Origin of the sequence: Streptomyces zaehneri (assembly GCF_032248645.1) — a bacterium.
In the GTDB taxonomy this organism is placed as follows: domain Bacteria; phylum Actinomycetota; class Actinomycetes; order Streptomycetales; family Streptomycetaceae; genus Streptomyces; species Streptomyces coriariae.
Map to the genome: position 1 here is coordinate 114,479 of NZ_JASTTJ010000021.1, position 55,510 is coordinate 169,988.

A 55,510-nucleotide genomic window follows, 5' to 3' on the forward strand; every position below is an offset into this window, starting at 1 on the left:
TCGCGGGTGCCGCCACGGCCGACGGCACGGCGGTCCAGCTCTACGACTGCAACGGCAGCGCCGCCCAGCAGTGGACGGTGATGAACGGCATCACCGACAACAGCGAGACGGTGACCGTCGCCGACTTCCGCACCATCTTGGCGTACGCCCAGCAGCGCCACCTGGCCCGGCTGACCTTCTGGTCGGTCAACCGCGACCGGCCCTGCACCGGCGGCGGCGCCGACACCTGCTCGGGCATCGCCCAGCAGCCCTGGGACTTCACCCGGGTCTTCGCGCAGTACGCAGGCTGACCCGCCCGCGCCCCCCGCCGACCCGTCCCTGCCTTCCCCGGTCCTTCACCGGTCCCCACTCACGCCGTCCCGGCGGCACAGGAGAAGACGTGCTCCGCATCCCCCGACCATCCCTCGCCGGCCCCTGGGTCGCGGCTTCCGTGGCCGCGGCCACGGCGGTCTCGCTCCTCACCGGCGTCGGGCCCGCCCGGGCCGCGACCGACGCGGCCACCGCCCTGCCCACCGGCTGGTCCACGGTGGTGAACTCCGGCAGCGGCAAATGCCTGGACGCCCGGGCGGCCGCGACCGTGAACGGCACCGCCGTACAGCAGTACGCGTGCAACAACAGCACCGCCCAGCAGTGGGGTTTCACCGCGACCGGCGACGGCTTCGTGCGGATCGGCAACCGCAACGACGCCCAGCAGGTCGTGGACGTGAGCGACGTGTCCACCGCCGACAACGCGGCCGTGCACCTGTGGACGTACGGCGGCGGCGCCAACCAGCAGTGGCAGGCCGTCGACGAGGGCGGCGGCGCCTACCACTTCGTCAACCGCAACAGCGGCAAGTGCCTCGACGTCCCGTCCGCCTCGACCGCCGACAGCGTCCAACTGGCGCAGTACACCTGCAACGGCACGGCCGCCCAGCGCTTCCAGGTCGCGCCGGTGAGCACCGCCCCGGGGGACGCCGATCTCGGCCCCAACGTCGTCGTCTTCGACCCGTCGATGCCGTCGTCCACGATCCAGAGCCGGCTGAACTCGATCTTCCAGCAGCAGGAGACGAACCAGTTCGGCTCCCAGCGCTACGCCGTCATGTTCAAGCCCGGCACGTACAGCAACGACGTCAACGTCGGCTTCTACACCCAGGTGCTGGGGCTCGGTCAGTCGCCCGACTCGGTCACGATCAACGGCGCCGTGCATGTGGAGGCCGACTGGTTCCCGCCGCAGAACGCCACCCAGAACTTCTGGCGCGGCGCGGAGAACCTGTCGGTCAACCCGACCGGAGGTACCGACCGGTGGGCGGTCTCCCAGGCGTCCGGCTACCGCCGTATGCATGTCCGCGGCAACCTGGAGCTGAGCGACGGCGGCTGGTCCAGCGGCGGGTTCATGGCCGACAGCAAGATCGACGGTCAGGTGCGCTCCGGCACCCAGCAGCAGTGGCTGACCCGTAACTCCCAACTCGGCGGCTGGACCGGCTCCAACTGGAACATGGTCTTCGTCGGCAGCCAGGGCGTGCCCGGCAACAGCTTCCCCGACCCGCCCTACACCACGGTCGGCCAGACTCCCACCGTGCGGGAGAAGCCCTTCCTGTACGTGGACGCCGCAGGCGCCTACAAGGTGTTCGTCCCCTCCCTGCGGACCAACTCCTCGGCCACCACCTGGGCGAACGGGACCGCCGCCGGCAGCTCGCTCGGCATCGACCAGTTCTTCGTCGTCAAGCCGGGCGCGACCGCCGCACAGATCAACACCGCTCTCGCCGAGGGCAAGAACCTGCTGGTCACTCCCGGCGTCTACCACCTGAACCAGACCCTGCGGGTGACCCGTCCCGACACCGTCGTGCTCGGTCTGGGCCTCGCCACGTTCGTCCCGGACAACGGCGTCACCGCCATGACCGTCGCCGACGTCGACGGGGTGAAGGTCGCCGGCGTCCTCTTCGACGCCGGTACCGTCAACTCGCAGACGCTCATGGAGATCGGCCCGGCCGGCGCCGCCGCCGACCACACCGCGAACCCCACCTCCCTGCACGACGTCTACTTCCGGGTCGGCGGGGCCGCCGTGGGCAGGGCGACCACCAGCCTCGTCGTCAACAGCGACGACGTCATCGGCGACCACATGTGGATCTGGCGCGCCGACCACGGCAGCGGGGTGGGCTGGACCACCAACACGGCGGACACCGGACTCGTCGTCAACGGCGACGACGTCACCATGTACGGCCTGTTCGTCGAGCACTACCAGAAGCACCAGACCCTCTGGAACGGCAACGGCGGCCGGACGTACTTCTACCAGAACGAGATGCCCTACGACCCGCCCGGCCAGGCCGCCTGGATGAACGGTTCCACCCAGGGCTACGCCGCCTACAAGGTCGCGAACTCGGTCACCAGCCACCAGGCCTACGGGCTCGGCAGCTACTGCTTCTTCAACGTCAACCCCAGCGTCACGGCCGAGCACGCCTTCGAGGTGCCGGCCGGTCCGAACGTGCGCTTCCAGAACATGGTGACGGTCTCGCTGGGCGGCACCGGAACCATCCGGCACGTCATCAACGACCGGGGCGGACCGTCCGACTCCAGCTCGAACGTGGCCAACCTGGTCAACTACCCGTGAGGTGACCACCCACGGGCCGTCAGGCGCGGCGGGCCCGGCGGCAGGAGGAACCCGAACCGAAGGGTGCGCCGCCGGGCCCGCCGACCGCGCCGGCGCACGCCGTCACTCCACGTCGAAGTCCGTCCCCCGGGAGACCTTCTCCCACTCGGTGAGCTCGGCCCGTACGGAGTCCAGGTGCCCGGTCAGGAAGTCGACCGCGTCACCGCCCAGGGCGAGGCGGAGCGGGGTGTTCTCGGCGTCCAGAGCCAGCCGGATCGCCGCCGCGGCCTTCGCCGGGTCGCCGGGCTGACCGCCGTTGCCGCCCTCCACCGACCGCCGGGTCGCGCCGACCTTCTCCGCGTACGCCGGGTTCTCCTCGGAGAAGTACGCCGCACCCTTGCCGAACAGGTTGGTACGGAACGCGCCGGGCTCCACGATCAGCACCTTGATGCCGAACGGCGCCACCTCGTCGGCCAGCCCCTCCGACAGTTGCTCGAGCGCCGCCTTGGTCGCGCTGTACGCGGAGAACCCGGCGAAGGACAGCTGACCGCCGAAGCTGCTGATGTGCACGACCGATCCACTGCCCCGCTCCCTCATCTGCGGCAGCAGCGCCCGGGTGCCCTTCGGGGCGGGCGAAGACGGTGGTCGGTGCTACTGGGTGAGCGCCGCCAGCTTGGGGTCGTTCGCGTAGGCCTCGGCCGCGTTCTCCTTCGTCACGATGACCGGCGGCAGGAGGAAGGACGGGACGACCTTCTTGCCGTTGTCGTACGACTTGGTGTCGTTGATGGTCGGCTTGTCGCCCTTCTGGAGGGCCTTGACCATGTTGACGGTCTCCGCGACGAGTTTGCGGGTGTCCTTGTTGATGGTCGAGTACTGCTCACCGGCCATGATCGACTTCACCGACTCGACCTCGGAGTCCTGACCGGTGACGACCGGGACCGGCTTGCCGGCGCCCTTGACCGAGGTGAGGATCGCGCGGGCGAGGGTGTCGTTGGGGGACAGCACGCCGTCGAGGGTCTTCTTGCCGCCGTAGGCCGAGGTCAGCAGCGAGTCCATGCGCTGCTGGGCGTTCTCGGCCTTCCAGCCCTGGGTCGCGGTCTGCTTGATGTCGGTCTGCCCCGAGCCGACAACGATGTCGCCCTTGTCCATCAAGGGCTTCAGCACCTCCATCGCACCGTCGAAGAAGACCTTGGAGTTGTTGTCGTCCGGCGAGCCGGAGAACAGCTCGACCGTCCAGGGACCCTTCGGCTTCTTCGCCTTCATGCCGTCGATCAGGGCCTGTCCCTGGAGCTGGCCGACCTTGAAGTTGTCGAAGGCGATGTAGTAGTCGACGTCGGGGGTGTTCGTGATGAGCCGGTCGTAGGCGATGACGGTGGCGCCCTCGTCCTTGGCCTGCTTCACCTGGGTCGCGAGCTGCGAGGCGTCGGTCGCGCCGATGACGATGACCTTCGCGCCCTTGGTGACCATGGAGGAGATCTGCGCCTGCTGGTCGGCGACGGTGGTCGAGGCGCCCGCGTACTGGACGTCGGCCTTGAAGCCGGAGTCCTTCAGGCCGTCGGTGAACAGGTCGCCGGCGAGCACCCAGTTCTCCGAGGTCTTGGCGGGCAGGGCGACGCCGATCAGGGAGTCCTTCGCGAAGCCCTTGCCGTCGGCGCTGTCGCTGCCGGTGGAGCCCTCGCGTTCGTTGGAACAGGCCGTGCCCAGGGTGAGCAGGGCGGCGGCGCCGACGGCGGCGATGCTTCTGATGACGAGTGTGCGCATGGTGGAGTTGGCCCCTTCGTACGGTGTGCTGGTTGCGGGAGTGCGGTGTGCCGTCGAGCGCGGCGGGGGAGGAGGCGCGGGCTCTGCGGTCAGCCCGCGATCCCGGCCTTGTCGGCGTCGGGGTTCGGGGCCGCTGGTGGAGCCGGTGCCGCCGGGTCGTCCCGCCGGAACGGGCGGGTCAGTGCGCCGATGATCGAGAAGCGTCCCTGGCTCTTGTTGTAGACGTCGAAGGCGACGGCGAGCAGGAGGACCAGGCCCTTGATGATCTGGACCATGTCGGATCCGACGCCCTCCAGTTGGAGGCCGTTGTTGAGCAGTGCCATGACCAGGCCGCCGACGATCGAGCCGCTGACGGTGCCCAGCCCGCCGGAGACCGCCGCGCCGCCGATGAACACGGCCGCGATGGCGTCCAGTTCCCAGCTCAGACCGTCCTGCGGTCCGGAGGCCGAGGAGCGGGCGACGAAGATCATGCCGGCCAGCGCGGCCAGCACCGACATGTTCGTCATGACGAGGAAGTTGACCCGCTTGAGCTTCACGCCGGACAGCTCCGCCGCTCGCGCGTTGCCGCCGACGGCGTAGATGTGCCGGCCGCCGATGGTGTTGCGGGTGTAGTGCGAGTACGCGAGGACCAGAACGATCAGGATGATGCCGGAGATCGGCAGGCTGGTGCCGATCCGGCCGCCGGCGAAGCGGAGCGTCGCGAAGACGATCACGCCGAACATGACGGCCAGACGGATGCCCGTGACCCATAGCGGTGCCAGGTCGGCCTTCATCTCGCGACGGGTCCGGCGCGCCTTCCACTCGCGCCACAGCACGCCCGCGCAGGCGGCCAGGCCGAGGAGCAGCGTCAGGTTGTTGTACCCGGTGTCCGGCCCCGCCTCGGGCAGGAAGCCCGCGCCGATCTTGCGGAAGCCCTCGGGCACCGGGACCGTGTCGGCGTTGCCGATGTACTGGTTGCCGCCGCGGAACAGCAGCATCCCGGCGAGGGTCACGATGAAGGCCGGTACGCCGATGTAGGCCACCCAGAAGCCCTGCCAGGCGCCGATCGCGGCGCCGACGAGCAGGCCGAGCGCGATGCCGAGGGGCCACGGCAGGTCGTACTCCTGCATCGCCTTGGCGACGACGATGCCGGTGAAGGCGGCGACCGAGCCGACCGACAGGTCGATGTGCCCGGCGACGATCACCATCAGCATCCCGATGGCCAGGATCAGGATGTAGGAGTACTGGCTGACGACCGCGATCAGGTTGCCCGACGTGAGCGTCAGGCCGTCGGTCCAGATCTGGAACAGCAGGACGATCGCCACCAGGGTGGAGATCATGCCGAACTGGCGGGCGTTGGAGGTCGTACCTCCGAAGAGGTTCTTCTGAAGGTCGGTTATACGGCTCATGGAGTGGGGCTCTTCTTGGTAGCGGTCATCTGCTTCATCAGGAGTTCCGGATCGGCGTCGCCACGCGCCACATCGCCGGTGATGGTGCCCTCGAACACCGTGTAGATGCGGTCGCACAGGCCGATCAGCTCGGGCAGCTCGGAGGAGATGACGACGACCCCCTTGCCCTGGGCGACGAGCCGCTGGATGATCCCGTAGATCTCGAACTTGGCGCCCACGTCGATGCCGCGGGTCGGTTCGTCGAGGATCAGCAGGTCAGGGTCGGTGAACATCCACTTCGCGAGCACGACCTTCTGCTGGTTGCCGCCGGAGAGCTTGACGACACCCTCGTCGACGCTGGGGGTCTTGATCCGCAGGCTCTGGCGGTACTCCTCGGCGATCCGGTGCTCGCGCACCGGGTCGATGACGCGCCGCCGGGCGATCTTCGACAGCTTCGCGGCCACCATCGAGGTCTTGATGTCGTCCAGCAGGTTGAGGCCGATCGACTTGCGGTCCTCGCTGACGTAGGCCAGCCCGTGCCGGATCGCGTCCGACACGGTCTTCAGCCGGACTTCCTCGCCGTCCTTGAAGACCCGCCCCGACAGCCAGGTGCCGTAGGACCGGCCGAAGAGGCTCATCGCGAGTTCGGTGCGGCCGGCGCCCATGAGTCCCGCGAAGCCGACGATCTCCCCGCGGCGGACGTGGAACGTCGAGCCCTTGCACACCATCCGCTCGTCCGAAGTGGGGTGGCGTACCGTCCAGTCGCGGACCTCGAAGAAGATCTCCCCGATGTCGGGTGTGCGGTCGGGGAAGCGGCTGTCGAGCTCACGGCCGACCATGCCCCGCACGATGCGGTCCTCGTTGACGCCGTCCGCCTGTACGTCGAGGCTCTCGATGGTGCGGCCGTCGCGCAGGATCGTGATGGTGTCGGCGACCGCCTCGATCTCGTTCAGCTTGTGCGAGATGATGATCGAGGTGATGCCCCGCTCGCGGAAGCCGCGCAGCAGGTCGAGCAGGTGCTGCGAGTCGTGCTCGTTGAGGGCCGCGGTCGGCTCGTCGAGGATCAGGAGCTTTACGTCCTTCGCGAACGCCTTGGCGATCTCGACGAGTTGCTGCTTGCCGACACCGATGTCCTTGATCAGGGTGTCGGGGTCCTCCCGGAGCCCCACCCGCGCCATCAGCTCCAGGGCGCGGCGTTGGGCCGTCTTCCAGTCGATCGCGCCGCGGCGGCGCGGTTCGTTCCCGAGGAAGAGGTTCTCGGTGATCGACATACCGGGCACCAGGGCCAGTTCCTGGTGGATGATCGCGATGCCGGCCTGTTCGCTGGCCCGGATGTCGTGGAACCGGACCTGCTGGCCGCGGTAGACGATGTCGCCGGTGTAGCTGCCGTGCGGGTGCACCCCGCTGAGCACCTTCATGAGGGTGGACTTGCCGGCGCCGTTCTCGCCGCAGATCGCGTGGATCTCGCCTTCCCGCACGACGAGGCTGACGTCGGCGAGCGCGGTGACGCCGGGGAAGGTCTTGGTGATCGACCGCATCTCCAGCAGGGTCGGGGCGGTGGGCGTCATGAGTGGTGCTCCCCACCGCCGGGCACGCGCCTCGGCGTACCCGAGCCTTCGGGCCTGCGGCATTGCATGGACATCAACTTGCCTCCGATGGCACTGCCCTGTGCCGTCGTGTCCGAGATTTCGTGTGCCGGACACTAAATCCATTTGTTTTACTAAGTCAATGGGTCGCGGGAGATAGGTTGTAGGGGGAAACGAGAGAGGACCGTGCGTGCGGCAGGCAGGAACGAACCTTCCCAAGGTCGGGCGATACAACCGGGCCGTCGTCCTGGACCAGATCCAGCTCGCGGACGGCATCAGCCGGGTCGAGATCGCCCAGCACACGGGCCTCACCCCGCAGACGGTCTCGGGCATCGTGCGGCGTCTGCTCGACGAGGGCATCGTGCGGGAGGACGGCGCGAGCAGGGTGTCCAGCGGCGGGAAGCCCCGCACCACCCTGCGTATCAACGCCGAGGCGGGCAGCGCGGTCGGTCTCCACTTCGATCCCGTGGAGCTCAGCTGCACCGTGGTCGACCTGCTCGGCCGGCCGCTGGTCGTCAAGAAGCGCCCCACGGACCCCGGCACCGACCCGGCCGAGGTCGTCAAGGACATGGCGGAACTGGTCGCCGACGTGCTGGCCGAGACGGGCGTCGACCGCGGCAAGGTCCTCGGGCTGGGCCTCGCCACTCCCGGGCCGATCGACCTCGAGGCGGGCGCGATCGTCGGCGCGCCCCAGCTGGCCCGCTGGACGCGGGTCCCGGTGCAGCGCATGCTCAGCGAGGCGACCGGCCTGCCGGTGACCCTCGACAACGACGCCACCGCCGCCGCGGTCGGCGAACGCTGGTCGGGCAAGGGCAAGGGCGTGGCGGACTTCGCCTACTTCTTCTTCGGCACCGGCGTCGGCGGCGGCCTCATCCTCAACCACCAGGTGTACCGGGGCGGTTCACTCAACGCGGGCGAGTTCGGGCACTCCTCGGTGCTGCCCGAAGGACCGGAGTGCTACTGCGGCAACCGGGGCTGCCTCGAGCGGCTCGTGAACCCCACGGCGATCGTCGCCGAGGTGCACCGCAGGCTCGCCGCGCAACCGCGTCCGGACAGCGCGCTGGCGCGGGTGTTCGCCGAGCGCCCCGAGGCGGTCGACCACGCCGCCATCGGGGTGGCCGCGGCGGCCGGCGACCCGGTCGCGGCGGCGGTCATCGACGAGACCGCGGAGCACGTCGCCTCGGTCGCGGTCGACATCGCGAACTTCATCGACGTGGACCTGATCGTCCTCGGCGGCCACGGCATCCAGCATGTCGAGTCGCGCTACGTCGAGGTCGTCGCCGCCGCGCTGGCCAGCCGGCCGTTGTCCCGGCACGTCCGGGTCGTCGACGTCGAGGCGTCCTGGCTCGGCACGGACGCGGCGGTGGTGGGCAGCGCGGCACTCGTCCTGCACGCCACCTACTCCCCGCAGCTGTCGGCCCTGCTGGGCACGGCGACGGCCCCCGGCGGGATGCCCTAGCCGGGGCCCCGCGCGCCTTGCCCGAGCCGGGTGACGGGCGCAGTCTGGTCCTATGGGTGCGCAGGACGGCCCCACGCTCATCACCTCCGTGCAGCGGGCCTTCCGCCTGCTGGAGGCGGCGAGCGCGCACGAGAACGGCGCGCCGGCGAAACAGCTGGCGCGCGAGACGGAGCTGCCCCTGGCCACCGCCTACCACCTGCTGCGGACCCTCGTGAACGACGGCTACCTGCGCAAACTCCCGGACGGCGGGTTCATCCTGGGGGACCGGCTCCAGACGCTGCACACGGCGGGCCGAGGGCAGGCGCTGCTCAGCCGGGTCCGGCCCGCCCTCGCCGCCCTGCGGGACGAGTTCGCCACCGCCGCCTACCTCACCTTCTACGAGGAGGGGGAGATCCGGGTGGCCGAGATCGTCGACGGCCCCCGGGCGCCCCGGGTGGACCTGTGGGTCGGTTTCGAGGACGCGGGACACGCCACCGCGCTCGGCAAGTCGGTGCTGCGGGAACTGGACGAGGAGGCCCGCAAGGAGTACCTCTCCCGCCACCACCTCGCCGATCTCACGCCCAGGACCATCACCAGCGCCCCGGAGCTGCTGCGGCAACTGGACTCATCGCCCGTGGCCCCGGCCGTCACGGACCTGGAGGAGTACGCCCTCGGCACGGTCTGCGTCGCGGTGCCCGTCTACAGCGGTGACACCCTCGGCTCGCTCGGTGTCTCGCTGCCGGTCGACCGGCGGTCCCGGCTCGAACAGGTGCGGGCCCGGCTGCTCCCGACCGCGGGCCGCGTGACCAGGGGTCTTTCGCTCGCCAGGTGATCGTTCACTATCTGAAAATCTGATCCTTGCAAGTGGCCGGGTCGAACCCGTTTCCTGGATGAAACGCACACTTCCGAAGTGCCCCGGCGCACGCACAGATGAGGATTGCGGACGAAGCATGGGTCATGCGCGCAACCATGGCGGCGATCACTGCCCGACACGGCTGTCGACATCGTTCAGACACCGGGTGGCAGGGCCTCTGCTGCCGGTGCTGATCCTCCTGGTCATCATGCTCGTCGGCCTCTTCGGCGACGCGGGGATGATCTGGCTGCCGCTGCTGTCGGCAGGGCCCGCGCTGGCCGCCACGACCAACGGCCCGCGCGGTGTCGCCTGTGTAGGCCTGCTCGCCGCGGTGGTCGGCGCGACGCTCGGCGCCCGGGTCGGTGCTCCCGGCCGCGAGGTGGCCGCCGTACTGGCCGCCCTGGTGGCCGTCACCCTGGCGAGTGGCCTGGCCAGCGCGCTGCGCGGGCGCCGTGAGCGGGTGCTCGCGGACGTCCGGTCGGTCGCGGAGGCCGCCCAGCACGCGCTGCTCAGGCCGGTACCGGCGACCGTCGGTCCGTTCGAGGTCGCCGTCCGATACAGCGCCGCGGCCGCGGAGGCCCGGATCGGCGGCGACCTCTACGCGCTGGTGCCCACCCCGTACGGCGTACGGCTGATCGTCGGTGACGTGCGGGGCAAGGGACTGCCCGCCGTGGGGACCGCCGCACTCGTCCTCGGCGTCTTCCGGGAGGCCGCCTACGACGAACCCGATCTCCTCGCCGTCGTCGACAGGATCGAGCGGAGCCTCGCGCGCAACCTCGGTACCGACGACTTCGTCACCGCCGTGGTCGCCGGATACCCGCGATCCGGCGAGCTGGAGATGGTGAACTGCGGACACGCGCCACCGCTGCTGGTCGGCGCCCGCCGAAGCGTCGTGGCGGTGGAGCCCACACAGCCCGCCCCGCCCCTCGGGCTGCGCGCCCTCACCGGCCAGACCCCGAGCCTTCAGGTGCTCCCCTTCGCCGACGGTGACCAACTGCTGCTCTACACCGACGGGGTCATCGAGGCCCGGGACCGCGACCGGGAGTTCTACCCGCTCGTCGAGGGCCTCGAGCAGCACCTCTGCGACGATCCGGCGCGCACGGTCGGCGCGATCCACGACGAACTGCTGGCGCACGTCGGCGGCCGACTGCACGACGACGCGGCGCTGCTCCTGATCCGCAAGCCGGCCGTCGCCGCCACCTCGATTCCCCAACCGGCGCTGCCGCATCAGCTGTTGGGGGACCAGGCGGTGTGAACGCCGTGGCGCCTGCCGTCGCCTGACCCGCGAGCCGGCCGAACCCCGCCGGCCACCTGACCCCGCGCGCCACCCGAACCCCGCGTGACGCAACGGCTTCACGGTTGCACGGCCGCACGGCTTCACCGAACGTGCACACAGCTGCACACGCCTCCACGTGAACTTAAAAGTTCAAGCGCTACGCTCGTCGGCAGTCCGAGTGGCCGAGGAGGTCCCCCACGGCGCGGCCGCTCGCTTCCCCCATGCACAGGAGACGCGCGTGCGCGACGGCGACATAGTGGTGATCGGCGGAGGCTACGCGGGCGTCCGGCTGGCGAAACGACTGGACACGACGGCCCGGGTCACCCTGGTGGACCGCAAGGAGGTGTTCTTCCACCGCATCGCCTCGCTCCGCGCCGGCGTGCGCCCGGAGTGGTCGGTCACCCCTTTCATTCCGTACGACCGGCTGCTGCGCGACGGCCGGGTGGTCGTGGGCAAGGCGGTCCGCGTCGACACCGACGAACGGCAGGTCGTCCTGGCGACGGGCGAACGGCTTCCCTACGACGTGGTCGTGGTCGCCACCGGCGCCGACTATCCCGAACCGGCCCGCTTCACCGGCACCACCACCGAGGAGACGCTCAAGTCCTTCGCCGGCCACCAGCGCAAGGTCGCCGCCGCCGAACACGTTCTCGTCGTCGGCGGCGGGCCCTCCGGCGTCGAGCTCAGCGCCGAGATACGCCTGGCCCGGCCGGACGCCCGGGTCACGCTCGCCCATGCCGGGACGGCGCTGCTGAACTCCGCCGGCAGCCGGCGGGCCGGGCGCCGGGCGCTGGCCTGGCTGGAGTCCCACGACGTGGAGGTGCGCCTCGACTCGTTCATGTCCCCCGGAAACGACTTCGGCACCTATCGCGACGCGCGCGGCGACATCATCGACGCGGACCTCTCCTTCTGGGCGACGGGCACCACGCCCAACACGCTCTGGCTGCGACTGGCCGGACACGGCGACTGGCTGAACGAGGCCGGGCACATCAAGGTCGACCGGAGGCTCAGGGTCGAGGGGCGCCAGGACGTGTTCGCGGTCGGTGACGTGAACGACGCCACCGAACTCAAGATCACCCCGGCCGCGCTGGCCCAGGCCGATCTCGCCGCGCACAACATCCGTGTCCACCTGAGGAGTTCCGGCCGGCACCGCAAGGAGCCCCGCCTCTACCGGCCGGTCCGGCGCACCCCGCTCATCGTGCCCTTCGGCCCCGCCGACGGAGTGACCGTGCTGCCCGTGCCGGGCGGCGAAAGCGCCGTGCTGGGCGGTCGCACCTCGGTGCTGGCGAAGGCGAAGACCCTCATGACGCCGTACATGAGGCGCCAGCTCGGCTACAGCGCCGGCTGAACCACCCGCCCCGCCGGTCTGCCGCGGCCGTCGGTCACCGTCGGGCCATCGTGGACCACTCCCGAGAAAACGCTTACCGGATCGACTCGCCGCGCGGAGCTGCGGAATGGCCGAAACGGCGCGGCAGGTGACAGCAAGCGCTCTCAACTTCCCTGTCCGGAAGGAAAGTTCGCCTACGTTGGTGCCCCTGATCAACTACCTAGCCGTGCAGGAGGCCTTGTCGTGCCGGACCCGACTTCCCAGACCACCACGACCACCGGGACACCCGGCCGGATCGACACGTCCAAGCCGCACTCGGCCCGTTTCTGGAACTACTTCGTCGGCGGCAAGGACAACTACGAGGTCGACCGGGAGATCGGCGACCAGATCAAGGAGATCTTCCCCGGCCTCGTCGACGTGGCGGTCGCCAGCCGGCACTTCCTGGGCCGCGCCGTGCGCCACCTCGCCGAAGATCGGGGCATCCGTCAGTTCCTGGACGTGGGTACCGGTCTGCCCACCGCCGACAACACCCACCAGGTGGCGCAGAGCGTGGCCCCGGACGCCAGGATCGTGTACGTCGACAACGACCCCGTCGTCCTGTCCCATGCGCACGCCCTGCTGACGAGCACACCGGAGGGCAGGACCGCCTATCTGGACGCGGACCTGTACGACCCGGAAGCCGTGCTGGAAGCCGCCGCGGGAACGCTGGACCTCTCCCGGCCGGTCGCCCTGATGATCCTCAACACGCTCGGACACGTCGGCGACTACGCGCAGGCACGCGACCTGGTCCGACGGTTTATGGCCGGTCTCCCCGCGGGCAGTTACCTGGTGATCAGCGACAGCACGGCCACCAGCGAGGGCATGATCGCCGCGTCGGAGGCGTACAACGCGAGCGGCGCCGTGCCCTACCACGTCCGCGCCGTCGAGGAGATCGGCGGCTTCTTCGACGGGCTGGAGCTGGTGGAACCGGGGATCGTCCAGGTGACGAAGTGGCGTGCGCACCCCGATGATTCGGCCAACTTCGCCGCCGTCGACGCCTATGGCGGCGTGGGGCGCAAGCCGTAACCGACCGGCCGGCCCTGGATGGCTCCGGACCACCGACCCGGACGCCGATCCCGGACACGGACCCCAGTCACCGGGGCCGGGAACCCGCCGGGGCCGCCTGTCCACCTCGCGTCCCGGCTCGGACAATGGGGGCATGGGATCCGCCGTGTTCATGACCCTGCCGGACGACAGTGGACCTGGACAGCGCAGTCGCGGTCGTCCGGATGCCCCAGGCCGGCCGCCGGCCGCACGGCCCGCCCGCCGGTCTCCGGCTCCCGCGGGCGATCCCGCGGCTCAGCCGCTGTGCCGGTCCACGGAAAGCAGCCACCGCCACCGTTGGCGTTCCGTCACGAGGGTGACGGCCACCAGGAGAGACACGAGGACTGCCGCACCGGTGGGCCATACCCGCCATGCGGCGCTCGCGGCAGCGGCGAGCTGGAGCAGTACGAGCAGGATCGTGACCGCACCCGACACGGGGATGATCACCTGCTTCTTGTCACCCGGAGTCGAGAAGACGGTCGGCAGGCCGATCAGTACCACCACGGCCAAGGCGGCGTACAGCCACGAGTACGTGGACAGGGCCCACGGGGTGGCCACCCAGGCGACGAGTTCCGAGGCGAAGCGCAGGACGGACGCGATGCGGTCGTCCGGTCTCCCCATGTACGCCCCCCCAGGCCGTGTCGACCACCGGCTGGAAATCCTACGCCGGGCCACAGCCCCCGACGTGACGGCGAAGTGAGCGCCCCGCTCGTGGTCCGGCAGCACGGCGAAGCCGACGGGCGGACGTGAGGGCGCGCAGGCCGTCTCCTGGAGTGACCACTACGGTAAGCGTGGTGCCCGGAGGCCTCCCGACGAGGCCTACGCGCCCGCACGGCGTAACGTCGTCCTTGTGGACCTGACGGCTGCCGGTCTCGCGTCCCGTGTCGTACGCGAGCTCGGTTCGCGAGTGGACGAGCTGATCGCCGAGGTGGAGCGAGGCCTGCGGCGGGAGCTTCCCGAGCTGTGGGACGACCCGGGCATCGCGCGGACGGTGGCGGAGAACGTCGCCGACCACATCACCACCGGGCTGTCCGGCCTCGAGCACGCCGTCGAGCCGACCCTGATAGAACCACCGCCGGCCGACCTGGACCGCGCGCGCCGGCTGGCCCGGCACGGCATCCCTCTCGGCACGATGCTGCGGGCCTTCCGCCTGGCGCAGACCATCGTCCTCGACCGGCTGCTCGCGGAGATGCCCCGGTTCTCCGAGGACGCCGAGCTGGTCAGCGCCGCCACCCGGCACGTGATCGCGGCGGCGGCCGCGTACGTGGACCGCACCTCGGAGCAGGCCGTGGGCGCGTTCCAGGAGGAGCGGGACCGCCGGCTGCAATGGCGGCTGTCGATGGTGAACGACGCGGGTGTGCGCATCGGCACCACCCTGGACATCGCCCGCACCACGCAAGAACTGGCCGATCACGCCGTCGAACACTTCGCCGACCTCGTCACCGTCGACCTGCTCGACGCCGCGCTGCACGGCCACGAATTCTCGAGGGAGGGCCCCCTCGTGCTGCGCCGGACCGCGTGGGCATCGGTGACCGACGACGGTCCGGGACCGGGCGCCGCGACGCAGCGGCTGCACACCTGCCCGGACGGCTCGCCCGAGGCACACGCCCTGATCACCGGGCAGCCCGCCAAGCACCACGGCGACGCGGTCGCCGCCGGCGCCCCGCGCGTCCACTCCACCCTGGTGGTGCCGCTGCGCGCCCGAGGCGCCACGCTGGGCGTCGCCCGGTTCTCCCGGCACCGCAACCCCGACCTCTACGACGACGAGGACCTGCTCCTCGCCCAGGAGATCGCCGCCCGGGCGGCCGTGGCCGTCGACAACGCCCGCCGCTACAGCTACGCCCGCGCCACCGCCCTGACCCTCCAGCGCAGCCTGCTCCCGCGCGGTGCGCCGCGGCAGTCCGCGGTCGAGGTCGCCTACCGCTACCTTCCCGCGGGCGACCGGGTCGGCGTCGGCGGCGACTGGTACGACGTCATCCCGCTGTCCGGCGCCCGGGTCGCCCTCGTGGTGGGCGACGTGGTCGGCCACGGCATCCACGCCGCCGCCACCATGGGCCGTCTGCGGACCGCCGTACGCACCCTCGCCGACATCGACCTGCCGCCCGACGAACTCCTCACGCACCTCGACGACATCGTTCTGCGGCTGTCCGGCGAAACCTCCGACGACGTGGACGGCGAAGCCGCCGGAGACCTGGGCGCCACCTGCCTGTACGCCGTCTACGACCCGGTTTCCCGACATTTCACCCTGGCCCGCGCGGGACATCTGCCGCCCGCGCTGGTGACCCCGGACGGAACGGCCGAGATCCTGGACCTGCCGCCCGGCCCGCCACTCGGCCTGGGCGGCGTGCCGTTCGAGGCGGCGGAGTTCGAACTCCCCGAAGGCAGCCTCCTCGCGCTCTACACCGACGGCCTGGTCGAGTCCCGCGACCACGACGTCGACGCCGGTCTCGCCGGGCTGCGCCAGGCCCTCGTCCGGCCGGCTCCCTCGCTGGAGGAGATCTGCGACCACGTCGTCGAGGCCCTGCTGCCGACCCGGCCGGACGACGACGTCGCCCTGCTCCTGGCCCGCACCCACGCCCTGGGCGCCCGCCAGGTCGCCACCTGGGACCTGGCCGCCGAACCCGCCGCCGTCGCCCGGGCCCGCTCGGACGTCTCCCGGCAGCTGAGCGACTGGGGTCTGGAGGAACTCGGCTTCACCGCCGAGCTGGTCGTCAGCGAACTGGTCACCAACGCCATCCGCTACGGTCGGCCCCCCATCCGGCTGCGTCTGATCCACGACCGCGCCCTGCTGTGCGAGGTCTCCGACGGCAGCAGCACCACCCCTCACCTGCGCCGGGCCCGCGTCTTCGACGAAGGCGGCCGAGGCCTGCTCCTGGTCGCCCAGCTCGCCGAACACTGGGGAACCCGCCACGCCCGCCGCGGCAAGACGGTCTGGGCCGAACTGAGCGACTCCGCCGAACTCCCGCTGCTCGCCCACACCCAGGCCTGAATCAGGGGCGGCGCGCCCAGAACAGCGCGTGACCGCTCTCGCCCTCGGGCACGAACTCCTCCTGTTCGACCACGAGACCGGCCCGGGTGATCCAGCTCCGATTCGTCGCGACGTCCGCGTGGCTCCACCACATGGGAGTCCCGCCACCCAGCCAGTCCTCGTCGACACCGGTCCAGGCCGTATGGCCGGTGGTACCCAGGAACCAACCGCCCGGTCGCAGCCATCCACGCCGGTGCACGTTAGCCGCGCACGCGAGAACCCGCGAACGTTTTTTCCGCGGAGCGACGGGCGGTGTGTCCGGCCCCACGCGCGCGTGTTCGCCTCTCCCGATAGAACCGCATCGACCTGGGCACACGCTCGATGATCTTCGTTGACGTACTCGGGAGGAAGCACCGCCATGGCCGTACCGCCGCACGTTCCGCAGCCCGCGCGCAGTCCGCGTCGGTTCGAACTCCGCTCCACGGCCGTGTACTTCGTGCTGCTCGCCCTCCTGCTGACCCTGCTGGGCACGGTCGCCCGCACCGCCACCGCCGCGGCGGAGCACCGTCCGGGGTGGGCGGTCGCGCTCGTACTCGTCGGTGCCGCCAGTGTCTTCGCCGGCCGTCGCGGACGGCGCAGGTTCTCGGCGGCGAGGCTCGCGCGCCGTACCGCGAGGTCCCTGGAGGAGGCCACGGAGACGGTGGTCGAGGCTCTCGAGACAGCGCCGCCCCTTGTCGCTTCGGGGCCGGCCGTGCCCCGGACGGAGTTCGTCGGTGGGGGATTCGACGTGGAACCGACGATCCCGCTCGGTCAGCCCCTCGGCGAGTTGTCCGACGACCCGCTCGACGACGTGTCAGCCGACACCGAGGAGATCGGTTACGAGGAGCTGGACCCCTACGAGTTCGAGGAGGCGATAGCCGAGCTGTGCCGCCGCGACGGCTGCACCGAGGTGGAGGTCGTCGGCGGGGCCGGTGATCTGGGCGCCGACGTCGTGGCGAGGACACCGGACGGACGGGTGCTGGTCATCCAGTGCAAGCGCTACAGCGATACCAACCGCGTCGGTTCCCAGGACATGCAGCGCTTCGGCGGGACGTGCTTCGCCGTGCACGGGGCCGAGGTCGCGGCGGTCGTCACCACCGGCGACTTCACCGCGCCCGCCGTCGAGTACGCGGGGCAATGCGGCATCGTGTGCGTGGACGGCGAGGACCTCGGGCGTTGGCAGGAAGCTGCGGGCCCGAGGCCGTGGGAGCCGGAGTTCGTGGCGGGCTGAACCGGTGACCGTCGAGAAGATCCGGATGTGCGGCGAGAGAGGCGGCGGGCAGTGCGCGAGGAAGCGGGCGAAGGTGCGGGCGAGGGAGTGGTCGGCGAAGAACGCGGGGGAGCCGCGGGGAAAGCGGGCGGGGACCGAGGAGGCGCCGTGGGGAGCACATCGGCGTTGGTGGTGCGGCAGCGGCCGGCCGGTGCGCCCGGCGCCGCGGTCGTGGTCCTGCACGGCGGCCGGGAACACAGCCGGGAGGCATCGCGGGGCTGGCACCTGGCCGCCCTGCGCATGCGTCCCGTCCTGCGGGCGGCCGTGGCCGCGACGGACCGTCAGGACGTGCTGGTCGGCGAGGTGCGCTACCGCTACCGGGGCTGGAACGCGACCGCCGATCCCGTGCACGACACCGTACGGGCCCTCGACGAACTGCGCCGGACGGTCGGCGAGGTGCCCGTGACCCTGGTGGGTCACTCGATGGGCGGCCGGGCGGCGCTGCGGGCGGCGGCCGACCCCGCGGTGCGCGGTGTTCTCGCACTGGCGCCGTGGTGCCCGCCCGGCGAACCCGTCGACCATCTCGGCGGGAAGCGGATCGTCGTCCTGCACGGAGACCGTGACCGGGTGACCGATCCGGGGGAGTCCGCGCAGTACGTCCGGCGGGCCCGGCGGGCGGGGGCGCAGGCAGGCATCGTCCTCGTTCACCGAGGCGACCATGCCATGCTCCGGCGGTGCGCCGACTGGCACCGTGCCACCGCCGCGATCGTCGCCCAACTCCTGCGACCGGAGCCGGTCGTCGAGGGTCTCGCGGGCGAGGCCTGCGCGGCGGACGGACCCCTGCCGTGGTGACAGCGGGGTGGAGCGAACGCCGCCGACGAAGGGCCCGCGCAGCGGGTGGCCGGGGCCCGGTCGGAGCCCGCCCAGGGCACCTCTTCGCAGCCCACCGCGACCGTTTCCGGGCCCCCATGGTCACCCGCACCCGGGCCATCGGGGACAATACGATGACGTCACCACGGTCGGTTCGGCTGTCGAACCGTCAGGAGACGTCACAAAAGCGCCGGTTCGCTCCGTCGGATCGTCGGCCGTGTCCGAAGCAAGTCCTGCCGTGTCGGCTTGCCCGACCGTCCACGAAAGCAGAGCCCCCTCGGTGATCCCCGCCTTCGACGACACCCCGATCTACCACCGCCTCATCATCGAACGCGGCGACGTGCCCGCTCAGGTGAAAGGCGAGGCCGAACGCATCAAGCGAGACCTGGACCGGGTCATGAGCACCCCGTCCTCCTTCACCCCCGGCCTGCCCGCGCAGCGGTCGTTCTTCGGCTGAAGGCTGAAGACCTGAAGACCTGAAGGCCGGAAGATCTGAGGGTCTGAGGTACTGGGGTGCTTCTGAGGTCCCGAGTACGCCCGCCCGGAGTCCCCGTCCGCCCTGGGTATCGTGGCCCGGCCCGGCGCCGGCAGGGCACCCGACCAGGGACGATCCGAGGAGAACCGTGAACGAGGGCGAAATCGTCACCGGCCCCCGACCGCTGACGCTGCCCGACGGGCGGCCCGCGCTGGCGGCCTGGACGCTCGACCCCGACCTGCGGCATCTCAACCACGGCTCGTTCGGCGCCGTCCCGCGGGTGGCGCAGGAGCGGCAGAACGCCCTGCGGGCGGAGATGGAACGCGCCCCGGTCGCGTGGTTCCCGTCGCTGCCCGGCCGGATCTCCGCGGCCCGCGCGGCCGTGGCCGGCCGGCTGCGGACCGACGCGAAGGACCTGGCGCTCGTGCCGAACGCCAGCGCGGGGGCCAGCGTCGTCTACACCGCACTGGCCGCCCGGCCCGGCGGGGACATCGTGGTCACCGACCACGGCTACGGCGCCGTCACCATGGGCGCGCAGCGGCTGGCCCGTCGCTGGGGGACCGGCGTACGCACGGCCCGGGTGCCTCTGGCGGCCGATGCCGAGCAGGCGTACGAAGCGGTGATGGCGCAGGCGGACGACGGCGTCGCCCTGATCGTCCTGGACCAGATCACCTCGGCGACGGCCCGGCTGATGCCGGTCGAACGCGTCGGGGCCGAAGCCGCGCGGCGCGGGATCACCCTGCTCGTCGACGGCGCGCACGCGCCCGGTCTGCTGGCCGCGCCGCTGGACGGCCTGGTGTGCGACGCCTGGGTCGGCAACCTCCACAAATGGGGCTGCGCCCCGCGCGGGACGGCGGCGCTCGTCGCCCGCGGCCCGCTGCGGGCGGACCTGCACCCGCTGATCGACTCATGGGGCGCGGCCGAACCCTTCCCGGACCGCTTCGACCACCAGGGCACGCTCGACGCCACCGGCTTCCTGGCCGCGCCCGCCGCACTGGACTTCGTCGACGACACCTGGGGCTGGGACACGGCCCGCCGGTACATGGACGAACTGGCGGACCACGGCGCCCGTGTCGTCGCGGAGGCCTTCGCCCGGACCGGGGCCCCGGCCGGCCCCGTCGACGTCGGCATGCCCGTCCCCGGAATGCGCTTGGTCCGCCTGCCCGAGGGCCTGGGCACGAGCCGGGTCGCGGCGGACGCCCTGCGCGACCGTGCGACCGCCGAACTGGGCGTGGAGGCCGCGTTCACCAGCTTCGACGGACTCGGCTACCTCAGACTGTCCGCCCATGTCTACAACACCCCCGACGACTATGGGCACTTCGCCGAGACATGTGTGCCCGTCATCGACAAATGGGCCCGCGAGGCAAGGGAGTCGTAGGCCCCGGCGATCACCGCCCGTTCGGCGCGTGTCGCCGCCGTGCCGCCGCCGCTTCGTCGGCTCGGCCGCCGGCGCCGAGCGGCCCCGTGGGACGCAACGGTTCCGAGGCTTCCAGGCGGGGCAGCGCGCGGCGGGCCCGGCGTAGGACCAGGGCCGGCAGCGCGGCCCGTGTCACCTGGACGAGGCGCAGCGAGGCCGGGACGTAGACGGCGGTGCGCCGGCGTTCCACGGCCGTGGCGAGGCGCCTCGCCACGAACTCCGGCGGGAAGACGCGCCGGGCGGGCGCCGGCATGTCGGCGCGCAGCTCACGCAGCACCGCATGCCGGTCGGCGTCCCGGATCATGTCGGTGTCGGTCCAGTTCAGGTAGGCGATGCCGACCGCCACGCCATGGTGGGCGGTCTCGGCCCGCAGCGCGTGCGCGAAGGCCTCCACGCCGGCCTTCGAGGCGCAGTAGGCGCTCATCAGGGGAGCGGCCCCGATCGAGGCCAGCGAAGCGATCTGGAGGTAGTAGCCCGCCGTCTGCACCAGGTCCGGAAGGAAGACGCGTGCCGTCAGGGCGCTGCCCGTGACGTTGACGTCGATCACCCGCCGCCAGGAGTCCATGTCCGCCGAGGCGAACGGGCCGCCCTCCGCGATCCCCGCGTTCGCGACGACCACCGAGGGCGGCCCGAGCCGTGAGCGGACGGCCTCGGCCGCCCGCTCCAGCGCCTCGCCGTCGGTGACGTCGGCCTCGACGGCCAGCGCGGGGGTGGGCAGCGACGCGGCCACGGACCGCAGCGCCGTCCCCTCGTGGCCGATCAACGCCAGGCGCGCTCCGCGTCGTGCGAGCTCCCGAGCCAGCGCCGCTCCCACCCCGCGGGCGGCTCCCGTGACCACGGCGGTGCGGCCTTCGAGGGGACTGTCGTGCACGGCGTGCTCCGTTCCTCGGGTTCTCCGTCCTGCGGCTTCTCGGCGCGTCGGCGGGCAGGACGCGGGTCAGCCCGCAGCCGGCTTCCTCGCGCCGGTGCGGTCCCGGCGGGCGAGCGCCCGCTGGACGAACGTGCCGCCGGACGGGCGGTGCCGGCGCAGCGCGGCACGGGCGGCGTTGGCGCCCGGCGCGCCGTGGACACCTCCGCCGGGATGGGCGCCGGCGGAGGCCAGGAACAGCCCGCGCACCGGGGTCTCCGGGCGCCCGCTGCCGGGCAGGGGCCGGAAGAGGAGCTGCTGGTGCAGCGCGGTCGTACCGCCGTTGATCGCGCCGCCGTGCAGATTGGCGTCGAGGGACTGGAGCGTGGGCGGGGCGAGGATGCGGCGGGCGCGGATCAGGGACCGGAAACCGGGAGCGAACCGCTCGACCTGTTGTTCGACCCGGTCGGCCATCAGCTCCTGCTCGCTCGCGTCCCAGGCGCCCGTGAGCCCCTCGTCGCCGGCGTCGCCCTCCACCAGCTGGGGCACATGGGTATAGGCCCAGGCCGACTCGGTCCCGGCCGGGGAGCGCCCCGGGTCGGCGGTCGTCATCTGGCCGAACAGTGCGAAGGGGCGGTCCGGAACCTGGCGCATGGCGATCTGGGCCGCGAACCGGGTGAGCTCGTGCAGGCCGTCGGCCAGGTGCACGGTCCCGGCACGACGGGCCGCCTCCGCCTGCCAGGGCACCGGCCCGTTCAGCGCCCAGTCGACCTTGAAGGTCGCGAAGTCCCACTGGAAACGTTCCAGGTCGGCCAGCAGCTGGGAGGGCAGGTGCGCCGGCTCCAGCAGCACGCCGTACAGCGCGGGGACGGAGACGTCGGCCAGCACCGCGCGGTCCCCGGCGACCGGCTCCCCGTCGGTGGTGCGCACCCCCACGGCCCGCCCTTCCCTGACCTCGATCCGGCTGACCCGCTGTCCGCAGCGCAGCACGCCGCCACGGGCGCGCAGCCGCCGGACCAGGGCCTCGGTGAGGGCGCCGGAGCCGCCGGCCGGCACCGGAAAGCCGTAGGACTGGCCGAGCATGGCCATCAGCCAGCCGAACCCGCCGCTGCCCGCGGCCTCCGGAGCGAGATCGGCGTGCAGGGCGTTGCCGGCCAGGAGCAGCCGGCCGCCCTCGCCCCCGAACTCCTCCTCGCCCAGCCGACGCACCGGCAGGGCCAGCGTCCTGGCCAGTCGCAGGCCGCCTGCGGCGCGCAGCCGGGCCGCCAGCCGGACCGTGGCCCGCACCGGCGGGAACGGGGTGAACAGCGCGTCGAGGATGTCCGGGCGGAGCTGTTCCCACACCTCGTGCAGGCGACGCCAGGCGGCTCCGTCCCCGGCGTGGAAGGCGTCGAGCGAGCGGGCGGTGACCTCGATCCTGCGGTCGAGGACCGCGCAGCCGCCGTCGGTGAGGGGATGGGCCACGACACCGGGCGCGTGGTTCCAGCGCAGACCGTGTTCGTGCAGCCGCAGCCCGGACAGGACCGGGGAGGCGACGGCCAGCGGGTAGAAGGAGCTGAAGAGGTCGCTGACGAACTCGGGATCCACCGACCGGTCGTGCCGCACCGCGCCGCCGGGCTCCGGCTGCTCCTCGAGGACCTCCACGCTCCAGCCCGCGTCCAGCAGCAGGTTCGCCGCCACCAGCCCGTTGGGGCCGGCCCCGATCACCACCGCGTCAGGCATCGGCGCCTCCTTCGGCCTGCGATCGCGCCGCAGCGGGCGTTGCGCGGGCGCCGTCGGAGGCTGCGCCGCGGGCGTCGGACTCGCACACCTTGGCCAGCCGGGCGAGCAGGGCCCGGTGGCGGAGCTGGGTCACCGCCTCCACGGCGGCGTTGTGCAGCAGCCCGCCGACGCCCCGCAGCGGATGCTCGTCCAGGATCACCAGGCAGTGGCGGCCCCACGGCCGCAGCTCGAAGGCGATCCGCGCGGTGCCCAGCACGCCCGCCCGCGCCTCCAGCTCCAGCACGTCCGGCTCCCGGCAGCGCCGTACGACCGTCTCGTTGGCCAGGGTGACGGGCCCCACCCTGATCTCGTAGGCGATCTTCGCGTCCACGCGTGGCCACTCGCCCGTCATCTCCTGGGTCGACGACGTGCCCACCACCCACTCCGCGTAGCGGTCACCGTCGGCGAGGACGTCCCACACCGTCTGCGGACTCGCCTTGACGAGCCGATGCCGTACCGCCACCGTGCACCTCCCGCAGTCGCTGACACGTGGCTCGCCGAGTGCCCGTATCGCTGAAGGCCAACCGCCGGGAGGGCAGGTCGCGGCGCCGATGAACCCGCCCGTTGTCAGTGGCGTCATGAAGGATGCCCTTCATGAGATCAACTTCGGCTCAGCCGGGTAGTCGGTCTCATGTCCCCGCCGAGGAAAGGTCACCGATCATGCCGCCCACCGCCCTCCAGCCGCAGCTCCTCGACGTACGTTCCGACGCTCACCCCTGGCAGCGTCGGAGCGCGGAGGTGTCCGGCACGGCGGGCACGGTCGGCACGGCGGCCGGCGTGCCGCGTCAGCGCGGCCCGCTCCCGATCGGCCGCGAGGAGAAGGCACGTCCGGTGACCCGTCCGGTACCGGGTCCGGCGCCGCGACCGGCCCGCACGGACGACGGCGGTGCGGTAAGGGACGGGCGCTCCGTCCACCCGCCCCGCCCCGGCGTGTCGCCGGGCCGCGCCGGGGCCGACGTGCTGCGCATCGTCTCCGATCCCCGGACGCCCGTGTTCGTCACCGAGCACGCCAGTGGACGCCGGGTGTACGGCTACTGGCGGCCGCTGGACGCCGACAGCGGCCGGGGAGGCTGCTATGTCGCGCTGTCCGCCACCGAGTGCGACGAGCTGTACGCGGCCGGCAGGATCACGGTGGGCGAGCCCGTCACGGACCCGACGAAGACCACCTACCGGGTCCGCGCCGCCCGCACCCAGGCCGCGGGGGCTCGCGCCCAGGCCGCGGGCGCCCGCCCCGCGGCCGCGCCGGTGCGGACGGCGGCGGCCAGGGGGCGCGCGGCGTGAGCGGACGTCCGGCGGCGGGGGAGCGGCGCGTCCGTCCGACCGACCCGAACGCCCCGTCCGACGGGCCTGATCGGCGTGTTCGGGGGTAGCCGGTGTTCGGGGGTAGCCGACGACCGGAAGAGGCGGCACGCCGACAGGCATGCCGGCAGACAAGGGGAGGACGGAAATGAGCGTCATTCAGCGCATCAAGGAGTTCGCCAGGAGCCCGCAGGGGCGGCGCACGATGGAGCAGGCACGGCGTGCGGCGGCCGATCCGCGCCGTCGGGCCCAGGCGCGCGGTCTGCTGGCCCGCCTGCGGACGCGGCGCTGACGCCGACGGTTCCTCCAGGGGAGCATCAGCTTCGATCGCTCTCGATACCTCGGCACCGCAGGTCCTTTGAAAGGGCCTCAGGGCTCACCGCAGAGCTACGGCCGATTCCTGCGTACCGCTCGCCGAACCGGCCTGCGCCGTCACCGGCCTGCCGGAGTGGGACCCGGCCGCCGAGTCCGTACGTCAGGAGGTCAGCGCGGTCCTCCGCAGCGGCGGCGCGTTCGACGCCGTCACCGACTTCGACCGCATCCTGCGCGGCCCCACGACCCCCAGCGGATCCTGCCCTTCTTCGACGGCCGCGACCATCTGCACCCCAGCGGCAAGGGGATGCGGGCGATGGCCGACGCGGTGGACCTCACGGCGCTCGACGGCACCTGACGACGGGCCGTGGCGAGGGGGCTCACCCCTCGCGGGGCGCGGTCCGGTCGGACGACGGCCAGACGTACGGCAGGTCGTCGGGAACACCGGTGAACAGCGCCGCGTAGAACTCGGGATCCTTGCGCACGAGCGCCGACCGGTGACTGCGGTGGAACGCGGGATCGCCGAGCCACGGCGGCAGTTCCCCTGCCTCGGCGAGCCGCTCCTGGGTGCGGATGCCGGCCGGCTGTCTCCCGAGGCCGTCCACCAGCCAGGCGGCGCAGGTGTCCGCACGTCCGGTCGCCGTCCACAGACCGCAGACCTCCAGGCCGTACCGCACCAGCGCCTCCTCGTACCCGGTCCACATGCGCACCGCCGGGTGGTGGCGCCAGCCGTAGCCGGGGACCGTCAGACCCCGCAGCACCTGGAGCGCCTCGACCCGCTGCTTGCCCAGCCGGCGAGGGTCCAGGGCGGCGGCCGACGCGGTGAAGTCCGGGTACGGCAGAAAGGTCTGCACGGTTCGACCCCCGTTTCCAGGAAGCGGTTTCGGTCCGGGTGCGGTTTCGCGGCGTGGATCATGTCGGGAACTTGATCGCGTCCTGGGCGCAGGAGACTGGCATGTTCTTCCCCACCGTTCGCCGGGGATCCCCTCCTCATGCGTTTCGGAGGCTGTCGGTGTTCTTCTGGGCCGCCCGTTCTAGGGGTCGGTGTCACTCATCGGATGACGGTCCTGCTATATGTACCTGAAAATTTATAAAAAGCTCATTTTGCATGTCGTGTCCTCACGGCCCGGAGGGCCGCGCACCAGGCACGCACCAGGCACGCACCAGGCACGCACCAGGCACGCGCCGATGGAGTGAACGCCGGGTCGTCGGGGGTCCGGTCGAGCCGTGCGGGTGTCCGCGCCGTGTCGGACCGAGTGGCCTTATAGCAGGTCAACGCGTTTGGGGCGGTCGTCGGCAAGGAACCCAGCCGCAGACGTGAGCGACGCATCGCAAGGAGGCGCGGAACCGATGGACCGTGAAGAGGTGGAGGCCCGGTTGCTCGACGGGCTGACGGTGGACGACCGCCGACCGGAGCAGCCGGTGCTGCTCGACGCCGCGCGTCGGCCGATCACGACGTGGCGGGAGAACTACCCCTACGACCACAAGGTGAGCCGCAGGCAGTACGAGCGCACCAAGCGCGTCCTCCAGATCGAGATGCTCAAACTCCAGCGCTGGGTCAATGACACCGGGGCCCGTCTGGTCGTGATCTGCGAGGGGCGGGACGCGGCGGGCAAGGGCGGCACCATCCAGCGGTTCACCGAACGCCTCAATCCCCGCGGCGCGAAGATCGTGGCGCTGGGCAAGCCCACGGAACGGGAGAAGGGCCAGTGGTACTTCCAGCGGTACGTCGACCATCTGCCCGGGCCGGGTGAGATCGTCTTCTTCGACCGTTCCTGGTACAACCGGGCGGGCGTCGAACGGGTCATGGGCTTCTGCACGCAACAGGCGTACGAACTGTTCCTCAAGCAGTGCCCGCTCTTCGAGGAGATGCTCGTCGAGGACGGCGTCATCCTGGTGAAGTTCTGGTTCTCCGTCTCCCGGACCGAGCAGCGGACGCGGTTCGCGATCCGCCAGGTCGACCCGGTACGGCAGTGGAAGCTCTCACCCACCGACCTGGCCTCCCTCGACCGCTGGGACGAGTACACCACCGCCAAGGTGGAGATGTTCCGCGTCACCGACACCGCGCACGCCCCCTGGACGGTCGTCAAGAGCAACGACAAACGCCGGGGCCGCCTCGAAGCGATGCGCAGTCTGCTGCACCGCGTGGAATACGCGGCCAAGGACGCCGAAGCGGTCGGCAGTCCGGACCCCTTGGTCGTCGGTGCCGCGGCCACCCTCCTGGAGCCGGGCGAAGAGGACACCGTCCTGTCGCCGACTCCGCTGACCAACCGGACCCAGGGCCCCGGACGGCATCCCGGCGACACGGCCTCCTGAAGCGCGGTGCGGGTCCGTCCGCACGACGTGCCCGCACGGCGCTTTTGGCGAGGCTCCGGCCCGCGGGCCGGTCAGACGCGGCGTCGGCGCCGCCTCACGCAAGCGGCGCCGGCCAGCAGGCCCGCCGCCGTCAGGCCGGCGCCGATGCCGATGTCCCGGCCGGACGGTCCGGCGGTCACGGCGCCGCCGACGCCACCGCGCACACCGAGGCTGGGCAGCGCCGCGGGGCTGATCGTCACCGGCGCGGAGCCGGTCGGGACCGGCGCGGGAATGCTCGTGGCGGGTACGAGGGTGGGCAGCGACCGGTGAGGAAGGACCTCGCAGGCGATGCCGTCGTCCGGACCCTGGTCCTCGTCGAGGCGGTTGGGGTCGCTGGTGTCCCGGTTGAACTCCGCCTGTGCGTCCTCCTGGAAGGTGAAGTCGCGGCAGTCGAGGTCCTGGGCGTGGGCTACTCCGGACAGCGGAGCGAAAGTCATGATCGTCGCGGCTATGCCAGCGACGACGGTGCGATGGGGCATGGGCGTCTCCTCCCGGCCGGGGGCCGTCGCTTCGACGCTAGGCAACGACCGACGCCTTCGCGCGAGGCGGGCGGCCATCCGGGTGGAGCCGCTCCGATCCGCGGGCCGCCGGCCGGTGGTGTGACCGTCGCCGACGCGGCAAGAAGCACTCCGACCGCCGCGACCGCCGCGACCGCCGCGACCGGACGTGCCGCGGCCGGACGAAGCCGTGAGAGGCCGGGCGAGGCCGAGCGAAGACGGAGGGAACCGTGAGGGATCTGCTGGGAGGTTTCCGCAGTTTCATACTGCGCGGGAACGTGGTGGACCTGGCCGTGGGCATCGTGATCGGCGCGGCCTTCACCGCACTCGTCAACGGGTTCGTGAAGGCGTTCCTGACCCCGATCGTGGGCTTCGCGACCGGTGCGACGGGCGACTACAGCCGCAGGACCCTCGACCTCGGCGGGACGGTCTTCCCGTACGGAAGTTTCGTGAACGCCGTCATCAGCTTTCTGCTGATCGCCTGCGTCCTGTACTTCCTCGTCGTCCTGCCGATCAACAAGCTGCACGAACGTTTCGCCCCGCACCAGGACATCCAGGCCGACAAGCGGGACTGCCCCGAGTGCCTCAACCCCGTACCCGCCCAGGCGCGCCGCTGCGGGTACTGCACCAGCGACCTGACGCCCCTTCCCGACAGGGCCGGCGCGGGGGAGACGCGGGCGTAGGCCTGACTCGTCCCGTTCTTCCGATGCGCAGATGTCTTTCCCGCCGGTCCCCGGGTACCCGGGTCGGCACCGAGAGGAAGGGGTGAAAGCGATGGCTGAAGCGGGACGGTACGGCACGGACGGTGAACGCGGCGCGCGGACCGCCGACGGCGGTGAGTCGGTCGGCGACCTGGTGCAACGCGCTTCGCAGCAGCTGACCGAACTGGTGCGCGGCGAAATGCAGCTCGCACGGGCGGAGATGGTCGAGAAGGGCAAACGCTACGGCAAGGGCGGTGGGCTGTTCGGCGGGGCCGGCCTCTTCGGCTTCCTCACCCTTCAGGCGCTGGTCGCCACCGCGATCGCCGCGATCGCGGTGCCGCTCCCGGTGTGGGCCGCGGCCCTGATCGTCACGGCCGCCTTGGCGGTGATCACCGCCGTGCTGGCCCTGACCGGCAAGAAGCAGGTCGGCGCGGCCGCCCCACCGGTGCCCGAGCGGACCGTCGACAGCGTGAAAGCCGATGTGTCGGAGATCAAGGAGAGTGCACGACGATGACCCAGCCACCCCACGACGAGCCCACCGCCGACAGCCCCGAGGAACTGCGCCGACAGGTCGAACAGACCCGCCACGAACTCGGTGAGACGGTCGAGGCGCTGGCCGCGAAGACCGACGTCAAGGCCCGCGCCCAGGAGAAGGCGACCGCGTTGAAGGAACAGGCCGGCACCGCGGCGGCTCAGCTGTCCGAGCAGGCCAGGACGAAGGCGGCCGGGGCGGCCCACCTCCTGGAGGAGAAGGTCCCGGCGCCGGTCAAGGACACGGCCACCGCGGCCGCCGTCCAGGTCAGGGCCAAGGCCGGGCAGGCCGAGCAGCTGTGGCAGGACAAGGCGCCCCGACAGGTGCGCGACCACCGCGGCGCCCTCATCGGCGCCACCGCGGCGCTGACCGTCGCCTACCTGCTGCTGCGCCGCGCCAGGAAGTAGCCGACGGCGGAACGGGCGCCGCCGGCCCCACCGGCCGGCGGCGCCTTCGCCGCACTGCGCATCACGCCCCCGGAGTGCCCTGAGACCGGCTCGATCGGGTTCGGCGATGGTGCATCCGGACGGCACGGACGGTGCCGTCGCCCGTGCCGTGCTGTGCTGGTCCGGTCGGGAGTCCGGCCGGGAGTCCCTGGCGTGAAGGAAGTGGCGTAGATGGGTGACCTCCGCGGTCCGGACCACGAGCACCGGCGTCCCCCGGGCGTGGGCGACGAGACGGTGGAAGCGCTCGGTTCCCTGTCCAAGGCGCTGGAGACGGTCGAACGGGCCCGTGGCCACCTCTACTCGTTCCACCAGCTCACCGGCACCGCGGACCTGGAACTGGACCGCACGGTCGAACTGCTGCGCAGGGCGGGCCACGAGACCTGGGCCGAACGCGTGGAGACGGAGATCCTGGGGCGCAACGTCATCCCGGGACACTGGACGTTCCAGATCGTCGAGGCCTACGACGGGACGTACTACCGAGCGTTCAGAGACCTGGAGCGCGAGGCGGTGCACCAGCTCGCCGAAGGACGCGACCACCTGTACGAGGCGGAGATGAAGGAAGCCCGCCGAACCCGCGGTCATCCCGATCACACCGCCCGACCCGACACCCCGGGCACCCCCGACCCGGCCGGTCCCTCCGGCTGACGGCAGGGAACCAGGCCTCCGGCGCCCCCTGTGTTCGGGCGGATCCACGCCGCGCCCCCGGACCGGTCCGGGGCGGCTCACAGACGCAGGACGATCAGGGCCGTGTCGTCGGTGGTGCCGGTGGCGGGGAGGAGGTCGGCGAGGAGGGCGTCGGCCAGGAGTTCGGGGGCCGAGTGTCTGTGGTGGGTGAGGGAGGCGGCGAGCCGGCTCAGGCCCGTGTAGATGTCCTCGTCGCGGCGCTCGATGAGGCCATCGGTGTACAGGACGAGGGTGGCGCCCTCGGTGAAGCCGGTGCGGGCCTGGGGGCGGGGGAGGTGTTCGGGGCGGGCTGCGAGCGGAGGATCGGTGGCCTGGTCCAGGAAGGTGACGGTCCCGTCCTCGTGCGCGAGGGCGGGCGGCGGGTGGCCGGCGCAGCTGTAGGTGATGGTGTGGCTGTGCCAGTCGATGAAGGTCGTCACCACGCTGGTCGCCTCGGCGCCCTCGACGAAGCGTGCGTACAGACCGAGCGCCTCCAGGGCCTGGGCTGGGCCGTCGGCCACCCGGCAGGCGGCGCTCAGGGCGCTGCGCAGCTGACCCATGGTGCAGGCCGCCGCCAGGCCGTGCCCGACGACGTCGCCGACGGCGACCGCGAGATTGTCGCCGGGCAGGTCGACCAGGTCGTACCAGTCGCCGCAGACGTTCAGTGCGCCGACCGCGGGCCGGTAGCGCACGGCAGCGGCGTGCGGACCGGTCGGGCCGGGCGCGGGCAGCATCGCGGCCTGGAGGGCCAGAGCGACCTCCCGCTCATGGGCGTGCGCCTGGCGGAGCCGTTCGTTGACCTCTTGCAGCTCGCGGGCCCGGGTGTACAGCTCGGCCTCCAGCACACGGGCTCGGGCCCCGCCGTTGGGGCCGCCGCGCGCGTGGATGAGCTCGGTGACCTCCTCCACCCGGTGCACGACGAGTGCCACCTGCCCGTCGGGGCCGTGGACGGGCGCGTTCACCGGGCTCCAGTAGTGCTCGCGCCACACCCCGGGCCGACGGGGGTCCTCGATGTCGTAGCGCAGCAGTGCCATCGTGTCGCGCTCGCCGGTGGCGACCACCCGCAGCATCGACTCCCGGGTCTCCCGCATGCCGGCCGCCGCCGGGTCGTTCGGGTTCTCCGGGAAGACGTCGAAGATGTAGCGGCCGAGCAGCTGGTCGCGGGTGCGCCCGGCCAGCCGCAGGAAGTCGTCGTTGGCGTCGGCGTAGATCAGGTCGGGGGTGAGCAGGGCCACCATGCCGGGCAGGGCTCGGAAGACCGCCACATAGTCGATCAGTGGTTTCCGCATGTCCTGCCGCCTGTCTCGGTGCCGAGCGTCGCTGTGCCGTTCCACGATAGAAGGGGGATCGCGACGGGGCCCGGAAACCGCGTCTCCCGGGCCCGACGCGTTCCCCGACAGCGGACGGCGCAATCTGCCGTGGCAGAGGGCGTGAGAGCGTGGTCAAAGCGCCGGTCTCACCTCCCTCCGCGGGGCTCTCCCGCCGTGCCGGTGGGCCCGGCCGCCGCGCAGGTGACGTCCGTGGCGGGCAGCTTCCCGGTGCGCGGGCAGGCGTTGACCGTGCCGTCGACGCAGGCGTTGCCGTGCATGCCCCGTGGACACGAATCGGACCCCGGCTTCGCGCAGACCCCGCGGCCGGGCGGCACTGCGCGGCCTCCTTCATGGTGCGGACCGAGGCGGCGAACGGCCGCCGAGCCTCGTCCGCGTCGTCCGACCGGTGCCGCGACGCCTTCTCGTCGGCGGTCTCGGCGCCGACGAGCGGCCGGGGCCGCGGCGGTGCGGGTCGATCACGTCGAGGACCACGCTCGTCCGTGCGCAGCCGGGTCAGTCCGATGCGGGCGGCGGCTGTTCGACCGCACCGACGCCGGCGTTGCGAACGGCCAGGAGCGCCGCGCCGATGTCGGCCACCGCGCGCGGATCGGAAAGGGAACGGCCCGTCAACTCCTCGATACGGCGCAGCCGGTAACGGACGGTGTTGGGATGGACGAAGAGGCCCCGGGCCGCGTCGGTGGCCGAGCCGGCGGCGGCGAACCAGTGTTCCAGGGTCTCCAACAGGCGAGCACGTTCCGCGACCGGCAGGTCGACCAGGGGCTGGAGGACCACTCCCACGAGATGCGCCGCCTCCGCCGGAGCGGCGGCCACCACCATGGCGAGCGGGTTGTCGTCGAACCGCGCGACGCCGGGACCGGTTCCCCGCAGCCCGGCCAGGGCCAGGCGGGCGAAGCGCAGCGCCTGTGGAGTGTCCCGCAGGGAGGGGAAGCACGGGCTGACGCCCACGCGGCCCTGGGCACGCCGCAGGACGCGCAGACAGGCGCTCTCCGCCGCCGGTGTGGGCAGGGCGATCACCCCGATCTGGTGGTCGGGCAACAGCCGCCAGGCCGAGGCGAGTCGGTCCTGACGCAGCACGGCTTCGATGCCCGCCAGCGGCTCCTGGCCGGGAGCGCCGGCCGCCGCCGCGACCACCGCGTAGGGGCCGTGCTCGGGCAGGCCCAGCTCGCGGGCGGCCTCCCACAGCGTGGTCCGGTCGGCGATGACCCCGGTGAACAGCGCCTCCACCAGTGCCGAGCGCCGGGCGTGCCGCTGCGAGGTCAACTCGGCGGAGGTCTCCCGGTAGGCCGCCGCCACCGCCTCCGCGTACAGACCGAACAACGCCCAGATCTCCGCGGACTGGGACACCAACTGGTCGTCGGAGACCTCGGGATGCGTCCGTGACTCCAGGAGGATCTCCGTCCACAGCAGTTCGAAGCCGACCCGGTACGCGTGCAGGGTGTCCGCCAGCGGCACGCCCTGTTCGGCGCGCACCCGGCCGGTCTCGCGGGCCGGAGTCGGGTCCGGGGCGTCCGCGTGACCGAGGTGGCTCAGGACCAGGTCCGCGTTGGCGGTGCACGAGCGGCGCAGCGAGTCGAAGGGGATCAGCGACTCCTCGTCGTAGGCGTCGACGTCCGAGCGGATACGCTGCGCGATCCGCTCACCCAGTTCCGGAAGTCTGGAATGCAGCGCCGCCGCCACGCCCGAGATGTCCATTACCGCAGCTTAACGCCATCGTTTTGTTCTCCGAACCAATCGGGGAGGGGTGGCGCTGTCCTGTCGCCCATGGTCCGCCGCCGTGCGTGGCAGCACGATGTCGCGCAGGTGAACAGCGGATTTCGACGGTGACGTTCGTGGAGGCGGGTCATGGCCAATCTGGCGCAGTTCCTGGTGGAGACGGCACAGCGGCAGCCGGGACGCCCCGCGCTGCGCCTGGGCGAGCAGGTCACCAGCTACGCGGAGCTGGACGAGCGCAGTGCCCGCGCCGCCGCGCTGCTCCGGGCCGAGGGCGTGCGGCCGGGGGACCGGGTCGCCCTGATGCTGCCCAACGTTCCCGAGTTCGTCGTCCTGTACTACGGGGTGCTCCGTGCCGGGGGGATCGTCGTACCGATGAACCCGCTGCTGAAGACGCGGGAGACCGAGTACCACCTCGACGACTCCGGGGCGGTGCTGCTGTTCGAATGGCACCAGGCGCCGGGGGAGGGCGCGCAGGGCGCGGCCGCCGCCGGAGTGCGGCACCTGGCCGTCGAACCCGCCGCCTTCGGCGCGCTGCTGGCCGGGCACGAGCCGCTGGCCGAGGTGGCCGAGACCGGCGTCGACGACGTGGCCGTGCTCCTGTACACCTCCGGCACCACGGGCCGCCCCAAGGGCGCCACGCTCACGCATGGCGGGCTGCGGCACAACACCGAGGTCAACACGGTCCACGTCCAGCGCATGACACCTCAGGACGTGGTGGTGGGCTGTCTGCCGCTGTTCCACATCTTCGGCCAGATCTGCACGATGAGCGTGGCCGTCCGGGCCGGCGCCTCCCTGACGCTGATCCCCCGCTTCGCACCGCAGACCGTGCTGGACGCCATCGCCCGCGACCGGGCCACGGTCTTCGAGGGCGTTCCCACGATGTACGCGGCGCTGCTCCAGCACCCGTCCGAGGTGGACGTGTCGACGCTGCGGATGTGCATCTCCGGCGGGGCCTCGCTGCCGGTGGAGGTCCTGCACGGCTTCGAGCGGCGCTTCGGCTGTGCGGTGCTGGAGGGCTTCGGCATGTCCGAGACCAGCCCGGTGGTCACCTTCAACCACCCCGACCGGCCGCGCAAGGCCGGCTCCATCGGCACGCCGATCCGTGACGTGCAGGTACGGCTGCTCGACGACAAGGGCCAGGACGTCGCCCCGGGCGAGGTGGGCGAACTGGCCGTGCGCGGTCCGAACGTGATGAAGGGCTACTGGAACCGCCCCGAGGAGACCGCGACCGCCATCCCGGACGGCTGGCTGCGCTCCGGCGACCTCGCGCGGCAGGACGAGGACGGCTACCTGTACATCGTGGACCGCAAGAAGGACATGATCATCCGTGGTGGCTACAACGTCTATCCACGGGAGATGGAGGAGGTCCTGCACGAGCACCCGGCCGTCGCCCTGGCCGCGGTGGTGGGTGTGCCGCACACCCATCTGGGCGAGGAGATCGCGGCCGCGGTCGTGCTGCGTCCGGGCGCCCAGGCGACCCCCGACGAGCTGAGGGAGTTCGTCAAGAGCCGGGTGGCCGCGTACAAGTACCCGCGTGAGGTGTGGCTCGTGGACACCCTGCCGACCGGCCCCAGCGGCAAGATCCTCAAGCGCGAGATCACCGCGCCGGCCGGACCGGTCCGAGGCTGAGGCCGGGGCCGGGTCCAGGACTGATGAAGAGCGCGGATCGGGGTACCTGGGCCCACATGGCACAGAAAACTGATCACCTCGAATCCGTGCGTGCCGTGCGGCAGCTGCGGCGCGTCCGACCTGTGTACGCGGGCGGTGCGGCCTTGTGGGCCGCATCGGCTGTCTGGACGGGATGGGACGATCCCGGGAGTCGGCAGATGTGGGTGTCGGTGCTCTTCCTGGTGGTGTTCGCCGGTCTCCTGTCCGTGACCTCGCTGTGGCTGTGGCGTCAGCAGACGGCCGGCGAGGGCAGGTCCGTGCACCACGCCGCCCCACGACGGACGGCCACGCGTCGCCACGCCAACGCCTGAGGGACGAGGCTTACGGGCTGCGGGCTGCGGGCTGCGGGCTGCGGGCTGCGGGCTGCGGGCCGCGGGCTGCGGGCTGCGGGCTGCGGGCCGCGGGCTCAGGGCCGAAGTCTCGGCCCCTTCGCTTGTCCGGCGTCCGCCGTGGCAGGGCTCGGCAAACCCTTGGCCCGCCACGCTGCCGGCCTCCTACAGTGAAGGTCGCCGGGTGGAGCAGGTAGGCAGCTCGCTGGGCTCATAACCCGGAGGTCGCGGGTTCAAATCCCGCCTCGGCCACGAAGACCGGGCCCGCCGCGCACAAGGCGGGCCCGGTCCTGCGTCGTGGCGTGCGGCCGACGGACCTCGGCGGCCCGAGCTGTCCGGGCGCGGTTCTTACGGGACTCTGACGTGAGCCTCGGACGCCTTCAGCACAGCTGTCACTTCGGCAACTCTGGTCACGCAAGCCCGCCGGACTCGAGGAGCCGCACGTGAGCAGGCACGACAAACACAGGTCGAAGCCTCAAAAGAGGTTGACCGTCTTCGGTGGTGGCACGGTCGCTGCCGCGGTCGCGACGGTCAACGTCGCCGCCGCAGAACAGGCTTCACCGGCCGCCGCCGCGCCGAAGGCCGTGGACGGCTTCCGGGTCGGCCGCAACGGCGCTCTCACCGAGGTCACGACGGTCACAGGTCTGCCCGCCTTCGCCGAATCCGGCATGGAGGGCATCGCCGCGGTGTAACGAAGCTGCCTCCGCGGCAGAACGCCCCGGTCTCGCTCACCGCGTGCTCGGGGCGTTTCTCCGCAAGCACGCCCGCCTCGCAAGGGTGTCCGCGCGCCCCGCCGCGCCCGCCTCGCGGAGGATTGCCGATTGCCGCGCGGGGCGTTCGATGGTCCCATGGGGTCGCGGTGCCGCTGCGAGCTGACGTGCGGTACGGCCTGGCCTTCGCGCGCGTGCGACTCGACGATGGGGAGTGCTCATGTCAGGACAGTTCGAAGCGACGGTGGAGGTCGATCGGGCTGTCGAGGAGGTGTTCGCCTACCTCGCCGACGGGCGCAACGATCCGCAGTTCAGTCCCCGTGTGCTCAAGATCGAGCGGATTCCCGATGCCCCGACCGCGGTGGGCACCGTCTTCCGGAGCACGGTCAAGGACGCCGGGATGAAGACCGCCAGAGAGTTCCGCATCACCGCTCTCGAAGCCCCCGCGAGGATCCGGTGGGCCGAGGCCTCGAAGAACACCGTGACGGTGCGTGAGGGCGGATACGACCTGGAGCCGCTGCCCGGCGGCGGAACCCGGGTCCGCATCTTCAACGTTCTCGAAGGCCACGGGCTGGGCAAGCTCCTCGTCGGCCTGGCGCTCGCCGCCGCCCGCAAGGACGCCCCCGGCTTCGGCTCCCGTATCAAGAGGGCGGCCGAGGCGGCGATCGTGCCGCGTTGACGGACCGGACGCGTCGTAGGAGTTTCCCCGCCCGGGGAAGCGCCGGTCACCGGGAAATACGGTGTCTCCTTCCGCCACGGCGGAACCGCACCCCGGCGTAGACGAGATCGGCGAGAAGGACGAAGGCGCCGATGACCAGCAGGTAGAACAGCCCGTGGACCGCGAATCCGATGATGCCCAGGACGAGGGCCACGAGGATCAGAAACAGAAACAGGCTCATTTGCTCTCCCGGCGGCCTCGACGTGTCAGCGACGGGCGAGGCGACGCTCGCCGCCGGCGCCCGGCGCGTAGTCCAGTTCGTAGTGCGCGAAGATCTTCGGTTCCTCCGGGGCGGGCAGTTCGCCGTCGATGTCGATCGACGGGGCCTTCCTCACCGCGTTCTTGTCGTGGGCGACCTTCAGGTAGCCCGGACCGACCGTCGCGCCGAGGAGCGGCACGAACACCAGACGGCGACGGGTGGGAAGCCCGACCGTCACCGTGGCGAAGCTGGGCATGTCGGTCCCGGTGTCCACGTAGACCGACTCCAGGATGCCGATCTTGTGCCCCTGCGGGTCCACCACGTCGTGACCGCGCCACTCACGGATATCGCTTGGCTCGAACATCAGCACCTCCGCAGGTGCGGGTACCCGCGTTCGCGTCTCCGATGTCATGCGCACACGCCACGGCCGCACATGCGGGAGTCCTGCGGAGCCCCACGGACACGCACCGCAACCGTAGGGGACGTCCCCGGGGGGCGAGTCGAGCGACCACGGCGACACGGTACGGACGCCTACAACGCGGTCCGCAAGGTGACCGACTTGGGCGCGAAGCCGTTGCGCTGCAGTTGATCACTCATGGGGCGCGAGCCTGTCCGTCACCACTGACACCGCCGCCCGGCAGCCGGATCCGTTCGCGGCGACGCGCTCACCGACGCTCCGGGCCGTGCTCCCACGCTTTCGGGCCGCCGCCTCGCCACTCGATGAGCGGGGACGACTCGACGTAGGCCTCGTCGGCATCGTCCAACCCGGTCTCCCGGAGGAACTCGGCGACGTCCAGCAGGCCGTAGGCCATCCCCAGGAAGTGGTCGCCGGCGCGCACCCGTCGCCCGCCGTCCGCGGCGGGTGGATAGATCACGACGGGGTGCGCAAGGCCCATGAAGACAGCGTGCGCCCCTCGCTGAACAAGCGCATGCGGGCCAACGGCGGAGTGGGCGCGCTCGATACGGACGCCGCCCGGTCCGCGCCCCGCGTGCGCTCTACGCCGAACGGGTGAATCACGGGTCGGGTGAATCCGGGCATCGCATGGCCGAGGCCGCGCTGGGGAGAAAACCGGCATGTGATGCCGTATGTACCCGGCGACAGAAGGAGCCCTCGGGTGAGCGCAGCCGTCTTCACCGCTGATTTCTCCTCCGACCGTCAGTGGGTGGCGGGCCGTTCCTGGGCCTATCCCGACGGCGGCCCCACCAATCCCGGCGACAACAAACTGGACCACCTCACGGCCGACCCCTCGTACTCCCGCACCGGCACGTTCCGTGCCACGCGCAGAGCCGACGGTCTGTGGGACGCGGGCCTGTTGACCACCGAGGAGAGCGCCGAGGGCTTCATGGTCCGCACCGGAGACCGCCTCGACACCAGGGTGCGTCTGCCCACCGGGTCGGGTTCCTGGCCGGCGATCTGGACCTGGCGTGACGGAGGCAACGAGGTGGACGTGTTCGAGTACCACCCGGACAACCCCGACCTTCTGGAGTTGAGCAACCACGTACGCGAGGCGCACAGTTACGTGCGCGACGAAGCCGTCAGCCCCGGTGGTGTCATCGATCTGAGCGTGACCTTCGGCAGGCGCAGCGTCGTCTGGTCGCTGAACGGGGAGCGGATCTTCGCCGACGGACGGGGTGTCGGGTCCTCCTGGCACGCCTACCTCATCGTCAACCTCTCGGTGTGCGCGGGCCGTTACCACCCGCCTCCGGACGACGCCGCCACCGAGTTGTCGTACGGGGTGGAGAGCCTGGTGGTGCACCGTGCCGTGGACCGGGGGTCGGGCTCCTGACGGGTGGGTGCGACGGGTCGTCGACGTCACCGGGAGAGCCGACGGTAATCCGGGTGCGGTGGGGTAGAGGGACGTCGATCGGCCCCTCCCCGTGGCGGCCGGATGTCTCCCGTCGAGAAGGAGCCGAGCATGACCGACGAGGCCTACCTGTTTCTGCTGGACGACGCCGACGTGGCGCTCGGGGTGGCTCCGGCCGCCGTCGGTGACCTCGCCTGCATGGACACCACGGCGGTACGCGCGTGGTTGAACGCGCAGGGCAGCACGGCGACGTCCCCCCGTCTGCGGCTCGTGCCGCCGGAGGAGAGGACGGCCGTTCCCGAGGGAGCGGAGCGGCTGCCGGTCCCGTTGAGCGAGGAGGAACTGAGCCGTGTGCGGCATCAGATGGCGCCGGGGGCGCACGCCGGGGTCGAGGACGAACTGCTCGCCTACCGCGACAGTGCCGAGGGCAGGGACGAGCTGATCGGGCGGGCGCTGGCCGCCGGTGTGCCGCCGCACCGCATCGTGGAACTGACCGGGGTGGATCCCGAGACGGTGACCGCGGCGGCCGACGGCCGGTGACACGCGTCCTGTTCGGCTGGGGCCTGGCACATGTCCCGGCGAGCACCGCGACCACGCTCTCGCTGCTGGAACCCGCTGTCGCGGCCGTGCTCGCCGTACTGGTCGTCGGTGAACGCCTGCCCCTGCTCGGCTGGACCGGCATCGCCCTGGTCGTCGGCTGCCTCGCCGTACTCACCGCGCCGACCGGCACCGCTCCACCGACCCGTACGGCTCCACGAGCCCGGGTGTCCGCGGCCGAGCCGGGGGGAGGGCGACGGCGGACGCCGACGCGTCAGCAGGCTGAGCGATGAGAGGCAGGGGTGTCCGGGGCCGACAGTCCCTGCCCGTGGCGCCGAACGCCGACTCGGTGACCTGTACGCCGGTGCCACCGAGCCCGCCGGTCCTCATGCCCCTGCGGCCGGGCGGAGCCGGAGTCCCTGCATACCGCCGTCGACGGCCAGGGCCGTGCCGGTCACACTGGCGGCGGCGGGACTCGCGAGATAGACGATGGCGGCGGCGACCTCGTCCGCGGTGACCAGCCGGCCCATCGGCTGCCTGGCGTGCAGCGCCGCGCGTTCGGCCTCGGGATCGTCGGCGGCGTCCAGCAGCCGGGCCACCCAGGGGGTGTCGGCGGTGCCGGGGTTGACGCAGTTGACGCGGATGCCCTCGCGGACGTGGTCGGCGGCCATCGCCAGGGTCAGCGACAGCACGGCTCCCTTGCCGGCGGAGTACAGGGCGCGCTGCGGCAGGCCCGCCGTGGCGGCGATGGAGCAGGTGTTGACCACGGCGGCATGGGGCGAGCGCCGCAGATACGGCAGGGCCGCACGGGTCGTGCGCACCATGCCGATCACATTGACGTCCAGGACGTGGTGCCACTGTTCGTCGGGGTTGTCCTCGACGGTTCCGGCGGCACCGATACCCGCGTTGTTGACGAGGATGTCCAGGCCGCCGAGCCGCCCGGCCGCTTCTTCGACCGCGGCCCGTACCGAGGCGTCGTCCGTGACGTCGGCCTTGAGCGCCGGCATCGGCTCCGGTACCCCGGCCGGCTCCCGGTCGAGTACGGCGACCCGGGCGCCCCGCTCGGCCAGCAGCCCTGCCGTGGCCAGTCCGATGCCGGACGCGCCGCCGGTCACGAGAGCCCTGAGACCCGACAGGCCGGTCATGAGGTCGCGTTCCCTTCGGCGAGGTCGGCGGCCCAGAAGGCGCCGTCGGGGTAGCGGTACTCGGCCAGGGACGCGGGGTGCATCGCGGCGGAGAAGCCGGGGGACAGCGGCGCGCTGTAGTGGCCGTCGCGGATCACCGCCGGTGTGACGAAGTGTTCGTGGAGGTGGTCGACGTACTCGATGACCCGGTTCTCGGTCGTGCCGGACAGGGCCAGGTAGTCGAACATCGACAGGTGCTGCACCAGCTCGCACAGCCCGACACCGCCGGCGTGCGGGCACACCGGCACCCCGAACTTCGCGGCCAGCAGCAGGATCGCCAGGTTCTCGTTGACGCCTCCGACGCGAGCGGCGTCGATCTGGAGGATGTCGAGGGCGCCGGCCTGGAGCAGTTGCTTGAAGACGATGCGGTTCTGGACGTGCTCACCGGTGGCGACCTTCACGGGCGCGACGCCCGCACGGACGGCGGCGTGGCCGAGGATGTCGTCCGGACTGGTGGGTTCCTCGATCCAGTACGGGTCGAACTCCCCGAGGGCCCGGACCCACTCGATGCCCTCGCCGACGTTCCAGCGCTGGTTGGCGTCGATGGCGATACGGATGCCGTCACCGACGGCGGCGCGGGCGGTGCGCAGCCGCCGGATGTCGTCCGCCAGGTCGGCGCCGACCTTGAGCTTGATCTGGGTGAAGCCGTCGGCGACCGCTTCCTTGGCGAGTCGGGTGAGCTTCTCGTCGGAGTAGCCGAGCCAGCCCGGCGAGGTGGTGTACCCGGGATAGCCGCGCTCCAGCAGGGCCGCCTCGCGCTCGGCGAGCCCGGCACGTCCGTCCCGCAGCAGGGTCAGGGCGTCCTCGGGGGTGAGGGCGTCGGCGATGTAGCGGAAGTCGACCTGGGAGACCAGCCATTCGGGGTCGGCGTGGGCGAGCAGACGCCACAGCGGCTGCCCGGCCCGTTTGGCGGTGAGGTCCCACACCGCGTTCACCACCGCCCCGATCGCCATATGCATGACGCCCTTCTCGGGGCCGAGCCAGCGCAGCTGGCTGTCGCCGATCAGATCGCGGTTGAGCGATCCCGGATCGGCGCACAGTTCCTCGACGGAACGGCCCAGCAGATGCGGGCGCAGGGCGCCGAGCGCCGCGACCTGGACGTCGTTGCCGCGCCCGATCGTGAACGTGAAGCCGTGCCCTTCGAGCCCGTCGCCGGCGTCGGTGCGCAGCACCACGTAGGCGGCCGAGTAGTCGGGGTCCGGGTTCATCGCGTCGGAGCCGTCCAGTTCCCGGGAGGTGGGGAAGCGGATGTCGTGCGTGTCGACCGAGATGATCCGGGCGGAAGTTGCAGACAAGGGGGTGCCTTTCACGCTTGGCCGAAGGTCTGCCGCTGGCCGCCGAGCCCGTCGATCTCTAGCTCGACGGTGTCGCCGGGACGGAGGTAGGGAGTGCCGGGCAGGCCGAGGGCCACACCCGCGGGCGTACCCGTGTTGATCACGTCACCCGGCTCCAGGACCATGTACTGGCTCAGGTACGACACGAGGTGGTGGACCGGGAAGATCATGTCGCGGGTGTGGCCGTGCTGGCGCTTGACGCCGTTCACGGTCAGCCGGAGTCCCAGGTCCTGCGGGTCGGCGACCTCGTCGGCGGTGACCAGCCACGGGCCCAGCGGGTTGAACGTCTCGCAGGACTTGCCCAGGTCCCACTGCGGCGAGTACTCGAGCTGGAACTCCCGCTCGGAGACGTCGTGGCTGACCGCGTATCCCGCGATCATCCCCGGCGCCTCCCCGGGCCCCGCCAGACAGCGGGCACGCCGTCCGATGACGACCGCGAGTTCGACCTCCCAGTCGGTCTTCCGGGAGCCGCGTGGGACCAGCACCTCGTCACGGGGGCCGACGACGGTGCCCGGGTCCTTGAGGAAGACCACCGGACGGGCCGGGATCGCGGCCCCGGTCTCGGCGGCGTGGTCGCGGTAGTTCAGGCCGACGCAGACGATCTTTCCCGGCCTGGCGACGGGCGCGCCGACGCGCAGGCCTTCCGCGTCGAGTTGCGGCAGAGCGCCCGCCTCGACCGCCGCGCGCGCCCGGTCGACACCGCCGCAGGAGAGGAAGGCGCCGTCGATCTCGCGGGTCACCGGGCTCAGGTCCAGCAGCCGGCCGTCGTCGACGCGGACCGCTGGCCGCTCCTCTCCCGGGGGTCCGACGCGTAGCAGTTTCACTGAGCAACTCCCTTGCCATGGGCGCTTCGTCCGCGAGTGCGCTTCCGTGCCGTGAAGAGCCGCCGGGCGAGCAGGCCGGGCCTCGTCGCGCGGGTCACCAGCCGGATCACGCGCACGGTCGGGACTCGACCAGGATTCATCGGAGGAATGACGACCCCGTGACTGTAAGGGCTCCCGAGTGTCTGGGCAATGCAGTCCTCGGATGTATCCGCCGTGGCCCGGTCGTTCCCGCCGGAGCGCGCAGGGATTCGTCCTTATTCGTCGGGGAAGCCTCGTGGGCCTGGCGTGGCCCATCGGACGAATGTCCGCCGAGTCCGTCGCGCGACGGACTCGGCGGACTCTCCTGTTCGGCGACGGCGCCCCCACCGCCGAGGCGCCTCATGCGCCCGTCGCGGTGGCGTCGGCTGCCCCAGGCCCCCCGGCATCGTTTTCCGAGAGGGGGACTGTGCCGAATCGTGAACTCCGAAGCCTGTCGCCTCCCGTGCGGACGGGGGAGGACGAGCCCAGCTCAGACCCGATCACACCTGTGCGATCGGCGTTGCCGGTCGGACTGGTGGACGTGTGCGGGGTGCCGCCGTGGAAATCGTTGGGGGACGGACTCTTGTCAACGTCGGCAACGCCGCCGTAACGTCCACGTCGTCCCGGATACATCGGAGGAATCGGCTGCGCTGGCTCTCTCGGCTCTTCAGTACCGCTTTCTCGGCCCTCCCCTTCACCCTCATCCCATCCCCGCCGGCACGGTCCGCGCATGCCTTCGGCAGCGGCCGCCTTCACGGTTCGAGTCTTCGTCCCGCCCACATGGCGCGGACGCCTCTGCCGCCGCGCACCGCCCTGCCCTGGCTAAGGAGAAACACACGGCCATGAAGCTCGCTCGCACCCGTTCCGCCGCCGCAGCCGCCGGCACCGTCCTCGTGACGCTCGCCCTCGTCACCGCATGCAACCGCGAGAGCACCGGCTCGGGTGCCGCGGGCGGCGCGGACAAGCCCGCCGTCGGCATCGACCTGCCGCGCTCCGACTCGGACTTCTGGAACTCCTACGCCGACTACGTGAAGAAGGACGTCAAGGCCGACGGCGTCAACGCGCTGCCGCTGAGCAACTCGCAGAACGACGTCACCAAGCTGGTGGCCAATGTGCAGGTGTTCCAGAACACGGGCGCCAAGGCGATCGTCATGGCTCCCCAGGACACCGGCGCCATCGCCTCCACGCTCGACACGCTCGCCTCGAAGAAGATCCCCGTGGTCAGTGTCGACACCCGCCCCGACAAGGGGGACGTCTACATGGTCGTACGCGCCGACAACAAGGCGTACGGCACCAAGGCCTGCGAGTTCCTCGGCAAGCAGCTCGGCGGCACGGGGAAGGTCGCCGAACTCCAGGGCGCCCTCGACTCCATCAACGGGCGCGACCGCTCCGAGGCCTTCGCCGCCTGCATGAAGGAGAAGTTCCCGAAGATCGAGGTGTTCGAGCTGCCCACCGACTGGAAGGGCGACGTGGCCTCGGCCAAGCTCCAGAGCCTGCTTGCCCAGCACCCCGACCTGAACGGCATCTACATGCAGGCGGGCGGTGTGTTCCTGCAGCCGACCCTGGCCCTGCTGGAGCAGAAGGGCCTGCTCAAGCCGGCCGGGCAGAAGGGGCACATCTCGATCATCTCCAACGACGGCATCCCGCAGGAGTTCGACGCGATCCGCCAGGGCCGGATCGACGCGACCGTCTCCCAGCCCGCCGACCTCTACGCCGAGTACGCGCTGTACTACGCCCAGGCGGCGGCCGACGGCAAGACCTTCAAGGCGGGGAAGACCGACCACGACTCCACGATCATCGAGATCCCGAACGGTCTCGAGGACCAGCTGCCCGCCCCGCTGGTCACCAAGGACAACGTCGAGGACAAGACGCTGTGGGGCAACAACGTCGGCTAGCGACCGGCCCCGACGGCAGGCACGCGGAGGGCCGGCGCCCCCGTCCCTCCGCCCCGTACCCCCGCATCCGGACCAGAAGGACGGTATTCACCATGGCGGACTCCGCGACCGCCCCGGCGACCGGCACCGTGAGCCGCGCCCCGGTGGCCGAGGCGACCGGAATCAGCAAACGGTACGGCGCCACCGTCGCCCTGCGCGACGCCCGCATCAGCATCGCCGAGGGCGAGTCGCACGCCCTGGTCGGACGCAACGGCGCGGGCAAGTCGACGCTCGTGTCCATCCTCACCGGACTTCAGCAGCCCGACACCGGCGCCCTGCGCTTCTCCGGCGAACCGGCGCCCGCCTTCGGCGACATCGACGCCTGGCGGTCCAGGGTGGCCTGCGTCTACCAGCGGTCCACGATCATCGGGGAGCTGACCGTCGCCGAGAACCTCTTCCTCAACCGGCAGAGCGACGCCGCGTTGCGCCCCATTCGCTGGAAGGATCTGCGGAACCGCGCCGAGCAGCTCCTCGGCGAGTACGCAGTGGACGTCGACCCCATGGTCCGGGCCCGCCATCTCACCGTGGAGCAGCGGCAGTTCGTCGAGATCGCACGGGCCCTTTCCTTCGGCGCCCGGTTCATCATCCTGGACGAGCCGACCGCCAAGCTGGACGCCCGCGGCATCGACCGGCTCTTCGACAAGCTCCGGGACCTCCAACGGCAGGGTGTCGCCTTCCTCTTCATCTCCCACCACCTGCAAGAGGTCTACGACCTGTGCACCACGGTCACCGTCTACCGCGACGCGGCCCACATCCGCACCGCGGCGGTGGCCGGACTCGGCAAGCACGAGCTGGTCGAGGCCATGACCGGCGAGTCCGCCACGACGACGGGCGCCGACGAGGCGAGGACGGCCTCCCCGGCCGGCGCCGAGGAGCTCCTGGCCGTCGACCGGCTTACCCTGACCGGCACCTGCCGAGACCTGTCGCTCTCCGTCCGCACCGGTGAGGTGGTCGGCCTCGCGGGCGCGACGGCCAGCGGCAACGTCCAGGTGGGGGAGGCCGTCGCCGGACTGCACCGCGCCGACGGAGGCAGGATCTCGGTCGCCGGCCGGACCGTCCGCACCGGCAGCGTCCCGGCGGCCCTCACCGCGGGCGTCGGCCTGGTGCCGGAGGACCGGCACGTCCAGGGTCTCGTCCACGATCGCAGCGTCGCGGAGAACGCGACCCTCACCGTCACCGACCAGCTCGGCCCGTTCGGCACCGTCCTGCCGGCCCGTACCCGCACCTTCGCCCAGCGCATGATCCGCGATCTCGACATCAAGACGCCGGGTGCGGGCACCGCCGTCTCCGCGCTCTCCGGCGGCAACCAGCAGAAGGTCGTCGTGGCCCGGGCCCTGGCCACCGACCCCCATGTCCTGGTCGCCATCCGGCCCACCAACGGAGTGGACGTCAAGTCCAAGGAGTTCCTGCTCGCAAGGATCCGTGGGGTCGCCGAGACCGGGAAGGCCGCGCTGATCGTCTCCGACGAACTGGACGACCTCAGGGCGTGCGACCGGGTCGTGGTCATGTTCCACGGACGCGTGGTCGCGGAGTTCGACCGCGGCTGGAAGGACGAACAGATGGTCGCCGCCATGGAGGGCGTCGCCGGTAGCCCCACAGCAGCCGACACCGAAGAGCACGGAAGGTAGTCATGTCCGCCACCACCGATGTCACCGACCCCGCAGCGAGCGTTGGGCGGACAACCGCCGAGGGCACCCGGCGCGGACTCGATCTCGGCCGCTTCCGTGAACTGTCCCTGGTCCCGGCCATCCTGGTCCTCGGCCTGATCGGGTTCATCGTCTCCCCGGCCTTCCTCACCTCCGACAACCTCATCGGCGTGGCCCAGCAGTCCACCGAGCTGAGCCTGCTGGTCCTCGCCACGGCGCTGATCCTGATCGTCGGCCGGATGGACCTGTCCCTGGAGTCCACGATCGGGGTGGCACCCGTCATCGCCGTCTGGCTGGTCCTGCCCACCAGCGGCGGCCGGTTCAACGGCCTGGGTCTCCTTCCGCAGTGGACGGCGATCCCGCTCTGTCTCCTGGTCGGCGTGGCGATCGGCGCCCTCAACGGCTTCCTCATCCTCAAGCTGCGCCTCAACGGGTTCATCGTCACGCTCGGCGGGCTGACCATGCTGCGCGGACTCCAAGTGGCCCTCTCCGAAGGCCAGTCCATCGTGGATCTGCCGCCCTCCTTCACCTACCTGGGCAAGGCCTCCTGGCTGGGCGTCCCGGCCGCCATCTGGATCTGCGCGGTACTGTTCGCCGCCGGCGGGTGCGCGCTGGCCTGGCTGCGGCACGGACGGGCGCTCTACGCGATCGGCGGCAACGCGGAGGCCGCCCGGACCGCCGGCATCCGGGTCGACCGGATCGTGTGGGTCGTCCTGATCATCGGCAGTCTGCTGGCCGCGTTCGCCGGCATCCTCTACAGCGGTCACTACGGTTCCATCTCCGCCACCCAGGGCAGCGGCTGGATCTTCCAGGTGTTCGCCGCGACGGTCATCGGCGGGGTCAGCCTCAACGGCGGCAAGGGCTCGGTGTTCGGCGCGCTCACCGGTGTGCTGACCCTCCAACTGGTCGTCAACGTGATGACGCTGGCGGGCGTACCGCCGCTGTGGAACCAGTTCCTCAACGGCGCGATCATCATCGTCGCGCTGATCATCTCCCGCTTCGCCTCCGGCGAGAAGCAGGAGTAGACGCGGTACCCGGGGCGTCGCGCGCGTTCGTTCCGGGGCGCGTGGAGCTCCGCCGTGTTCCTTCGGGACCCAGCCGCGTTCGCACGTGACGCACTGTTGGCCGTCTCCGCCGCGACGGTCCAGGTTGCCGCCGTCGAGCACTGGCGCGCGGCGAGCCGGACCGAGGCGGACACGCCGTCGGGCGACGGCGGATCACACCTCTATACATCCGATCTGTCTTCCCGAGGGGATGGTCGGAGATGACAATATCCTCGATATCTATCGATGGCACCGCTGCTCCCTCCGTGAAAGAGCCGATGAATGGGCCGGGAGATCTTACTGTGATCAATGAACCCCCACCGCCGAGACGAAGCATCCTCAAGGTCGGCGGTGCGCTCGCCGTCGCGCCACTGGCCACGCGGCTGACGGGCGCCACGCCTACCGGACAGGCCGTCGCCGCCGGGGCCCACGCGGCGGCGGGCATCCAGTGGCCGACCCTGTCACGCAAGGCGCTGACGTACTCCGTCCCCGCCGCGGACTGGCAGTCGCAGGCCCTGCCGATCGGCAACGGCCGGCTCGGCGCCATGCTTTTCGCCGATCCCCACGAGGAGCGCATCCAGTTCAACGAGCAGAGTCTGTGGGGCGGGGCCAACGACTACGACAACGCGCTCGCCGGCAAGCCGGACAGCGATTTCGACACCGGCATGACCGGCTTCGGCTCGTACCGCGACTTCGGCGACCTCGTCGTCACCTTCGCTTCCCGTCCCAAGCCCAGGGTCACGGCCCCGGGAGGACCGTACAGTTCCTCTCCCTCGGAGGGTGTCGACAAGACGTACGACGGCGAATCGAGCACCAAGTGGTGCATCGAGGGGCCCGGAGCGACGGTGCGGTGGCAGGTCGAGCTCCCCGCCCCCGTCGTCGTCGCCTCCTACCGGCTGACGAGCGCCAACGACGTGCCGCAGCGCGACCCGCAGGAGTGGACGTTCTCCGGTTCAGCCGACGGCGCCACCTGGACCACGCTGGACAGCCGCACCCTGGAGGCGCCCTTCGAGAGCCGCTTCCAGACCAGGGAATTCACCAGTGCGCACAGCGGGCCCTACCGCTTCTACCGGTTCGACTTCGTCCCCAAGGCGGGCGTCAGCCACTTCCAGGTGAGCGAGATCGGCCTGGCCGGCGTGGACCTCGGCGGGGACACCTCGCTCTACCTGTCGTCGCCGAGCGGGCACTCGCAGGGATCCGGGGCCCGGCCCGGCAGCCGGGGCACGGACATCTCCCGTTCGGTGGACCGCGATCCGGCCACCGTCTGGCGGGTCGACGGCTCCGCACCCGCCGTCGTATGGCAGGCCGACCTGCCCCGCCCGGCCGTCGTCACCTCGTACACGCTGACGGCGGCCCCCGACCGTCCGCGCGACGACCCCCGGCGGTGGACGCTCGAGGCGTCGCAGGACGGGAGCACCTGGACGCCCCTCGACACGCGGAACCCGGGGGCGCCCTTCGCCGGCCGCGGCGAGAGCCGGACCTTCCCCCTCACCAACAGCACGGCCTACCGCGTCTACCGGCTCACCCTGACCCCCGGCGCGTCCTCCACCGGCTGCCAGATCGCGGAGATCGCGCTGGAGGGCGAGGGCTTCGACACCCGCGCCCAGCGCGCGATCGTCGACTACCGGCGCACCCTCGACTTCGGCGACGGCCTCCACGTCACCCGCTTCGGCGCGCCGGGACAGCGCGTCCTGCGGGAGGCCTTCGCCGGCCGGTCCGCGGACGTCATGGTCTTCCGGTACACGGCGGACAGCGCCGAGGGACTCTCCGGGGTGATCTCGCTGACCTCCGCGCAGGACCAGGCCCCGACGACAGCCGACGCCGGCGCCGGGCGGATCGCCTTCAGCGGTGTGATGGGCAACGGACTCAAGCACGCCTGCGCCGTGCGGGCGGTACACACCGACGGCGAGCTCAGCACCGACGGGGCGGTACTGAGGTTCAGCGGCTGCACGACCCTGACCCTGTTCCTCGACGCACGCACCGACTACCGGCTCGACGCCGCCGCCGGGTGGCGCGGAGCCGCTCCGGAACCGATCGTGGACAGGGCGCTCGACAAGGCGGCCGCCCGGCCCTACGCCAAGCTGCGCGCCCGGCACATCGCCGAGACGCGTGCCCTCATGAACCGCGTCTCGGTCACCTGGGGCACCTCCCCGGCCGCCGTCCTCGCGCTGCCCACCGACGCCAGGCTGGCGCGTTACGCGGCGGGCGGGGAGGACCCGACACTCGAACAGACGATGTTCGACCACGGCCGGTACCTGCTGATCAGCTCCTCCCGCCCGAACGGCCTGCCCGCCAACCTCCAGGGCCTGTGGAACGACCGGAACCAGCCGGCCTGGGCCTGCGACTACCACACCAACATCAATGTCCAGATGAACTACTGGGGAGCCGAGACGACGAACCTGTCGGAGTGTCACGAGGCGCTCGTCGGGTTCATCGAGCAGGTGGCGGTGCCGAGCCGCGTGGCGACCCGCAACGCCTTCGGCCAGGACACCCGCGGCTGGACCGCCCGCACCAGCCAGAGCATCTTCGGCGGCAACTCGTGGGAGTGGAACACCGTCGCGAGCGCCTGGTACGCCCAGCACCTCTACGAGCACTGGGCGTTCACCCAGGACGCGACCCATCTCCGTACCGTCGCCTACCCGATGATCAAGGAGATCTGCGAGTTCTGGGAGGACCATCTCAAGGAGCGTGAGGACGGACTCCTCGTCGCACCGAACGGCTGGTCCCCGGAGCACGGGCCGCGCGAGGACGGCGTCATGTACGACCAGCAGATCATCTGGGACCTGTTCCAGAACTACCTCGACTGCGAGGCGGCTCTGAAGGCGGATCCCGCCTACCGGACCAAGGTCGCGGACATGCAGGCACGCCTCGCGCCGAACCGGATCGGCCGGTGGGGCCAGCTCCAGGAGTGGCAGGAGGACATCGACAGCCCCGACGACATCCACCGCCACACCTCGCACCTGTTCGCGGTCTACCCGGGCCGCCAGATCACCCCGCGGACGCCCGACCTCGCCGCCGCGGCCCTCGTCTCCCTCAAGGCGCGGTGCGGCGAGAAGGAGGGCGTCCCGTTCACGGCCGCGACGGTCTCCGGCGACAGCCGCCGCTCATGGACCTGGCCCTGGCGGGCGGCCCTCTTCGCCCGCCTCCGTGACGGCCGGCGCGCCCAGGTCATGCTGCGCGGACTGCTGACCTACAACACGCTGCCCAACCTGTTCTGCAACCACCCGCCCTTCCAGATGGACGGCAACTTCGGCATCTCGGGCGCCGTGGCGGAGATGCTCCTGCAGAGCCACGGCGCAGTGATCGACCTGCTGCCCGCCCTGCCGGACGGCTGGAAGGCGGAGGGATCCTTCACCGGGCTGCGGGCCCGGGGCGGCTACGAGGTTAGCTGTGCGTGGCGGAACGGAAAGGTGACGTCCTACAGGATCGTGGCCGACCGGGCGCGGAACCGGAAGGACGTCACCGTACGGGTGAACGGCGTCGACAGGAGGGTGAAGCCGGACAGGCCCTGACGGCGGCACCGGCTCGCGGCGGCAGCGGCCCCGCCGACGGCCGTCCGCCGCCCGAAGCGCGGCGACCGGACCGTCGGCCGGCCCGGTCGTTGCCTCCGCCCGCCGACGGCCCGTGCGGGCTGCGGTCCGCACCGGCGCCTCGTCCAGACGGGCCGCCTCGGCGATCGGACACCCGGCGAACCCACGGCCGCGCCCTGCGCACCCGCGTCCGCCATGGCCAGGCCGGCTCCGCTGACCACCAAGGCCTCGGGTGACGGATCCCTCACGGATTCCCCGCGCGAAGGAGTGGACCAGCCGCCTCACCCGGGCCGATCGTGGGCGCCATGGACGATCACCGCACGGAACCCGTCGACCCCGGCGGTACCGCCGAAGCCACCGCTGTGGGAGAGGAGGCCCGGGAGGTGCGCGGCTTCTGGGGCCGCCTCGGTCTTCCCGGCCTCGTCGACGTCCACACGCACTTCATGCCCGAGCGGGTCCTGCGCAAGGTCTGGGCCTACTTCGACGCGCTCGGACCGCGGACCGGCGGGCTCGAGTGGCCGATCACCTACCGGAACGAGGAGAGCGAACGGACGGCCCTGCTGAGGGAGTTCGGCGTACGGGCCTTCACCGCGATGCTCTACCCGCACAAGCCGGGCATGGCCCGGTGGCTGAACGGCTGGGCGGCCGACTTCGCCCGCCGCACGCCCGACTGTCTGCACACCGCCACCCTTTACCCCGAGCCGGGCGTCGAGACCTACGTCCGGGAGGCCGTCGAGGCGGGCGCGCGCGTCTTCAAGGCGCATGTCCAGGTGGGGGCGTACGACCCGGCCGACGAACTCCTGGATCGGACATGGGGGTTGCTGGCCGAGGCCGGGATCCCCGTCGTGATCCACTGCGGCTCCGGGCCCGCGCCGGGCAAGCACACCGGACCCGAGCCGATCGCCCGGGTGCTGGCGCGGCACCCCCGGCTGCGACTGGTCGTCGCGCACCTGGGGATGCCCGAGTACGAGGAGTTCCTCGGTCTCGCCGAACGGTACGGGGAGGTGCGGCTGGACACGACGATGACGTTCACCGACTTCGCCGAGGAGCTGATGCCTTTCCCCGGCAGGGCCCTGCCCCGGCTGGCCGGACTCGGCGACCGTGTCCTGCTCGGCTCCGACTTCCCCAACATCCCCTATCCGTACGTGCACCAGCTCCACGCCCTGGAGCGGCTGGGCCTCGGGGACGACTGGCTGCGCGCGGTGTGCCACGACAACGCGGCAGAGCTGTTCGGCCTGTGAGAGCCCCGACGGGGTTCTCGCCGCCCCGGGGCTGCCGTCGGCGGCGCCACCGCCGACGGTGCCCCCGCCCGGGTGGTGTTCGTCGCCCCCGACGGCCGGCAGGTCACCGCCGCCGAGAAGGCGGTGATCGAGGAGACGGTGGACGCTCTGGGCCAGGGCCCGCGGGTGGCCGGCGTCGCGGACCCCTACGAGACGAAGGCCGTCAGCGAGGACGGCTCCACCGCGTACGCCACCGTCCCGGGACGCGGTGTCCCGGACCGCGGTCGGACGTGCGCCCTAGACGCGGGGCGCTCCCGTCACCGACATCATCAGCGAGTACAGCGAGGTGGTGGCGGTGATGAACATGCGGTTGTTCTTCGGCCCGCCGAAGGTGATGTTGGAGACCGGTTCCGGCACCCGGAGCCGTCCGATGAGGGTGCCGTCGGGGTCGTAGCAGTGAACGCCGTCCTCCAGGGCGGCGGCCCACAGGCGGCCCTGGTCGTCCAGGCGGATGTTGTCGAAGTGGACGCCCGCTCGTGCTTCGGCGAAGACCTCCTGCCCGGAGAGCGTGCCGTCGGCGTGCACGTCGAAGGCGTGGACGCGGGCGGCTCGCGAGTCGGAGACGTACAGCCGCTTCTCGTCCGGTGACAGGATGACGCCGTTGGGTCCTTCGAAGCCGTCGGCGGCGAGGTGCACCCGGCCCGTCGCCGGGTCGATCCGGTAGACGTTGCAGGCGCCGATCTCGGACTCGGCCCGATGACCCTCGTAGTCGCTGGTGATGCCGAAGTCCGGGTCGGAGAACCAGAGGGTGCCGTCGGAGCGCACGACGGAGTCGTTGGGGCTGTTGAGCCGCTTGCCCTCGAAACGCTCGGCCAGGACCGTCACCGTGCCGTCCGGCTCGGTACGGGTGACCCGGCGGTTGCCCTGCTCGCAACTGACCAGGCGGCCCTGCCGGTCGAGGGTGTTGCCGTTGCTGTGTCCGGCCGGGGCGCGGAAGACGCCGACCGTCCCGGTGGCCTCGTCCCAGCGCAGGATGCGGTCGTTCGGGATGTCGCTCCAGATCACCTGGCGCCAGGCGGGCAGGTACAGCGGACCCTCTGCCCAACGGCAGTCGTCGTGCAGCACCTCCAGCCTGCCGTCGCCGTTCGTGCAGCGTCCGGTACGGAAGCGGTCGTCCAGGATCTCGTACAGGCCATCGGCGGGCATCGGCGTCCCTTCGCATACGCTGAGCAGGATCCTATTCAACGTAACACGTAGATCACCGAACAGGATATGGTCAGAGCATGAAGCAGATAGATGACATCGACCGTGGCCTGATCGCGCTGCTCCAGAAGGACGCGACCCGGTCCTACGCCGAGTTGGGCAAGGGGGTCGGTCTGTCTGCGGGTGCCGCCCATGAGCGAGTGCGCCGGCTGCGGGAGCACGGGGTCATCAGGTCCACCACGATCGACGTGGACCCCGCAGCCCTCGACCGAGGGGTCCTCGCCTTCGTGCTCGTCGACTCGACGGCCTGGATGGGCGACCGCGCCGAGGACTTCGCCGGCGTACCGGAGATCCAGGAGGCCCACGTCATCGCGGGCAGCGCGGCGGTCCTGGTGAAGGTGCGCACGGCGAGCACGGAACGACTCCAGGACGTGTTGCGCCGTCTGTACGCGATCGACGGGGTCAGCGGCACCCAGGCGACCGTCGTCCTGGAGACGTTCTTCGAACGGCCCCTGGACGCCGGGTAGGCTCGCTGCGCGACCGCGGTTCAGGTGCCTCCGGCCCGCCGAGCGGCTTCCACGGCACCCGCGGGGGCCGAGCGGGATTCCCGACCCGGCTCTCGTGACGCGGGGATCCGTCCCGGTGTGCGGTGGCAGGACGGGGCTGCGCTGGGGCGTTGAGGGCAGCGGTCGGGATGCGGGCCGAACGGGGTTCAGGGAGCGGGGAGTTGGGCCCGAAAATCGACCCGCTTCGCGTGATGGGGAAAGCGCTGCCGGGTTGAGGATCGGGATGGTAGCTTGCAGTCGACCGTGACACCGCCCGAGGAGGTGAGACCCATGACCGTCGTATCGATGTGGGTGCTCTCCCTTCCCGTCACGGCCGGCGACTGACGTAGGTGTCGCCGGGAGCGCCTCGACAACAAGGCACTCCCGAAAGGCAACACCTGTGCACCCTCCGCAGTTCACCGCAGAGTCGTCGTCGAACGGCATGATCCAGCGCGACTTCACCGTGGGCGACGTCCCCGGAGTCCTCTGGTCGCCGGCCTCCGGCGTCGATCACGCGCCCCTGGTCCTGCTGGGCCACGGCGGCGGCAACCACAAAGAGCATCCCGCGATGGCGGGCCGCGCCCACCTCCTCGTGACCGGCTGCGGCTTCCATGTCGCCGTCATCGACGCGCCCGGTCACGGCGACCGGCCGCGCACCGCGCGCGACGAGCAGGAGATCGCCGAGCTGCGCAGGGCGCAGGCGGCGGGCGAGCCGGAAGGCCCGATCGTCGTCCGGTACAACGCCCGCCTGGCGGAGCTCGCCGTGCCCGAGTGGCAGGCGACCCTGGACGCCCTTCAGCAGCTTCCGGAGATCGGCGCAGACGGGCCGGTGGGCTACTTCGGCGTCGGCCTGGGCACCGCGATCGGGGTGCCGCTGGCGGCGGTCGAGCCCAGGATCACGGCCGCGGTCTTCGGCCTGATGTGGCCCGACGCCCTGGTCGAGACGGCGAAGCGGATCACCGTCCCGATCGAGTTCGGCCTGCAGTGGGACGACGAGCGCATCCCGCGTGAGGCCGGCCTCGCGCTGTTCGACGCCTTCGCCTCGCAGGAGAAGACGCTGCACGCCAACGCGGGCGGACACTTCGACTTCCCCAGGTTCGAGGCCGACAGCGCGGTCCGGTTCTTCGCCCGGCAGCTGAGCCGGGCGGTCACCTCGCCGGCCTGAAGGTGAGCGGCGGCGGCGTCCGGCCTCCCCCTTCGGGCGCCGCGAGCCGGGATCGTGATTCTCCCGGCTCGCCCCGGGGCCAGGAACTACTGTCGCGTGCATGGTCGAACACAGTGCCCTCAGCGTCACCCGTCAGGCATACGACGCTGTCGCCCCCACCTACGCGCAGATGTTCCGCGACTCGCTGCGTGACAGTCCTCTGGACCGCGCGATCCTGGGTGTCTTCGCCGAGGCCGTCAGCGCGAGCGGGGACGACGGCCAGGTCGCGGACCTGGGGTGCGGGCCTGGTCATGTCACCGCCCATCTCGATGAGTTGGGGCTGTCGGCGTTCGGTGTCGACGCCTCTCCCGCGATGATCGAGTTGGCTCGGCAGGCTTATCCGCGCCTGCGGTTCGACGTGGGCTCGATGGCCGCGTTGGACATCGCTGACGGTGTGCTGGGCGGCGTGCTCTCCCGTTGGTCCATCATCCACACTCCGCCGCAGGAACTCCCCGTCGTCCTGGCGGAGTTCCATCGTGTGCTGGCACCCGGCGGCCACCTTCTCGTCGGCTTTTCGGCCACCGAGGGCCTGTCGCACCCGACGCAGGTCTTCGATCACACCGTCGCGCCGGCCTATCGGTGGTGGCCCGATCACCTCGCCGCGATGCTGCGCACGTCCGGGTTGGCCGAGGTGGCCCGGACGGTTCGCGAGCCCCAGCCCACCGACCGCCGGCAGTTCCAGGAGGTTCACCTGCTCGCCCGCAAAGCACGGGCAGAAACTGCCTGACGCACACACGGCCGCCTCCGACCGGCCGGCCGGTCGGAGGCGAGACCCGCGTCCGCGTTCCCGGCAGTCGAGCTGCCGGGAACGCGGCGTGGTCGCGCTGAGCGCCGGTCGACGCCAGGGCTGCTCGCGCGCTCGGTCAGGAGGCGATGAAGTCCGCGATCTGGCCGAGGACGACCGTGTCCGTCAGGTAGCCGATGTGGGTCTGGCAGAGCACGTTGTTGTTCGTCGCGCCGTCCAGCCGGGTGCTGGTGTACGGGATGATGATGCCGTCGCACGCCGAGTACCAGGTGGCGTACCGGGTGGTGCCCGGCGTTTCGTCGCCCGCGGTGATCTGGGCGATGAACGACGAGCCCGGGTACATCTGCTGACAGGTCGTGTAGACGAGGCAGGCGCCGGCGTAGGTGGTTCCGTGGTTCGCCCCGGCGATCGAGGCGAGGTGGCT

General features: G+C 71.5%; 54 protein-coding genes, 1 tRNA gene and 3 pseudogenes (2 of these 58 cut by a window edge). 36 read left to right on the forward strand and 22 right to left on the reverse strand.

Features of this window, described 5'->3' with window-relative positions:
* Positions 1-290: the 3' portion of a ricin-type beta-trefoil lectin domain protein gene (locus QQM72_RS29840; RefSeq protein ID WP_399079113.1), read on the forward strand. Its footprint begins 154 nt before the window's first position; only the last 290 of its 444 coding nucleotides appear in the window; the start codon falls outside the window, past its left edge; it ends in the stop codon at positions 288-290.
* 89 nt (positions 291-379) lie between these two features.
* Complete coding sequence (locus QQM72_RS29845) at positions 380-2,587, forward strand: RICIN domain-containing protein (RefSeq protein WP_314223938.1); 2,208 nt, start codon at positions 380-382, stop codon at positions 2,585-2,587.
* Positions 2,588-2,689: 102 nt separating this feature from the next.
* Here QQM72_RS29845 and QQM72_RS29850 read toward each other — a convergent pair.
* The 4 genes and pseudogenes from QQM72_RS29850 to mmsA form a co-directional block, all read right to left on the reverse strand.
* Positions 2,690-3,184, reverse strand: a pseudogene (locus QQM72_RS29850) (SDR family NAD(P)-dependent oxidoreductase); the annotation flags it as partial.
* Positions 3,185-3,217: 33 nt separating this feature from the next.
* The gene (locus tag QQM72_RS29855; protein WP_314223939.1) at positions 3,218-4,327 is read right to left on the reverse strand and encodes a sugar-binding protein; all 1,110 of its coding nucleotides are present in this window, start codon (positions 4,325-4,327) and stop codon (positions 3,218-3,220) included.
* Positions 4,328-4,416: 89 nt separating this feature from the next.
* A complete protein-coding gene (gene mmsB / locus QQM72_RS29860; RefSeq protein WP_314223940.1) occupies positions 4,417-5,715 on the reverse strand; it encodes a multiple monosaccharide ABC transporter permease in 1,299 nt (432 codons plus the stop codon).
* Positions 5,712-7,262: a multiple monosaccharide ABC transporter ATP-binding protein gene (gene mmsA, locus QQM72_RS29865; protein ID WP_314223941.1), complete on the reverse strand. Its 1,551-nt coding sequence runs from the start codon at positions 7,260-7,262 to the stop codon at positions 5,712-5,714. Before mmsA ends, mmsB begins: the two co-directional genes overlap by 4 nt.
* A 208-nt stretch (positions 7,263-7,470) precedes the next feature.
* On the opposite strand from mmsA, the gene QQM72_RS29870 reads away from it, so the two are divergent.
* From QQM72_RS29870 to QQM72_RS29890, 5 genes are all read left to right on the forward strand, one after another.
* Positions 7,471-8,739, forward strand: a complete 1,269-nt coding sequence (locus QQM72_RS29870) for an ROK family transcriptional regulator (RefSeq protein WP_314223942.1) — start codon at positions 7,471-7,473, stop codon at positions 8,737-8,739.
* A 52-nt stretch (positions 8,740-8,791) separates the two neighbouring features.
* Positions 8,792-9,550, forward strand: coding sequence for an IclR family transcriptional regulator (locus QQM72_RS29875; RefSeq protein WP_314223943.1), 759 nt, complete (start codon positions 8,792-8,794; stop codon positions 9,548-9,550).
* A gap of 118 nt (positions 9,551-9,668) precedes the next feature.
* Positions 9,669-10,826 (forward strand): SpoIIE family protein phosphatase, encoded by a 1,158-nt coding sequence (locus QQM72_RS29880; RefSeq protein WP_399079120.1) that lies wholly within the window; start codon positions 9,669-9,671, stop codon positions 10,824-10,826.
* Positions 10,827-11,085: 259 nt separating this feature from the next.
* Complete coding sequence (locus tag QQM72_RS29885; RefSeq protein WP_314223944.1) at positions 11,086-12,192, forward strand: NAD(P)/FAD-dependent oxidoreductase; 1,107 nt, start codon at positions 11,086-11,088, stop codon at positions 12,190-12,192.
* 222 nt (positions 12,193-12,414) lie between these two features.
* The gene (locus QQM72_RS29890) at positions 12,415-13,236 is read left to right on the forward strand and encodes an SAM-dependent methyltransferase (protein ID WP_314223945.1); all 822 of its coding nucleotides are present in this window, start codon (positions 12,415-12,417) and stop codon (positions 13,234-13,236) included.
* Positions 13,237-13,509: 273 nt separating this feature from the next.
* Here the strand turns inward: QQM72_RS29890 and QQM72_RS29895 are convergent, their stop codons facing one another.
* Positions 13,510-13,875: a hypothetical protein gene (locus QQM72_RS29895; protein ID WP_314223946.1), complete on the reverse strand. Its 366-nt coding sequence runs from the start codon at positions 13,873-13,875 to the stop codon at positions 13,510-13,512.
* A 229-nt stretch (positions 13,876-14,104) separates the two neighbouring features.
* On the opposite strand from QQM72_RS29895, the gene QQM72_RS29900 reads away from it, so the two are divergent.
* Complete coding sequence (locus QQM72_RS29900; RefSeq protein ID WP_314223947.1) at positions 14,105-16,243, forward strand: ATP-binding SpoIIE family protein phosphatase; 2,139 nt, start codon at positions 14,105-14,107, stop codon at positions 16,241-16,243.
* A 1-nt stretch (position 16,244) separates the two neighbouring features.
* Here the strand turns inward: QQM72_RS29900 and QQM72_RS29905 are convergent, their stop codons facing one another.
* A complete protein-coding gene (locus tag QQM72_RS29905) occupies positions 16,245-16,481 on the reverse strand; it encodes a hypothetical protein (RefSeq protein WP_314223948.1) in 237 nt (78 codons plus the stop codon).
* Between the two features lie 159 nt (positions 16,482-16,640).
* Here QQM72_RS29905 and QQM72_RS29910 point away from each other — a divergent pair, with 159 nt between their 5' ends.
* The 4 genes from QQM72_RS29910 (at position 16,641) to QQM72_RS29925 (ending at position 20,194) form a co-directional block, all read left to right on the forward strand.
* Positions 16,641-17,492, forward strand: coding sequence for a restriction endonuclease (locus QQM72_RS29910; RefSeq protein WP_314223949.1), 852 nt, complete (start codon positions 16,641-16,643; stop codon positions 17,490-17,492).
* Between the two features lie 147 nt (positions 17,493-17,639).
* Positions 17,640-18,323, forward strand: coding sequence for an alpha/beta hydrolase (locus tag QQM72_RS29915; RefSeq protein WP_314223950.1), 684 nt, complete (start codon positions 17,640-17,642; stop codon positions 18,321-18,323).
* 298 nt (positions 18,324-18,621) lie between these two features.
* Positions 18,622-18,798 (forward strand): hypothetical protein, encoded by a 177-nt coding sequence (locus tag QQM72_RS29920; RefSeq protein WP_314224008.1) that lies wholly within the window; start codon positions 18,622-18,624, stop codon positions 18,796-18,798.
* Between the two features lie 166 nt (positions 18,799-18,964).
* Complete coding sequence (locus QQM72_RS29925; RefSeq protein WP_314223951.1) at positions 18,965-20,194, forward strand: aminotransferase class V-fold PLP-dependent enzyme; 1,230 nt, start codon at positions 18,965-18,967, stop codon at positions 20,192-20,194.
* A gap of 10 nt (positions 20,195-20,204) precedes the next feature.
* Here the strand turns inward: QQM72_RS29925 and QQM72_RS29930 are convergent, their stop codons facing one another.
* The 3 genes from QQM72_RS29930 to QQM72_RS29940 all read right to left on the reverse strand — a co-directional run bounded on the left by QQM72_RS29930 (position 20,205) and on the right by QQM72_RS29940 (position 23,304).
* Positions 20,205-21,104, reverse strand: a complete 900-nt coding sequence (locus tag QQM72_RS29930; RefSeq protein WP_314223952.1) for an SDR family oxidoreductase — start codon at positions 21,102-21,104, stop codon at positions 20,205-20,207.
* A gap of 66 nt (positions 21,105-21,170) precedes the next feature.
* Complete coding sequence (locus QQM72_RS29935) at positions 21,171-22,802, reverse strand: phytoene desaturase family protein (RefSeq protein WP_314223953.1); 1,632 nt, start codon at positions 22,800-22,802, stop codon at positions 21,171-21,173.
* Positions 22,795-23,304: an SRPBCC family protein gene (locus tag QQM72_RS29940; RefSeq protein ID WP_314223954.1), complete on the reverse strand. Its 510-nt coding sequence runs from the start codon at positions 23,302-23,304 to the stop codon at positions 22,795-22,797. Before QQM72_RS29940 ends, QQM72_RS29935 begins: the two co-directional genes overlap by 8 nt.
* A gap of 197 nt (positions 23,305-23,501) precedes the next feature.
* On the opposite strand from QQM72_RS29940, the gene QQM72_RS29945 reads away from it, so the two are divergent.
* On the forward strand, positions 23,502-24,122 hold the full coding sequence (locus QQM72_RS29945; protein WP_314223955.1) for a hypothetical protein: 621 nt from the start codon (positions 23,502-23,504) through the stop codon (positions 24,120-24,122).
* Positions 24,123-24,288: 166 nt separating this feature from the next.
* Positions 24,289-24,432, forward strand: a complete 144-nt coding sequence (locus tag QQM72_RS29950) for a hypothetical protein (protein WP_171401420.1) — start codon at positions 24,289-24,291, stop codon at positions 24,430-24,432.
* A 400-nt stretch (positions 24,433-24,832) separates the two neighbouring features.
* On the opposite strand, the gene QQM72_RS29960 is transcribed toward QQM72_RS29950, so the two are convergent.
* Positions 24,833-25,306 (reverse strand): MSMEG_6728 family protein, encoded by a 474-nt coding sequence (locus tag QQM72_RS29960; protein WP_314223956.1) that lies wholly within the window; start codon positions 25,304-25,306, stop codon positions 24,833-24,835.
* A gap of 496 nt (positions 25,307-25,802) precedes the next feature.
* On the opposite strand from QQM72_RS29960, the gene ppk2 reads away from it, so the two are divergent.
* On the forward strand, positions 25,803-26,768 hold the full coding sequence (ppk2, locus tag QQM72_RS29965) for a polyphosphate kinase 2 (RefSeq protein WP_314223957.1): 966 nt from the start codon (positions 25,803-25,805) through the stop codon (positions 26,766-26,768).
* Positions 26,769-26,839: 71 nt separating this feature from the next.
* On the opposite strand, the gene QQM72_RS29970 is transcribed toward ppk2, so the two are convergent.
* The gene (locus tag QQM72_RS29970; RefSeq protein ID WP_314223958.1) at positions 26,840-27,286 is read right to left on the reverse strand and encodes an excalibur calcium-binding protein; all 447 of its coding nucleotides are present in this window, start codon (positions 27,284-27,286) and stop codon (positions 26,840-26,842) included.
* A gap of 257 nt (positions 27,287-27,543) precedes the next feature.
* Between QQM72_RS29970 and mscL the strand changes: the two genes are divergently transcribed.
* From mscL to QQM72_RS29990, 4 genes are all read left to right on the forward strand, one after another.
* Positions 27,544-27,987 carry a large conductance mechanosensitive channel protein MscL gene (gene mscL, locus QQM72_RS29975; protein ID WP_314224005.1) on the forward strand — a complete coding sequence of 148 codons (444 nt, stop codon included), beginning with the start codon at positions 27,544-27,546 and terminating at the stop codon, positions 27,985-27,987.
* 91 nt (positions 27,988-28,078) lie between these two features.
* A complete protein-coding gene (locus QQM72_RS29980) occupies positions 28,079-28,519 on the forward strand; it encodes a phage holin family protein (protein WP_314223959.1) in 441 nt (146 codons plus the stop codon).
* Positions 28,516-28,944, forward strand: a complete 429-nt coding sequence (locus QQM72_RS29985; protein ID WP_314223960.1) for a DUF3618 domain-containing protein — start codon at positions 28,516-28,518, stop codon at positions 28,942-28,944. Before QQM72_RS29980 ends, QQM72_RS29985 begins: the two co-directional genes overlap by 4 nt.
* A gap of 210 nt (positions 28,945-29,154) precedes the next feature.
* Entirely contained in the window at positions 29,155-29,628 is a 474-nt protein-coding gene (locus QQM72_RS29990) for a hypothetical protein (RefSeq protein WP_314223961.1), read from the forward strand.
* A 77-nt stretch (positions 29,629-29,705) separates the two neighbouring features.
* On the opposite strand, the gene QQM72_RS29995 is transcribed toward QQM72_RS29990, so the two are convergent.
* From QQM72_RS29995 to QQM72_RS30005, 3 genes are all read right to left on the reverse strand, one after another.
* A complete protein-coding gene (locus tag QQM72_RS29995) occupies positions 29,706-30,935 on the reverse strand; it encodes a PP2C family protein-serine/threonine phosphatase (RefSeq protein ID WP_314223962.1) in 1,230 nt (409 codons plus the stop codon).
* Positions 30,936-31,102: 167 nt separating this feature from the next.
* A complete protein-coding gene (locus QQM72_RS30000) occupies positions 31,103-31,234 on the reverse strand; it encodes a hypothetical protein (protein ID WP_314223963.1) in 132 nt (43 codons plus the stop codon).
* A 235-nt stretch (positions 31,235-31,469) separates the two neighbouring features.
* Positions 31,470-32,669, reverse strand: coding sequence for a helix-turn-helix domain-containing protein (locus tag QQM72_RS30005; protein ID WP_399079137.1), 1,200 nt, complete (start codon positions 32,667-32,669; stop codon positions 31,470-31,472).
* A 150-nt stretch (positions 32,670-32,819) separates the two neighbouring features.
* Between QQM72_RS30005 and QQM72_RS30010 the strand changes: the two genes are divergently transcribed.
* From QQM72_RS30010 to QQM72_RS30030, 5 genes are all read left to right on the forward strand, one after another.
* Positions 32,820-34,319 carry a long-chain-fatty-acid--CoA ligase gene (locus QQM72_RS30010; RefSeq protein ID WP_314223964.1) on the forward strand — a complete coding sequence of 500 codons (1,500 nt, stop codon included), beginning with the start codon at positions 32,820-32,822 and terminating at the stop codon, positions 34,317-34,319.
* Between the two features lie 197 nt (positions 34,320-34,516).
* Positions 34,517-34,669, forward strand: coding sequence for a hypothetical protein (locus QQM72_RS30015; RefSeq protein WP_314223965.1), 153 nt, complete (start codon positions 34,517-34,519; stop codon positions 34,667-34,669).
* A gap of 196 nt (positions 34,670-34,865) precedes the next feature.
* Positions 34,866-34,939: transfer RNA gene (locus tag QQM72_RS30020), tRNA-Met, on the forward strand.
* A gap of 191 nt (positions 34,940-35,130) precedes the next feature.
* Entirely contained in the window at positions 35,131-35,379 is a 249-nt protein-coding gene (locus QQM72_RS30025; RefSeq protein WP_314223966.1) for a hypothetical protein, read from the forward strand.
* Between the two features lie 238 nt (positions 35,380-35,617).
* Positions 35,618-36,076 carry an SRPBCC family protein gene (locus tag QQM72_RS30030; RefSeq protein ID WP_314223967.1) on the forward strand — a complete coding sequence of 153 codons (459 nt, stop codon included), beginning with the start codon at positions 35,618-35,620 and terminating at the stop codon, positions 36,074-36,076.
* A 46-nt stretch (positions 36,077-36,122) separates the two neighbouring features.
* Here QQM72_RS30030 and QQM72_RS30035 read toward each other — a convergent pair whose 3' ends face one another.
* From QQM72_RS30035 to QQM72_RS30045, 3 genes are all read right to left on the reverse strand, one after another.
* The gene (locus tag QQM72_RS30035; RefSeq protein ID WP_314223968.1) at positions 36,123-36,296 is read right to left on the reverse strand and encodes a hypothetical protein; all 174 of its coding nucleotides are present in this window, start codon (positions 36,294-36,296) and stop codon (positions 36,123-36,125) included.
* Positions 36,297-36,321: 25 nt separating this feature from the next.
* Entirely contained in the window at positions 36,322-36,678 is a 357-nt protein-coding gene (locus tag QQM72_RS30040) for a PRC-barrel domain-containing protein (protein ID WP_314223969.1), read from the reverse strand.
* A gap of 301 nt (positions 36,679-36,979) precedes the next feature.
* The gene (locus tag QQM72_RS30045; RefSeq protein WP_314223970.1) at positions 36,980-37,210 is read right to left on the reverse strand and encodes a hypothetical protein; all 231 of its coding nucleotides are present in this window, start codon (positions 37,208-37,210) and stop codon (positions 36,980-36,982) included.
* Between the two features lie 219 nt (positions 37,211-37,429).
* On the opposite strand from QQM72_RS30045, the gene QQM72_RS30050 reads away from it, so the two are divergent.
* The 3 genes and pseudogenes from QQM72_RS30050 to QQM72_RS30060 form a co-directional block, all read left to right on the forward strand.
* Positions 37,430-38,101, forward strand: a complete 672-nt coding sequence (locus tag QQM72_RS30050) for a beta-glucanase (RefSeq protein ID WP_314223971.1) — start codon at positions 37,430-37,432, stop codon at positions 38,099-38,101.
* 129 nt (positions 38,102-38,230) lie between these two features.
* Positions 38,231-38,659 carry a DUF6003 family protein gene (locus tag QQM72_RS30055; protein ID WP_314223972.1) on the forward strand — a complete coding sequence of 143 codons (429 nt, stop codon included), beginning with the start codon at positions 38,231-38,233 and terminating at the stop codon, positions 38,657-38,659.
* A 5-nt stretch (positions 38,660-38,664) separates the two neighbouring features.
* A pseudogene (locus tag QQM72_RS30060) lies at positions 38,665-38,949 on the forward strand (EamA family transporter); the annotation flags it as partial.
* A gap of 93 nt (positions 38,950-39,042) precedes the next feature.
* On the opposite strand, the gene QQM72_RS30065 reads toward QQM72_RS30060, so the two are convergent.
* Genes QQM72_RS30065 through QQM72_RS30075 form a run of 3 tightly spaced genes read right to left on the reverse strand, consistent with a single transcriptional unit; the run spans position 39,043 to position 41,998 of the window.
* Positions 39,043-39,801 carry an SDR family NAD(P)-dependent oxidoreductase gene (locus QQM72_RS30065; protein WP_314223973.1) on the reverse strand — a complete coding sequence of 253 codons (759 nt, stop codon included), beginning with the start codon at positions 39,799-39,801 and terminating at the stop codon, positions 39,043-39,045.
* Positions 39,798-41,135: an L-fuconate dehydratase gene (locus QQM72_RS30070; RefSeq protein WP_314223974.1), complete on the reverse strand. Its 1,338-nt coding sequence runs from the start codon at positions 41,133-41,135 to the stop codon at positions 39,798-39,800. Before QQM72_RS30070 ends, QQM72_RS30065 begins: the two co-directional genes overlap by 4 nt.
* A gap of 11 nt (positions 41,136-41,146) precedes the next feature.
* Positions 41,147-41,998 carry a fumarylacetoacetate hydrolase family protein gene (locus QQM72_RS30075; protein WP_314223975.1) on the reverse strand — a complete coding sequence of 284 codons (852 nt, stop codon included), beginning with the start codon at positions 41,996-41,998 and terminating at the stop codon, positions 41,147-41,149.
* A gap of 860 nt (positions 41,999-42,858) precedes the next feature.
* On the opposite strand from QQM72_RS30075, the gene QQM72_RS30080 reads away from it, so the two are divergent.
* From QQM72_RS30080 to QQM72_RS30110, 6 genes and pseudogenes are all read left to right on the forward strand, one after another.
* Positions 42,859-43,911, forward strand: a complete 1,053-nt coding sequence (locus tag QQM72_RS30080) for a sugar ABC transporter substrate-binding protein (RefSeq protein WP_314223976.1) — start codon at positions 42,859-42,861, stop codon at positions 43,909-43,911.
* Positions 43,912-44,003: 92 nt separating this feature from the next.
* Complete coding sequence (locus QQM72_RS30085) at positions 44,004-45,578, forward strand: sugar ABC transporter ATP-binding protein (RefSeq protein WP_314223977.1); 1,575 nt, start codon at positions 44,004-44,006, stop codon at positions 45,576-45,578.
* Positions 45,579-45,580: 2 nt separating this feature from the next.
* On the forward strand, positions 45,581-46,621 hold the full coding sequence (locus QQM72_RS30090; protein WP_314223978.1) for an ABC transporter permease: 1,041 nt from the start codon (positions 45,581-45,583) through the stop codon (positions 46,619-46,621).
* 320 nt (positions 46,622-46,941) lie between these two features.
* On the forward strand, positions 46,942-50,151 hold the full coding sequence (locus tag QQM72_RS30095) for a glycosyl hydrolase family 95 catalytic domain-containing protein (RefSeq protein ID WP_314223979.1): 3,210 nt from the start codon (positions 46,942-46,944) through the stop codon (positions 50,149-50,151).
* 323 nt (positions 50,152-50,474) lie between these two features.
* On the forward strand, positions 50,475-51,410 hold the full coding sequence (locus QQM72_RS30105; protein WP_314223980.1) for an amidohydrolase family protein: 936 nt from the start codon (positions 50,475-50,477) through the stop codon (positions 51,408-51,410).
* 39 nt (positions 51,411-51,449) lie between these two features.
* Positions 51,450-51,656: pseudogene (locus QQM72_RS30110) on the forward strand (MMPL family transporter); the annotation flags it as partial.
* Positions 51,657-51,686: 30 nt separating this feature from the next.
* Here the strand turns inward: QQM72_RS30110 and QQM72_RS30115 are convergent.
* The gene (locus tag QQM72_RS30115; protein WP_314223981.1) at positions 51,687-52,595 is read right to left on the reverse strand and encodes an SMP-30/gluconolactonase/LRE family protein; all 909 of its coding nucleotides are present in this window, start codon (positions 52,593-52,595) and stop codon (positions 51,687-51,689) included.
* Between the two features lie 86 nt (positions 52,596-52,681).
* Here QQM72_RS30115 and QQM72_RS30120 point away from each other — a divergent pair, with 86 nt between their 5' ends.
* The 3 genes from QQM72_RS30120 to QQM72_RS30130 all read left to right on the forward strand — a co-directional run bounded on the left by QQM72_RS30120 (position 52,682) and on the right by QQM72_RS30130 (position 55,068).
* The gene (locus tag QQM72_RS30120; protein ID WP_314224007.1) at positions 52,682-53,119 is read left to right on the forward strand and encodes an Lrp/AsnC family transcriptional regulator; all 438 of its coding nucleotides are present in this window, start codon (positions 52,682-52,684) and stop codon (positions 53,117-53,119) included.
* A gap of 418 nt (positions 53,120-53,537) precedes the next feature.
* Positions 53,538-54,302, forward strand: a complete 765-nt coding sequence (locus QQM72_RS30125; protein WP_314223982.1) for an alpha/beta hydrolase family protein — start codon at positions 53,538-53,540, stop codon at positions 54,300-54,302.
* A 100-nt stretch (positions 54,303-54,402) separates the two neighbouring features.
* Entirely contained in the window at positions 54,403-55,068 is a 666-nt protein-coding gene (locus QQM72_RS30130; RefSeq protein ID WP_314223983.1) for a class I SAM-dependent methyltransferase, read from the forward strand.
* Between the two features lie 136 nt (positions 55,069-55,204).
* Here QQM72_RS30130 and QQM72_RS30135 read toward each other — a convergent pair whose 3' ends face one another.
* Positions 55,205-55,510 carry the 3' portion of an esterase/lipase family protein gene (locus tag QQM72_RS30135; protein ID WP_314223984.1) on the reverse strand. 444 nt of this gene lie beyond the right edge of the window, so the window shows 306 of its 750 coding nt (coding positions 445-750); its start codon lies beyond the right edge, outside the window; it ends in the stop codon at positions 55,205-55,207.

What these genes read in the sequence shown, in the direction of transcription:
- QQM72_RS29855 (WP_314223939.1), bottom strand. Translation starts at nt 4,327, where the DNA reads ATGCGCACACTCGTCATCAGAAGCATCGCCGCCGTCGGCGCCGCCGCC.
- mmsB (WP_314223940.1), bottom strand. Translation starts at nt 5,715, where the DNA reads ATGAGCCGTATAACCGACCTTCAGAAGAACCTCTTCGGAGGTACGACC.
- mmsA (WP_314223941.1), bottom strand. Translation starts at nt 7,262, where the DNA reads ATGACGCCCACCGCCCCGACCCTGCTGGAGATGCGGTCGATCACCAAG.
- QQM72_RS29875 (WP_314223943.1), top strand. Translation starts at nt 8,792, where the DNA reads ATGGGTGCGCAGGACGGCCCCACGCTCATCACCTCCGTGCAGCGGGCC.
- QQM72_RS29880 (WP_399079120.1), top strand. Translation starts at nt 9,669, where the DNA reads ATGGGTCATGCGCGCAACCATGGCGGCGATCACTGCCCGACACGGCTG.
- QQM72_RS29895 (WP_314223946.1), bottom strand. Translation starts at nt 13,875, where the DNA reads ATGGGGAGACCGGACGACCGCATCGCGTCCGTCCTGCGCTTCGCCTCG.
- QQM72_RS29910 (WP_314223949.1), top strand. Translation starts at nt 16,641, where the DNA reads ATGGCCGTACCGCCGCACGTTCCGCAGCCCGCGCGCAGTCCGCGTCGG.
- QQM72_RS29935 (WP_314223953.1), bottom strand. Translation starts at nt 22,802, where the DNA reads ATGCCTGACGCGGTGGTGATCGGGGCCGGCCCCAACGGGCTGGTGGCG.
- QQM72_RS29945 (WP_314223955.1), top strand. Translation starts at nt 23,502, where the DNA reads ATGCCGCCCACCGCCCTCCAGCCGCAGCTCCTCGACGTACGTTCCGAC.
- QQM72_RS29950 (WP_171401420.1), top strand. Translation starts at nt 24,289, where the DNA reads ATGAGCGTCATTCAGCGCATCAAGGAGTTCGCCAGGAGCCCGCAGGGG.
- ppk2 (WP_314223957.1), top strand. Translation starts at nt 25,803, where the DNA reads ATGGACCGTGAAGAGGTGGAGGCCCGGTTGCTCGACGGGCTGACGGTG.
- QQM72_RS29970 (WP_314223958.1), bottom strand. Translation starts at nt 27,286, where the DNA reads ATGCCCCATCGCACCGTCGTCGCTGGCATAGCCGCGACGATCATGACT.
- QQM72_RS29980 (WP_314223959.1), top strand. Translation starts at nt 28,079, where the DNA reads ATGGCTGAAGCGGGACGGTACGGCACGGACGGTGAACGCGGCGCGCGG.
- QQM72_RS29985 (WP_314223960.1), top strand. Translation starts at nt 28,516, where the DNA reads ATGACCCAGCCACCCCACGACGAGCCCACCGCCGACAGCCCCGAGGAA.
- QQM72_RS29990 (WP_314223961.1), top strand. Translation starts at nt 29,155, where the DNA reads ATGGGTGACCTCCGCGGTCCGGACCACGAGCACCGGCGTCCCCCGGGC.
- QQM72_RS29995 (WP_314223962.1), bottom strand. Translation starts at nt 30,935, where the DNA reads ATGCGGAAACCACTGATCGACTATGTGGCGGTCTTCCGAGCCCTGCCC.
- QQM72_RS30000 (WP_314223963.1), bottom strand. Translation starts at nt 31,234, where the DNA reads ATGCACGGCAACGCCTGCGTCGACGGCACGGTCAACGCCTGCCCGCGC.
- QQM72_RS30005 (WP_399079137.1), bottom strand. Translation starts at nt 32,669, where the DNA reads ATGGACATCTCGGGCGTGGCGGCGGCGCTGCATTCCAGACTTCCGGAA.
- QQM72_RS30010 (WP_314223964.1), top strand. Translation starts at nt 32,820, where the DNA reads ATGGCCAATCTGGCGCAGTTCCTGGTGGAGACGGCACAGCGGCAGCCG.
- QQM72_RS30015 (WP_314223965.1), top strand. Translation starts at nt 34,517, where the DNA reads ATGTGGGTGTCGGTGCTCTTCCTGGTGGTGTTCGCCGGTCTCCTGTCC.
- QQM72_RS30030 (WP_314223967.1), top strand. Translation starts at nt 35,618, where the DNA reads ATGTCAGGACAGTTCGAAGCGACGGTGGAGGTCGATCGGGCTGTCGAG.
- QQM72_RS30035 (WP_314223968.1), bottom strand. Translation starts at nt 36,296, where the DNA reads ATGAGCCTGTTTCTGTTTCTGATCCTCGTGGCCCTCGTCCTGGGCATC.
- QQM72_RS30040 (WP_314223969.1), bottom strand. Translation starts at nt 36,678, where the DNA reads ATGTTCGAGCCAAGCGATATCCGTGAGTGGCGCGGTCACGACGTGGTG.
- QQM72_RS30045 (WP_314223970.1), bottom strand. Translation starts at nt 37,210, where the DNA reads ATGGGCCTTGCGCACCCCGTCGTGATCTATCCACCCGCCGCGGACGGC.
- QQM72_RS30055 (WP_314223972.1), top strand. Translation starts at nt 38,231, where the DNA reads ATGACCGACGAGGCCTACCTGTTTCTGCTGGACGACGCCGACGTGGCG.
- QQM72_RS30065 (WP_314223973.1), bottom strand. Translation starts at nt 39,801, where the DNA reads ATGACCGGCCTGTCGGGTCTCAGGGCTCTCGTGACCGGCGGCGCGTCC.
- QQM72_RS30080 (WP_314223976.1), top strand. Translation starts at nt 42,859, where the DNA reads ATGAAGCTCGCTCGCACCCGTTCCGCCGCCGCAGCCGCCGGCACCGTC.
- QQM72_RS30085 (WP_314223977.1), top strand. Translation starts at nt 44,004, where the DNA reads ATGGCGGACTCCGCGACCGCCCCGGCGACCGGCACCGTGAGCCGCGCC.
- QQM72_RS30090 (WP_314223978.1), top strand. Translation starts at nt 45,581, where the DNA reads ATGTCCGCCACCACCGATGTCACCGACCCCGCAGCGAGCGTTGGGCGG.
- QQM72_RS30105 (WP_314223980.1), top strand. Translation starts at nt 50,475, where the DNA reads ATGGACGATCACCGCACGGAACCCGTCGACCCCGGCGGTACCGCCGAA.
- QQM72_RS30115 (WP_314223981.1), bottom strand. Translation starts at nt 52,595, where the DNA reads ATGCCCGCCGATGGCCTGTACGAGATCCTGGACGACCGCTTCCGTACC.
- QQM72_RS30130 (WP_314223983.1), top strand. Translation starts at nt 54,403, where the DNA reads ATGGTCGAACACAGTGCCCTCAGCGTCACCCGTCAGGCATACGACGCT.